Source organism: Marichromatium purpuratum 984 (assembly GCF_000224005.2).
GTDB classification, from domain to species: domain Bacteria; phylum Pseudomonadota; class Gammaproteobacteria; order Chromatiales; family Chromatiaceae; genus Marichromatium; species Marichromatium purpuratum.
This window is the reverse complement of record NZ_CP007031.1, coordinates 112,654-170,181: the sequence shown is the minus strand read 5'-3', so window position 1 is coordinate 170,181 and position 57,528 is coordinate 112,654. Positions and strand designations below refer to the sequence as shown.

Annotated in this window: 51 protein-coding genes; 35 read left to right on the top strand and 16 right to left on the bottom strand. The window is 68.5% G+C overall.

Translation table 11 applies throughout. From position 1 onward, the window contains the following. Positions 1-12: 12 nt before the first annotated feature. The 3 genes from MARPU_RS00775 to MARPU_RS16450 all read left to right on the top strand — a co-directional run bounded on the left by MARPU_RS00775 (position 13) and on the right by MARPU_RS16450 (position 5,615). Positions 13-2,229 (top strand): RelA/SpoT family protein, encoded by a 2,217-nt coding sequence (locus tag MARPU_RS00775; RefSeq protein WP_005221949.1) that lies wholly within the window; start codon positions 13-15, stop codon positions 2,227-2,229. After that, entirely contained in the window at positions 2,219-3,304 is a 1,086-nt protein-coding gene (locus tag MARPU_RS00770) for a phosphotransferase enzyme family protein (RefSeq protein ID WP_005221950.1), read from the top strand. Before MARPU_RS00775 ends, MARPU_RS00770 begins: the two co-directional genes overlap by 11 nt. A 127-nt stretch (positions 3,305-3,431) precedes the next feature. After that, positions 3,432-5,615 (top strand): diguanylate cyclase, encoded by a 2,184-nt coding sequence (locus tag MARPU_RS16450; protein ID WP_005221951.1) that lies wholly within the window; start codon positions 3,432-3,434, stop codon positions 5,613-5,615. 1 nt (position 5,616) lies between these two features. On the opposite strand, the gene MARPU_RS00760 is transcribed toward MARPU_RS16450, so the two are convergent. Then, entirely contained in the window at positions 5,617-6,576 is a 960-nt protein-coding gene (locus MARPU_RS00760) for an endonuclease (RefSeq protein ID WP_005221952.1), read from the bottom strand. Positions 6,577-6,838: 262 nt separating this feature from the next. Here MARPU_RS00760 and MARPU_RS17805 point away from each other — a divergent pair, with 262 nt between their 5' ends. The 4 genes from MARPU_RS17805 (at position 6,839) to sdhB (ending at position 10,376) form a co-directional block, all read left to right on the top strand. Further along, the gene (locus tag MARPU_RS17805) at positions 6,839-6,982 is read left to right on the top strand and encodes a hypothetical protein (protein WP_005221953.1); all 144 of its coding nucleotides are present in this window, start codon (positions 6,839-6,841) and stop codon (positions 6,980-6,982) included. A gap of 108 nt (positions 6,983-7,090) precedes the next feature. Next, on the top strand, positions 7,091-7,723 hold the full coding sequence (locus MARPU_RS00755) for a succinate dehydrogenase (protein WP_025275045.1): 633 nt from the start codon (positions 7,091-7,093) through the stop codon (positions 7,721-7,723). Then, positions 7,720-9,603 carry a succinate dehydrogenase (quinone) flavoprotein subunit gene (sdhA, locus tag MARPU_RS00750; protein ID WP_005221955.1) on the top strand — a complete coding sequence of 628 codons (1,884 nt, stop codon included), beginning with the start codon at positions 7,720-7,722 and terminating at the stop codon, positions 9,601-9,603. Before MARPU_RS00755 ends, sdhA begins: the two co-directional genes overlap by 4 nt. 11 nt (positions 9,604-9,614) lie before the next feature. Beyond that, positions 9,615-10,376, top strand: coding sequence for a succinate dehydrogenase iron-sulfur subunit (gene sdhB / locus MARPU_RS00745; protein ID WP_005221956.1), 762 nt, complete (start codon positions 9,615-9,617; stop codon positions 10,374-10,376). Positions 10,377-10,400: 24 nt separating this feature from the next. Here the strand turns inward: sdhB and MARPU_RS00740 are convergent, their stop codons facing one another. From MARPU_RS00740 to MARPU_RS00730, 3 genes are all read right to left on the bottom strand, one after another. After that, the gene (locus tag MARPU_RS00740; protein WP_005221957.1) at positions 10,401-10,877 is read right to left on the bottom strand and encodes a bacteriohemerythrin; all 477 of its coding nucleotides are present in this window, start codon (positions 10,875-10,877) and stop codon (positions 10,401-10,403) included. Between the two features lie 191 nt (positions 10,878-11,068). Continuing rightward, positions 11,069-11,509, bottom strand: coding sequence for a hypothetical protein (locus MARPU_RS00735; RefSeq protein WP_005221958.1), 441 nt, complete (start codon positions 11,507-11,509; stop codon positions 11,069-11,071). 1 nt (position 11,510) lies between these two features. Next, positions 11,511-11,813, bottom strand: coding sequence for a hypothetical protein (locus MARPU_RS00730; protein WP_005221959.1), 303 nt, complete (start codon positions 11,811-11,813; stop codon positions 11,511-11,513). Positions 11,814-12,391: 578 nt separating this feature from the next. On the opposite strand from MARPU_RS00730, the gene MARPU_RS00725 reads away from it, so the two are divergent. Then, positions 12,392-12,991: a histidine phosphatase family protein gene (locus tag MARPU_RS00725; RefSeq protein WP_005221960.1), complete on the top strand. Its 600-nt coding sequence runs from the start codon at positions 12,392-12,394 to the stop codon at positions 12,989-12,991. 232 nt (positions 12,992-13,223) lie between these two features. Here MARPU_RS00725 and MARPU_RS00720 read toward each other — a convergent pair whose 3' ends face one another. Further along, positions 13,224-15,431 (bottom strand): primosomal protein N', encoded by a 2,208-nt coding sequence (locus MARPU_RS00720; protein WP_005221961.1) that lies wholly within the window; start codon positions 15,429-15,431, stop codon positions 13,224-13,226. 636 nt (positions 15,432-16,067) lie between these two features. Here MARPU_RS00720 and MARPU_RS00715 point away from each other — a divergent pair. The 3 genes from MARPU_RS00715 (at position 16,068) to MARPU_RS00705 (ending at position 18,182) form a co-directional block, all read left to right on the top strand. Next, positions 16,068-16,673, top strand: coding sequence for an HNH endonuclease (locus MARPU_RS00715; protein WP_025275044.1), 606 nt, complete (start codon positions 16,068-16,070; stop codon positions 16,671-16,673). Further along, entirely contained in the window at positions 16,670-17,551 is an 882-nt protein-coding gene (locus MARPU_RS00710; protein ID WP_005221966.1) for a fructosamine kinase family protein, read from the top strand. The genes MARPU_RS00715 and MARPU_RS00710 overlap by 4 nt, the downstream gene beginning before the upstream one ends. 91 nt (positions 17,552-17,642) lie before the next feature. Further along, positions 17,643-18,182 carry a SixA phosphatase family protein gene (locus tag MARPU_RS00705; RefSeq protein ID WP_005221968.1) on the top strand — a complete coding sequence of 180 codons (540 nt, stop codon included), beginning with the start codon at positions 17,643-17,645 and terminating at the stop codon, positions 18,180-18,182. Here the strand turns inward: MARPU_RS00705 and feoB are convergent. Both feoB and MARPU_RS00695 read right to left on the bottom strand, forming a co-directional pair. Then, positions 18,154-20,505 (bottom strand): Fe(2+) transporter permease subunit FeoB, encoded by a 2,352-nt coding sequence (gene feoB / locus MARPU_RS00700; RefSeq protein WP_005221970.1) that lies wholly within the window; start codon positions 20,503-20,505, stop codon positions 18,154-18,156. The genes MARPU_RS00705 and feoB overlap by 29 nt on opposite strands. Before the next feature lie 45 nt (positions 20,506-20,550). Further along, positions 20,551-20,817 (bottom strand): FeoA family protein, encoded by a 267-nt coding sequence (locus MARPU_RS00695; RefSeq protein ID WP_005221972.1) that lies wholly within the window; start codon positions 20,815-20,817, stop codon positions 20,551-20,553. 385 nt (positions 20,818-21,202) lie between these two features. On the opposite strand from MARPU_RS00695, the gene MARPU_RS00690 reads away from it, so the two are divergent. After that, entirely contained in the window at positions 21,203-22,159 is a 957-nt protein-coding gene (locus MARPU_RS00690; protein ID WP_025275042.1) for a L,D-transpeptidase family protein, read from the top strand. On the opposite strand, the gene MARPU_RS00685 is transcribed toward MARPU_RS00690, so the two are convergent. Further along, positions 22,138-22,335 (bottom strand): alanine-zipper protein, encoded by a 198-nt coding sequence (locus MARPU_RS00685; RefSeq protein ID WP_005221977.1) that lies wholly within the window; start codon positions 22,333-22,335, stop codon positions 22,138-22,140. The two genes, MARPU_RS00690 and MARPU_RS00685, sit on opposite strands and share 22 nt — an antisense overlap. 371 nt (positions 22,336-22,706) lie before the next feature. Here MARPU_RS00685 and MARPU_RS00680 point away from each other — a divergent pair, with 371 nt between their 5' ends. From MARPU_RS00680 to MARPU_RS00650, 7 genes are all read left to right on the top strand, one after another. Continuing rightward, entirely contained in the window at positions 22,707-23,288 is a 582-nt protein-coding gene (locus MARPU_RS00680) for a chorismate--pyruvate lyase family protein (RefSeq protein ID WP_005221979.1), read from the top strand. A 751-nt stretch (positions 23,289-24,039) separates the two neighbouring features. After that, positions 24,040-24,708, top strand: coding sequence for a cation transporter (locus tag MARPU_RS00675; protein WP_005221981.1), 669 nt, complete (start codon positions 24,040-24,042; stop codon positions 24,706-24,708). 100 nt (positions 24,709-24,808) lie between these two features. Next, entirely contained in the window at positions 24,809-25,540 is a 732-nt protein-coding gene (locus tag MARPU_RS00670; RefSeq protein ID WP_005221984.1) for an RDD family protein, read from the top strand. Continuing rightward, a complete protein-coding gene (locus MARPU_RS00665) occupies positions 25,537-26,505 on the top strand; it encodes a stage II sporulation protein M (RefSeq protein ID WP_005221986.1) in 969 nt (322 codons plus the stop codon). Before MARPU_RS00670 ends, MARPU_RS00665 begins: the two co-directional genes overlap by 4 nt. Next, on the top strand, positions 26,495-27,925 hold the full coding sequence (locus tag MARPU_RS00660; RefSeq protein WP_005221987.1) for a DUF4129 domain-containing protein: 1,431 nt from the start codon (positions 26,495-26,497) through the stop codon (positions 27,923-27,925). The genes MARPU_RS00665 and MARPU_RS00660 overlap by 11 nt, the downstream gene beginning before the upstream one ends. Further along, the gene (locus MARPU_RS00655) at positions 27,915-29,054 is read left to right on the top strand and encodes a DUF4350 domain-containing protein (protein ID WP_005221990.1); all 1,140 of its coding nucleotides are present in this window, start codon (positions 27,915-27,917) and stop codon (positions 29,052-29,054) included. The genes MARPU_RS00660 and MARPU_RS00655 overlap by 11 nt, the downstream gene beginning before the upstream one ends. Next, complete coding sequence (locus tag MARPU_RS00650) at positions 29,051-30,025, top strand: AAA family ATPase (RefSeq protein WP_005221992.1); 975 nt, start codon at positions 29,051-29,053, stop codon at positions 30,023-30,025. Before MARPU_RS00655 ends, MARPU_RS00650 begins: the two co-directional genes overlap by 4 nt. On the opposite strand, the gene MARPU_RS00645 is transcribed toward MARPU_RS00650, so the two are convergent. The 3 genes from MARPU_RS00645 to MARPU_RS00635 are packed head-to-tail and all read right to left on the bottom strand — an operon-like array spanning position 30,022 to position 33,941. Then, the gene (locus MARPU_RS00645) at positions 30,022-32,016 is read right to left on the bottom strand and encodes a transglutaminase TgpA family protein (protein WP_005221993.1); all 1,995 of its coding nucleotides are present in this window, start codon (positions 32,014-32,016) and stop codon (positions 30,022-30,024) included. The genes MARPU_RS00650 and MARPU_RS00645 overlap by 4 nt on opposite strands. Then, a complete protein-coding gene (locus MARPU_RS00640) occupies positions 32,006-33,004 on the bottom strand; it encodes a DUF58 domain-containing protein (protein ID WP_005221994.1) in 999 nt (332 codons plus the stop codon). Before MARPU_RS00640 ends, MARPU_RS00645 begins: the two co-directional genes overlap by 11 nt. Further along, positions 32,988-33,941: an AAA family ATPase gene (locus tag MARPU_RS00635; protein ID WP_005221995.1), complete on the bottom strand. Its 954-nt coding sequence runs from the start codon at positions 33,939-33,941 to the stop codon at positions 32,988-32,990. The genes MARPU_RS00640 and MARPU_RS00635 overlap by 17 nt, the downstream gene beginning before the upstream one ends. A 77-nt stretch (positions 33,942-34,018) precedes the next feature. Here MARPU_RS00635 and mnmG point away from each other — a divergent pair, with 77 nt between their 5' ends. From mnmG to MARPU_RS00555, 16 genes are all read left to right on the top strand, one after another. Further along, positions 34,019-35,893 carry a tRNA uridine-5-carboxymethylaminomethyl(34) synthesis enzyme MnmG gene (mnmG, locus tag MARPU_RS00630; protein ID WP_005221996.1) on the top strand — a complete coding sequence of 625 codons (1,875 nt, stop codon included), beginning with the start codon at positions 34,019-34,021 and terminating at the stop codon, positions 35,891-35,893. After that, the gene (gene rsmG, locus MARPU_RS00625) at positions 35,890-36,546 is read left to right on the top strand and encodes a 16S rRNA (guanine(527)-N(7))-methyltransferase RsmG (RefSeq protein ID WP_005221997.1); all 657 of its coding nucleotides are present in this window, start codon (positions 35,890-35,892) and stop codon (positions 36,544-36,546) included. Before mnmG ends, rsmG begins: the two co-directional genes overlap by 4 nt. Positions 36,547-36,553: 7 nt before the next feature. Further along, the gene (locus MARPU_RS00620) at positions 36,554-37,342 is read left to right on the top strand and encodes a ParA family protein (RefSeq protein WP_005221998.1); all 789 of its coding nucleotides are present in this window, start codon (positions 36,554-36,556) and stop codon (positions 37,340-37,342) included. A gap of 1 nt (position 37,343) precedes the next feature. Then, positions 37,344-38,258, top strand: coding sequence for a ParB/RepB/Spo0J family partition protein (locus tag MARPU_RS00615; protein WP_005222001.1), 915 nt, complete (start codon positions 37,344-37,346; stop codon positions 38,256-38,258). A 224-nt stretch (positions 38,259-38,482) separates the two neighbouring features. After that, positions 38,483-38,863 (top strand): ATP synthase subunit I, encoded by a 381-nt coding sequence (locus MARPU_RS00610; protein ID WP_005222002.1) that lies wholly within the window; start codon positions 38,483-38,485, stop codon positions 38,861-38,863. Positions 38,864-38,872: 9 nt separating this feature from the next. Continuing rightward, positions 38,873-39,742 (top strand): F0F1 ATP synthase subunit A, encoded by an 870-nt coding sequence (gene atpB / locus MARPU_RS00605; RefSeq protein ID WP_005222003.1) that lies wholly within the window; start codon positions 38,873-38,875, stop codon positions 39,740-39,742. 62 nt (positions 39,743-39,804) lie between these two features. Further along, a complete protein-coding gene (gene atpE, locus MARPU_RS00600) occupies positions 39,805-40,056 on the top strand; it encodes a F0F1 ATP synthase subunit C (RefSeq protein WP_005222005.1) in 252 nt (83 codons plus the stop codon). 72 nt (positions 40,057-40,128) lie between these two features. Continuing rightward, positions 40,129-40,599 carry a F0F1 ATP synthase subunit B gene (locus MARPU_RS00595; RefSeq protein WP_005222006.1) on the top strand — a complete coding sequence of 157 codons (471 nt, stop codon included), beginning with the start codon at positions 40,129-40,131 and terminating at the stop codon, positions 40,597-40,599. A 9-nt stretch (positions 40,600-40,608) separates the two neighbouring features. Then, entirely contained in the window at positions 40,609-41,148 is a 540-nt protein-coding gene (locus MARPU_RS00590; RefSeq protein ID WP_005222007.1) for a F0F1 ATP synthase subunit delta, read from the top strand. Between the two features lie 13 nt (positions 41,149-41,161). After that, positions 41,162-42,703, top strand: coding sequence for a F0F1 ATP synthase subunit alpha (gene atpA / locus MARPU_RS00585; RefSeq protein WP_005222008.1), 1,542 nt, complete (start codon positions 41,162-41,164; stop codon positions 42,701-42,703). Positions 42,704-42,844: 141 nt separating this feature from the next. Continuing rightward, complete coding sequence (atpG, locus tag MARPU_RS00580) at positions 42,845-43,714, top strand: F0F1 ATP synthase subunit gamma (protein ID WP_005222009.1); 870 nt, start codon at positions 42,845-42,847, stop codon at positions 43,712-43,714. A gap of 87 nt (positions 43,715-43,801) precedes the next feature. Beyond that, positions 43,802-45,184 (top strand): F0F1 ATP synthase subunit beta, encoded by a 1,383-nt coding sequence (gene atpD / locus MARPU_RS00575; protein WP_005222010.1) that lies wholly within the window; start codon positions 43,802-43,804, stop codon positions 45,182-45,184. Between the two features lie 12 nt (positions 45,185-45,196). Next, the gene (locus MARPU_RS00570; protein ID WP_005222018.1) at positions 45,197-45,622 is read left to right on the top strand and encodes a F0F1 ATP synthase subunit epsilon; all 426 of its coding nucleotides are present in this window, start codon (positions 45,197-45,199) and stop codon (positions 45,620-45,622) included. A 319-nt stretch (positions 45,623-45,941) separates the two neighbouring features. Then, positions 45,942-47,312: a bifunctional UDP-N-acetylglucosamine diphosphorylase/glucosamine-1-phosphate N-acetyltransferase GlmU gene (gene glmU, locus MARPU_RS00565; RefSeq protein ID WP_005222020.1), complete on the top strand. Its 1,371-nt coding sequence runs from the start codon at positions 45,942-45,944 to the stop codon at positions 47,310-47,312. Positions 47,313-47,325: 13 nt separating this feature from the next. Beyond that, the gene (glmS, locus tag MARPU_RS00560) at positions 47,326-49,158 is read left to right on the top strand and encodes a glutamine--fructose-6-phosphate transaminase (isomerizing) (RefSeq protein WP_005222022.1); all 1,833 of its coding nucleotides are present in this window, start codon (positions 47,326-47,328) and stop codon (positions 49,156-49,158) included. Positions 49,159-49,365: 207 nt separating this feature from the next. Continuing rightward, a complete protein-coding gene (locus MARPU_RS00555) occupies positions 49,366-51,639 on the top strand; it encodes a DUF1631 domain-containing protein (protein WP_005222024.1) in 2,274 nt (757 codons plus the stop codon). A 145-nt stretch (positions 51,640-51,784) separates the two neighbouring features. Here the strand turns inward: MARPU_RS00555 and MARPU_RS00550 are convergent, their stop codons facing one another. The 5 genes from MARPU_RS00550 to MARPU_RS00530 all read right to left on the bottom strand — a co-directional run bounded on the left by MARPU_RS00550 (position 51,785) and on the right by MARPU_RS00530 (position 57,467). Then, on the bottom strand, positions 51,785-52,669 hold the full coding sequence (locus tag MARPU_RS00550) for a choice-of-anchor L domain-containing protein (protein ID WP_005222030.1): 885 nt from the start codon (positions 52,667-52,669) through the stop codon (positions 51,785-51,787). A 319-nt stretch (positions 52,670-52,988) separates the two neighbouring features. Beyond that, positions 52,989-54,005 carry an NAD-dependent epimerase/dehydratase family protein gene (locus MARPU_RS00545; protein WP_005222031.1) on the bottom strand — a complete coding sequence of 339 codons (1,017 nt, stop codon included), beginning with the start codon at positions 54,003-54,005 and terminating at the stop codon, positions 52,989-52,991. Beyond that, on the bottom strand, positions 54,002-54,877 hold the full coding sequence (locus MARPU_RS00540; protein WP_005222040.1) for a glycosyltransferase family 2 protein: 876 nt from the start codon (positions 54,875-54,877) through the stop codon (positions 54,002-54,004). Before MARPU_RS00540 ends, MARPU_RS00545 begins: the two co-directional genes overlap by 4 nt. After that, the gene (locus tag MARPU_RS00535) at positions 54,874-56,994 is read right to left on the bottom strand and encodes a glycosyltransferase (protein ID WP_005222041.1); all 2,121 of its coding nucleotides are present in this window, start codon (positions 56,992-56,994) and stop codon (positions 54,874-54,876) included. The genes MARPU_RS00540 and MARPU_RS00535 overlap by 4 nt, the downstream gene beginning before the upstream one ends. Then, positions 56,994-57,467 carry a hypothetical protein gene (locus MARPU_RS00530; RefSeq protein WP_005222042.1) on the bottom strand — a complete coding sequence of 158 codons (474 nt, stop codon included), beginning with the start codon at positions 57,465-57,467 and terminating at the stop codon, positions 56,994-56,996. The genes MARPU_RS00535 and MARPU_RS00530 overlap by 1 nt, the downstream gene beginning before the upstream one ends. Between the last annotated feature and the right edge of the window lie 61 nt (positions 57,468-57,528).

Here is a 57,528-nt window from a genome sequence, read left to right as displayed (position 1 = left end):
CAACCGAAGACGATGGTCAGACCCACCTACAACCTGCCCGCCGACCGCGGCGACGACGAACACGCGATCCGCCACTGGCTCGAGAGCCTCGAGGGGCGCTATCAGCCCGCCGGCCTCGAGGCCATCGCCGGCGCCTGCGCGATGCTCACCCGTATCCACGGCGACCAGCGCATCGAGACCGGCGAGACCCGGGTGCGTCACCTGCTCTCCACCGCCGACATCCTGGCTGGCTTGGAGATGGACGACGAGACCCTGGTGGCGGCGCTGCTCAACGGCAGCCTGGAGGCGCAGGCCACCAGCCTCGCCGACATCGAGCAGCGCTTCGGCGCCAATGTCGCGCGCATGGTCGACGACCTGTCGCGGATCGGACAGCTGGCCAATGTCGACGCCATCATCGCCGCCAAGGACCAGTCACAGCACGAGGAGAACCTGCGCCGCCTGCTGCTCGGTATCGCCGAGGACGTACGCGTGGTGCTGGTGGTGCTCGCCGAGCGGGTGCACCTGATGCGCGCGATCAAGGACCTCGAGATCCGTCGTCGCACTCGCATCGCGCGCGATACCGAGCGGGTCTATGCGCCGCTGGCCAACCGTCTCGGGGTGTGGCAGCTCAAGTGGGAACTCGAGGATCTCAGCCTGCGCTATCTCCAGCCCGAGGAGTACAAGCGCATCGCCCGGCTGCTGGCCGAGCGGCGCGAGGAGCGCGAGCACTACATCGCCTCGGTGATGGAGATCCTCAACGAGAAGTTCGCCAGCAGCGGCATCAGCGCCGAGATCACCGGTCGGCCCAAGCACATCTACAGCATCTGGAAGAAGATGCGCCGCAAGGGCGTCGACATCGAGGAGATCTTCGACCTGCGCGCGGTGCGCATCATGGTCGAGAGCGTCGCCGACTGTTATGCCGCGCTCGGTATCGTCCATGGCTTGTGGCGCCACATCCCCAAGGAGTTCGACGACTACATCGCCACCCCCAAGGGCAACATGTACCAGTCGCTGCACACCGCGGTGATCGGTCCCGGCGACAAGTCGCTGGAGGTGCAGATCCGCACCTACGAGATGCATCGCCACGCCGAGTTCGGCGTCGCCGCGCACTGGGCCTACAAGGAGGCCAAGGGCCACGATGCGGCCTTCCAGCGTCGCCTGGTATGGATGCGCAACTGGCTCGAACTCAAGGGCGAGCTGGAGGACCCCGGCGAGGTGCTCGAACGCTTCCGTCAGGAGTTCGAGCCGGTGCACATCTATGTGCTCACGCCGCACGCCAAGGTCATCGAGCTGCCCAAGGGGGCGACACCGCTCGACTTCGCCTACGCCATCCACTCCGAGGTCGGCAACCGCTGCCGGGGGGCGCGCGTCAACGCTCGCATCGTGCCACTGCACCAGCGGCTCGAGAGCGGCGACACCGTCGAGATCCTCACCCAGAAGAACGCCACCCCCAGCCGCGACTGGCTCAGCCCCCACCACGGCTACCTGACCACGGCGCGCGCGCGCAACCGGGTGCGCCAGTGGTTCAAGCAACAGGACCTGGAGCAGCACGCCCACGAGGGCCGGGGCCTGCTCGAGCGCGAGATCGCCCGTCTGGGGATCGTCGAGAAGCCCCAGCTCGAGGCGCTCGCCGAGCGCTTCAACTTCAAGCGCGGCGAGGATCTGCTGGCCGCCATCGGTCGTGGCGACGTGCCGGTCGGCCAGGTCGCGCGCCAGGTCGGCGAGCCGCGCGCCGAGCACACCAGGGAGCCCGAGCACAAGCCGCGTCATCACCCCCAGCGCCAGCGCAGCGAACCGAGCAGCGCGGTCGTCGTCGAGGGCGTCGATGACCTGATGACCCAGATGGCGCAGTGCTGCAAACCGGTCCCGCACGATCCGATCATCGGCTTCGTCACCCGCGGGCGCGGCGTCACCATCCACCGGCGCGACTGCAGCAACGTCCGCCACCTGCCCCCGGATGAGGCTGAACGGCTGATCTCGGTGCGCTGGGCCGATGCCCCGGTCGAGGCCAGCTACCCGGTCGACCTGCTGGTGATCGCTGCCGATCGCAAGGGGCTGTTGCGCGACGTCTCCTCGGTGTTCGTCGATGACGACCTCGACGTGCTCGGCGTCGAGACCCATTCCGAGCGCACCACCGACACCGCCTCGATGCGCTTCACCATCGAGGTCCGCGACCAGGACCAGCTCGGCCGGGTGCTGGTCAGGTTGCGTCAGCTCCCCGACGTGCTCGAGGTGCGGCGTGCCGATTGAACCGGCGCAGCTGCATGCACTGCTTGCCGGTTTCGCGCTCGCCGGCGACCCCGAGCGCGCCGCGATCGCCCCGCTCGGCGGCGGCCTGATCAACGACAGCTTCGCGGTGCGGCTCGGTGAGCAGCGTTACGTGTTGCAACGGATCAATGCCCAGGTCTTCCCCGACCCGGCGCGGGTGATCGCCAACCAGGTCGCGCTCGCCGCGGTCTGGGACACCCCCGGACTCGACATCCCGGCCCCCCTGCCAACTCGTGACGGCGGCTTCGCCCGCCACGACGACAGCGGCGCGTGCTGGCGGCTGACCCGCTTCATCGCCCCCAGCCGCGGTCTCGCCCGGCTCGATCGCCCCGCCCAGGCCAGGGCGGTGGGCGAGGCGCTCGGGCGCTTCCATCGCACCCTCGCCCGGCATGCCCCGCTGCCGCTGCAGGTTGCCCTGCCCGGTTTCCACGACACCCCGGCCTATCTCGCCGGGTTGCGGCGACTCGACACCCCGGCGGCGCGGCACGACCCGACGCTCGCCGAGTGCCTCGACTTCGTCGCACGGCGCGCCCCGCTGGCCGCGACGCTCGCCACCGCCCGCGCCGAGGGGCGGATCGGCGAGCGCGTCGTCCACGGCGACCCCAAGCTCGACAACCTGCTGTTCTCGACCGACGCGAGCCGCGTGGTGGCGCTGATCGACCTCGATACCGTCCAGCCCGGGCTGATCCACCACGACCTCGGCGACTGTCTGCGCTCGTGCTGCAACCGCGCCGGCGAGCGCGGCGCGAGCGCCCGCTTCGACCTCGGCCTCGGCGCCGCCATCCTCGGCGGCTATGCCGCCGCGACCGACGGACTGCTCGATGCCGAGGAACGTGCACTGATCCCACAGGCGCTCCGGTTGGTCCCCTTCGAGCTGGGGATACGCTTCCTCACCGATCACCTCCAGGGCGATCGCTACTTCCGTGTCGCCCGACATGGCGACAATCTGCACAAGGCGCGCGTCCAGTTCGCCCTGGTCGCCGACCTCGAGCGCCAGGCCGAAGACATCGAAGCGCTGGTCGGACGCTGCTTCGCCGAGACGACCAGCGTCGCTTGAATCGCCATCGCGACCGGCTAACCTGAGAGCATCTATCCACCTCGTCCCAGTCATGCGCGAGACGCGCCGCCCTCCGTCACCCAGAGATGCGACGAACGAGCGACGCGCCCCTCGCCAGGCGATCATCATGCCCCGTCGCCCAGGCCACAACCGCGAACCGGACAGCACCAGCCACGGCCCCACCGCCACGGACAGCAGCAACCGTCTCGAGGCTCAGCGCATGCAGCCGGCAGGCGCCTGGCTGAGGCTCTCGGTCGACGCCGACGGACGTTGGACGCTCTACCGGCTGCCACCACCGGGCACCAGCCCCCCGCTCCGGGATGCCGATGCGCACTGGATCGAGACGGTGCTCGCCGAGGATCGCGACGCACTGCTGCAGCGGCTCGCCGGAACCGGCGACGATCGCCAGCCCTGGCAGCACGATTGCCGTATCCGCGACAGCGCCGGCGAGCTGCGCTGGATCCGTCTCAACGGCCACCCCAGCGCCAACGGCGACGACTGGGACCTCTCCATCACCGAGATCACCGACCTCAAGGCGCGCGAGCAACGACTCCGGCTGAGCGAGACCCGTTATCGCGCCATCGTCGGGCTGCAGAGCGACCTGGTCTGTCGCTTCCTCCCGGACAACAGCATCACCTTCGCCAACGAGGCCTACTGCACCTTCTTCGGACACAGCCGTGCCGAGCTGACCGGCAGAAACTTCATGGCTCTGGTGCCGCAGGAGGAACACGCCCTCGTCGACTCGATGATGAGCCGCTGCAACGCCGACAACCCGGCGATAATCAGCGAGCACTGGGTCGTGCGCGCCGACGGTGAGCGGCGCTGGGTACAATGGGTCGACCAGGCCATCTTCGACGCTGACGGAGAGCTGATCGAGATCCAGTCGGTCGGACGCGACATGACCGAGCAGCGACGTCTCGAACGACGCGAGCGGCTGCGCAACCAGGTACTCGAGCAGCTCGTCGCCGGCGCCCCGCTGGGCGAGGTGCTCAAGATCATCGTCGAGGGCTTCGAGCAGGAGAGTTCCGGGCGCTGCAGCATCCTCGAACTCGACCGTGACAGCGAACGACTCCATACCGCCGCGGCACCGAGCCTGCCTCCCGCTTACAATCAGGCGATCGACGGACTCGCGATCGGTCCTGGAATCGGCTCCTGCGGCAGCGCCGCAGCGACCGGCCAGCGGGTGGTGGTCGAGGACATTGCCACCCACCCCTACTGGCGGTCATTCCGCGCGCTGGCGCGACAGGCGGGAATCGCCGCCTGTTGGTCGGAGCCGATCCGCGCCTCGGACGGGCACATCCTCGGCACCTTCGCCATCTATCACGACCATCCGCAGGGGCCTGACAGAGACGACCTGGAACGCATCGAGCTGGCCGCCAACCTCGCCAGCATCGCCATCGAGCGCACCCGCGCCAGCGAGGCGCTACGTATCAGCGAGGAGCGTCTGTCACTGGTGCTGCGCGGCACCGAGGACGGCTGGTGGGACTGGGACCTGAGCCGCGACCGGGTGTCCTACTCGGCTCGCTGGTGGACGATGCTCGGCTATGACGAGGGGGCGCTGGAGACCAACCGCGATCTGTGGCAGCGGCTGATCCATCCCGAGGACCAGCAGCGTGTCCGAGAGGTCTTCGATCAGGCGTTCAACGGCACCACCAACGCCTACTCGATCGAGTTCAGGCTACTGCATCGCGATGGCCACTATGTCCCCGTGCTCTCGCGCGGTTTCATCCAGCGCGATGCCAGCGGGGATCCGATCCGGGTCGCCGGTGCCAACACCGACCTGACCGAACGCAAGCGCCTCGAGCAACGACTGCGCGAACTCGCCGAGACCGACGACCTCACCGGCCTGCCCAACCGCCGTCGCTTCTTCGCCGAGCTGCAGCGTGAACTCGACCGCATCCGCCGCCACCAAACCCCGGCAGCGGTCCTGATGCTCGATCTCGATCACTTCAAGCGCATCAACGACAACCACGGACACGGCGGCGGCGATGCGGTGCTGCGCGCCTTCACCGAGGTGTTACGCGCCGAGCTGCGCAGCACCGACTGCGCGGGGCGGCTCGGCGGCGAGGAGTTCGCCGTGCTGGTGCCGGGCAGTGATCTCACCGCGGCCTGTCGCTTCGCCGAGCGACTCAGACGCCACATCGCCGCGTTGCGAGTGGAGCACAAGGACGCGCACATCGTCGTGCGGGTGAGCGTCGGCTGCACCCAGATCCGCCGCGACGACGCCGATCCCGACAGCATTCTCGCGCGCGCCGACGAGGCGCTCTATCGCGCCAAGGGCAACGGGCGCGACCGCGTCGAGTGCGCCTGAATCAGAGCCGCCGATAGTCGGCGATATAGCGGTTCTCGCGCCCCTGGATGCGTGCGATGCGGCGCGAGCGCTCACGTTCCCAGACATCCGGCGGGTCGGCGTTGTTCCAGGCGGTGTAGAGCTGCTCGTCCTGGCGACTCAACCGCAACCCGTAGGTATCGCGCATGTAGAACATGGTGCGCGCGATGTCGCCGCGCACTCGCGCCGGCGGCTCCACCCGCCGATGCTCGGCATCGATGCGGATCTCGCAGGCGCCGTAACGCTCCCCGCCACTGACCATCCCCCAGTTGAAGTCCGAACGCTCGCCGTTGATCTGGCCCACCGCCGGGTAGAGGTTGTAGAGGTCGTTGTGCGCGGCCTCAAACACCGGATCGACGCGCTCGCAGCAGGCCCGCCCGGAGAGCTGGCGGCCACTGCGGGTACGACACTCGGCGAAGCGCTCGGGCTCGCGCCAGCACTGGCGGAAGTTGCCGAACTGCGCGGCCGGGAAGACGTGCTCGGCCTCGACCCGACGCGCCCGGCGACTGCTGGCCAGGGCATCGAGCCCGCAACTGCCGAGTTCGACCTGGGCCTCGGCGTCATAGCGACAGCCGCAGTAGAAGGTCTCGCGATGACCGGCATAGATGTCCTCGTAGAGCCAGCGCTTGGCGGTCGAGAAGCTGCCGGCGACCTGCGGTAGGCTGTCGAGCGCCGGCGGCGCGAGCACCGCCGCCGACTCCGGCCACCAGGCCGGCGGCTCCACCGGCAGACGATCGATGAGGGCGAGCAGCTGATCGGCGGTCGAGCCGGCGACCACCGCCACCAGTCCGCCGGCCCAGCTGCCGGTGTCGGCGACCAGACCGACGGCGAGTTCGCGGATGTCGACGGTGATCGCCACCGCCTCACGGGCGTGTTCGGGCAACCGCTCGACCCAGGGCTGGGGCAGCAACGAGACGGCGAACACCAGAGTCGTGGCGAGCAACAGCGTCCGCGCACGACCACCGAGACGTCTGAACCGGGAAAGGATCGAGGACCAGGGAGCGGACGAGCGGGTACGGGAGCGGGACCTGGATGCGTGACGACGAGACATGGTACAGCACAGCAAGAATGGGTACGGAACTGTAACAGATCCGGCGCGTCGAGCAACGCACGAGCCCCTCTGCGGTTGCTATTCACCGCCGACACCGCCATCTGTGGCCAGCCGGTCGACGGCCGGCTCCCCCTCGTGACACAGGAGACAGAAGATGGAAGGTAGCTCGATCGCTGCGCTCGAACTAGCGCTGTTTCTCGGACTGTTCGGCTGGTTGATGTACGCGCAGTTCGGCAAGCGCAAGCGCGACGACCACCCCCCGCGGGACGAGCGAAGCGACCAGGACGAGCAACGCTGAGACCGACCGCGCGCGCCCGTCGACGGGCCGCGCGACTGCGCCGGGTCAACCCCGACGCTCACGCATCGCGCTATCTTCAGGGTTCGGATGCCAATCACGGGCCGCGCGATGACCGCCTCCATCGGAAACCGCCATTTCGTGCTGCGCCGGCTGCACTCGCTGCTGGGGCTGCTCCCAGTGGGCGCCTTCCTGATCTTCCATCTGTGGGAGAACTCGCAGTCGCGCTTCGGCGCCGAACACTACAACCACGAGGTGGTCGAGGCGCTTCAGGGGCTGAACTATCTGGTGCCGATCGAACTCCTGGTGATCGCCCTGCCACTGCTGCTGCACGCGGTGATCGGGCTGGCGATCACCCGCGAGATGTGCGCCGAGCCCATCCGCTACCGCTATGCGCGCAACTGGGCCTATTGGCTGCAGCGTCTCTCCGGGGTGGCGATCCTCCTCTTCCTCCTCCTCCATGTCGGCATGACCCGCATCCAGGGGCTGTGGACGTCGGCGATCCGCGACGATCTCTATGGCCATATGCAGACCCTGCTCTCCAACCCCGGGTTCTTCGCCCTCTATCTCGTCGGGCTGATCGCCTCGGTGTTCCACCTCGCCAACGGCCTGTCGACCATGGCCATCGTCTGGGGACTGACCACTTCGGCGGCGGCGCAGCGGCGCTTCGCCTGGGCCTGCGCCGGGTTCGGGGTGCTGCTCGCCGCGCTCGGGGTGCACGGCATGCTGGGTTTCCTGTCATGAACGCGCCGGGGGCGATCGTCGTCGGCGGCGGGCTCGGCGGGCTGTGGGCGAGCCTGCGTCTGGCCGAGGCCGGCTTCCCGGTACGGCTGTTCTCGCTGTTCGAGGTCAAGCGCAGCCACTCGGTGTGCGCCCAGGGCGGGATCAACGCGGTGCTCGACACCAAGGGTGAGCGCGACTCGATCGAACAGCACATCCTCGACACCATCAAGGGCGGCGAGTACCTCGCCAATCAGCCGCCGATCAAGAGCCTGTGTGAGCAGGCGCCGGGGCTGATCCGTACCTTCGCGCGCATGGGCGTGACCTTTTCGCGCACTCCAGAGGGCGGGCTCGACCTGCGTCTGTTCGGCGGCGTCAAGCATCGGCGTACCTGCTTCGCCGGCGCCAGTACCGGCCAGCAGCTGCTCTACGGCGTCGACCAGCAGGTGCGCCGGCTCGAGAGTCAGGGACGGGTGGAGAAGTTCGAGTGGTGGGAGTTCCTGTCGCTGCTCATCGACGCCGACGGGCGCTGTCGCGGCATCCTCGCGATGGACCTGCGCAGCCTCGAGGTGCGCGCCTTTCCCGCCGAGACCGTGGTGCTCGCCAGCGGCGGCTTCGGCCAGCTCTACGCGCCCAAGACCACCACCTCGACCAACTCCACCGGCGCCGCCGCCAGCCGCGTCTACCAGCAGGGCGCCTGGTTCGCCAACGGCGAGTTCTTCCAGTTCCACCCGACGGCGATGCTCGGTCACGACAAGACCCGGCTGATGAGCGAGGCGGCCCGTGGCGAGGGCGGTCGGGTGTGGGTGCCGCGCGACCCGGGCGACCGCCGCGACCCGACCCGCATCCCCGAGCGCGAGCGTTTCTACTTCCTCGAGGAGTTCTTCCCCGCCTACGGCAACACCGTGGCGCGCGACGAGGCCTCGCGCGCGATCTGGCGCGTCACCCGCGAACTCGGGCTGGGCATCGGCGGCGGTGACCGGGTCTATCTCGACCTCACCCATCTCGATCGGCGCTTCGTCGCCACCCGGCTCGGCGCCATCCTCGAGATCTATCGCAAGTTCGCCGGCAGCGACCCGCTCGACACCCCGATGGAGATCTTCCCCGCCGCCCACTACGGCATGGGCGGGCTGTGGGTCGACTTCGAGCGCGATGCCGACGGCGGCATGCGCCCGGGCAGCGCGCGCAACCACGCCACCAACATCCCCGGGCTCTATGCCTGCGGCGAGTGCGACTACGCCTATCACGGCGCCAACCGGCTCGGCGCCAACTCACTGCTCTCGGCGAGCTTCTCCGGGCGGGTCGCGGGCGAGGCGGCGGCCAACTATCTGCGTGGGCTCGACCCGGCGCGCCCGGCGCTGGCCGAAACGGTGATCGCCGCCGAGCGTCGCCGCCAGGAGGCGATCAACCAGCGCCTGCTGAGCGCCGACGGCGAGGAGAACCCCTACACCCTGCACCAGGCGCTGGGGGCGCTGATGACCGAACGGGTCGGGGTGGTGCGCGACAACGCCGGGCTGGAGCAGGCCCTCGACGAACTCGACCGGCTCGAGGCGCGATTGGCGCAGGTCGGGCTCGGCGAGTCGAGCCGCTGGGCCAACCAGACCCTGGTCTTCACCCGCCAGCTCGCCGACATGATCGTGCTGGCCAAGGCGGTGGCGGCCAGCGCCCTGGCCCGCGACGAGTGTCGCGGCGCCCATCACAAACCGGCCTTCGAACTCCCCATCCCCGAGGGCAGCTTCCCGGGTGACCCCGAGTTCGAGGACTATCGCGCCCGCTGGCGCGAGAACAACACGCGCTGGCTCAAGACGACCCTGGCCGAGTACGCCGCGCTGCGCCCGCGCATCCACTACCAGGCGGTCGACCTCAGCGTCTGCCCGCCGAGCGAGCCGCGCGACTACCGCTGAGAGTCCCCGTCATGCGCGAAACACCCTCCACCATCGAGCTGCGTATCCGTCGTCAGGACGGTCCCGATACGGCGCCCTACTGGGAGGAGTTCGCACTGCCCCATGCGCCCGACCACAACGTGGTCTCGGTGCTGATGGCACTACGCGAGCACCCGCTCACCCGCGACGGGCGCCGCGTCGACCCGGTGTGCTGGGATCACAATTGCATGGAGGAGGTGTGCGGCTCGTGCGCAATGCTGATCAACGGGGTACCGCGCCCGGCCTGCTCGGCGCTGATCGATCAGCTCGAACAGCCGATCGTGCTCGAACCGCTACCCAAGTTCCCGGTGGTGCGCGACCTGCTCGTCGACCGCAGCACCATCGACGCCGGACTCGTCAAGGTCCGCGCCTGGATCGAGATCGACGGCGCCTGGGACACCCACGAGCCCCCACCGCGCATCGCCCCGCAACAATGGGCGGCCGACTATCTCTACAGCCGCTGCATGAGCTGCGGCTGCTGCATGGCCGCCTGTCCGCAGTTCGGCGGCGGCTCGGAGTTCGTCGGCCCGGCGCCGCTGGCACAGGTGCGGCTGATGAACGCCCACCCCACCGGACGCCACGACAAGGCCGAGCGACTGCATGCGATCATGGCCGAGGGCGGGCTGAGCGACTGCGGCAACGCACAGAACTGCGTGCGAGTCTGTCCCAAGGCGATCCCGCTGACCACTGCGATCGGTGAACTCGGACGCCAGACCTCGATCCAGGCGCTAAAGGATCTGTTCGGGTCGTCCTGACCCGCTCCGGCACCCGTGCCGCGCTCACCCCAGATGCAGATCTCGCGGCGGGCTGGGGGCGAGCGGATCGTCACCGCCGCAGAGTTGAAAATAAGCGCGGGCGAACTCGCGATCGGTGCCGAGGATGTGCGCCAGCAACCACTCGCGCACCGTCTCCTGGATCGAAGGCGTGAACACCTCCACCCCCTCGGCACGCCACTCGCGCAGCAACGCGGTGTATTCGGCCATCATCAGAGCGTGCTCGCGCTGGTGCTCGGGCAGCTCGTCAAAACCGATCGCGCGCATGAACCGCTCCTCGTGCAGGAAGTGGGCGCGCGCCTGCTCGCCGAGTTCGGCGAGTGCCTCGATCAAGGCATTGGCCTCGCCACTGCGTGTCGGCGTGACCTCGGGACAGAACCTCAGGCAGAGGTCGGCGAGGCGTTCGATCAGCGCACGATGCTCCTGATCGATGACGTCGATGTTCAGCGACCACTCCTCTCGCCACCTGGGCAGCTTGGACATAAGAGCCTCTCGTCTCGTCATGATTGCGGGCGCACCGCCGGCGCCCGAGCGGCACTGTGCGATCGCCATACCCTTGACCAGATGCGCGCCGACGATGGCGCATAGACCACGAACTGGACTACGAGGCGATTCGAGCATGGTCCCTGTACGAGACTCTTGATTGACGTGATGAGCCTGGCATGGCACCAACCTCATGCACCGGGGAAGGGGAATACGGGACAACGGGCCGCGTGGCCTCTCCCGGTTCCTCCGGCCAGGAGCAGCTTTCCCAGCTCTGTGATCAGACGGCGCTGGGTCTGCGCCATGTCCTTACAATAATAGATAATTTCGTAGCCAACGGGTTCCGTGAGCGAACAACGGCCAGCCAGTGGTCGCCAGGCGACCCGGATCGGATGGCCACCAGTCCCGTTGCCCTCGTCGTAGCTGCTTTGGACATCGACGAAGGCGATCTCGGCACGCTCGATCAGAGCGAGATACTGCATCGCGCGGATCGGCAGCAATACCCGCTCCACACCACTGCGCATGCGGCGCAGCTGCAAGGCGTTGTGCAACGGCGCGGACAGGGTCGTCGATTCACGCGCGATCACGATTCCGGGCCGATAAAAGATGAAGCCAGGCCCGGAACCGGCCACCTCAATCCTCCTCGAGCCGGTCCGGGTCCCAGCCGGTGGCACGCGCCCGGGTCACTGCGGCCTCATAGATCCGGGCATGGCGCTCGCGTAGCTCCGAGGGCAGGTTGGAGGCCAGATGCCCATAAGGTGCCCAGGCCGCGCTGACCTTGTCATAGAGGTCGTCGATCCCCTGCACCGTCCAGCCCTCGCAGGTCTCCTCCTCGGGGATCAGACCGAACACCCAGGCGTCGCGGATAATGTTGGCCGTCGGCGTCATCCCACCCTGGAGTTCGTTGTGGATACCGGCATAGCGTTTGGCAGTCATGGCGTGATCCCTTGCTAGATTGAGAATCGGTGGTCAGCGACGATTGAACCGCAAAGGGCCGCCAGCCGCCAGCCGCCAGCCGCCAGCCGCCAGCCGCCAGCCGCCAGCCGCCGGGAGATTGAACCGCCAAGACACAAAGGACGCGAAGAAAGCGACCAGCCTTCAGCAAACAGCCTCCAGTGTCGGTGTGCGGTCAACCGCGACGCAACGAAACAACCCAGCCCCCTCACTGGAGGCTGGCAGCTGGCGGCTGAAGGCTAGGCGCTGATCGCCAATCCCACGATGGGCACGCTGCGCTTTGCCCATCCTACGTCGATGACGCCTGGTGTTCGTGGCGACGGTGAGGAAAAACGCCCGCTGGCGACTGGCGACTGGCGACTGGCGACTGAAGGCTGGCGGCTGGAAGCCTTTCTTCACCTTCGCGCGCTTAGCGGCTCAGTCAGCTGGTCGCTGATAGGTGCCGAGCCACAAGCCTTCGCCCCTGATGCCATCGCCATGGAGTCAAGCTAGAATTAAAGGTTTTCCCGCGCGCCCGTTCACCAGCGGCGCGCCCGTCCGTTCCCGAGGAATCCCCAAGCGTGTCCGCAACCCTTATCGACCTGATCCGCCACGGCGAGCCCGTGGGCGGACGGCGCTACCGTGGCCGTGGCGTCGACGACCCCTTGTCCGAAACCGGCTGGCAGCAGATGCGCCACGCCGTCGGCGACGCCGCGCCCTGGACGCGCGTACTGAGTTCACCGCTGCAACGCTGCCAGGCCTTCGCCCGCGAACTCGCCGAGCATCATCACCTGCCGCTGGAGATCATCCCCGAGTTCGCCGAGGTCGGCATGGGTGAATGGGAGGGACGCGCCCATGGCGAGATCGCCGTCAGCGAGCCCGAGCGTCATCGCGCCTACCGCAACGATCCGGTCGGCTGCCGCCCCAAGGGCGCCGAACCCCTGGAGGCCTTCCTCGACCGGGTCGTCGGTGCCTATCGCGCCCGGCTCGAACGCCACCCCGGCGAGCACCTGCTGATCGTCTGCCATTCGGGGACCACCCGCGCCATCCTCGGCGAGGTACTCGGACTCGGTCCGCACGACTGGTATCGCACCAAGACCGACTACGCCGGGATCACCCGCATCCGCCACGGCGCCAACGGCCCGGTGCTCGAATGCATGAACCGCCCCACCCTGCCCTGAGTCGCCGCGATCCAGCGACCAGCTGGATCACGGATCCGAACCGCAAAGACACAAAGAGCACAAAGGAAGCGATTAGCTTGAATCGGGCAGCCTGCAGTCGGCGCCTGCAACCACCGCGATCGGAGACAAACGACCGTCTCCACAAGAACTGACAAGCCGACTGTTCGCCCCCTTCCTTAGCGATCTTTGTGTCTTGGCGGTTCAAGAACCCTTGAAACCTGACAGCCGCCTCCTAGACCATCTCCTGCGGGTCGACGTCGAGCGACCAGCGCACCCCCTTGATGCGACGCAGGGCACGCAGCGTCGGGGTCCAGTGGGCGAGGAAGTGCTGCAGCGCCGGACGCTGCGCGCACTGGACCAGCAGCTGGGCGCGATGGCGTCCGGCGCGACGCGACAGTGGCGCCGGCACCGGGCCGAGCAGTTCCACCTCGGGCGAGCACAAGGGCTCGGCGTGCGCGCGCGCCGCGGCGAGGAAGGCGAGCGCGGCCTCCTGCTCCGGGGCCTCGGCGCGCAACAGCGCCAGATAGGTGAAGGGCGGCAATTGCGCCGCCTCGCGTTCGGCAAGCGCGGCACGGGCGAAGCCGCCATAGCCCTCGCGCAACAGCGACTGCAACAGCGGGTGCTCGGGATGGCGGGTCTGCAGCACCACCTCGCCGGCGCGCTCGGCCCGCCCGGCGCGACCGGCGACCTGGACGATCAGCTGGGCGGTGCGCTCCGGGGCACGAAAATCGCTGGCATAGAGGGCGTGATCGAGATCGATCACCCCGGCCAGGGTCACCCCGGGGAAGTCGTGCCCCTTGGCCAGCATCTGGGTGCCGAGCAGGATCTGCACCTCGCCGCGATGCACCGCGGCGAGCAACCGCGTCAGCTCGCCCTTGCGTCTGGTGCTGTCGCGGTCGATGCGCGCGATCCGCACGCCGGGGAAGAGCTCGGTCAGCCCCTCCTCGAGCCGCTCGGTGCCGCGCCCGAGCATGCGCAGGTCCGGCCCCCCGCACTGCGGACAGTCGCGCGGTACCGATTCGATCCGACCACAGTGATGACACCACAGCCGCCGCTCGCCCAGATGCAGGGTCATGCGCGCGTCGCAATCCGGGCAGACACCGACCCAACCACAGCTGTGACAGGTCAGCACCGGGGCATAACCGCGGCGGTTGAGCAGCAGCAACACCTGACCGCCCGTCGCCAGGGCTGCGTGCATGCGCTCACGCAGCACCGGCGAGAGCCCGGCGCGCAAGGGCTGGTTGCGGATGTCGAGCAGGTTGATGGTGGGCGGTCGCGCACCGCCGGCGCGGCGCGGCAGCGCCAGACGATGGTAGCGACCGGCGGTGACGTTGTGCAGGGTCTCGAGCGCCGGCGTGGCGGTGCCGAGCACCACCGGACAGCCGACGAGCTGGGCGCGGCGCACCGCCAGATCGCGCGCCGAGTAGCGAAACCCCTCCTGCTGCTTGAGCGAGGGGTCGTGCTCCTCGTCGACCACGATCAGCGCCAGCCGCGGCAGCGGCACGAACACCGCCGAGCGGGTACCGAGCACCACCGGCGCCTCGCCGCTGGCCGCCTGGTGCCAGGCGCGCTCGCGCTCGCCGGCGGCGAGCGCCGAGTGCAACACCGCCAGGGGCCCCGGCAGACGCGTACGGAAGCGCTCGCGCAGCTGCGGCGTGAGTCCGATCTCGGGGACCATCACCAGCGCCTGACCGCCGGCGGCCACCACCTCGGCGATGGCGCGGATATAGACCTCGGTCTTGCCGCTGCCGGTGATGCCGTCGAGCAGGAAGGGGCGGAAACCGCCGAGCGCCTCGCTCACCGCCGCCAGCGCCGCGGCCTGTTCGGGGTTGAGCTCGGGGGCCGCCAGCACCGCAGACGAGTCCGCCGATGCCACCGCACCCGGCTCCAGCCGACAGGACTCGACCAACCCCTTGGCGCGCAGTGCGCGCAGCGCGCTGGTGATGCCGCCGAGTTCGTCGGCCAGGTTGCGCTGCGCGAGGCCCTCGGGTGACTCGAGCAGGCGCGCAAGTAGCGCCTGCTGACGCGGCGCCCGTGCCAGCTCGGCGGGTGTCAGGGCCGCGCCAGCGGCAGTCAGGCGGATACCGGCGACACCACTCGCGAGCAGCGGACCGGACTCACGCAACCGCACCGGCAGCGCGGTGAACAGGGCATCGCCGAGCGGGTGACGATAATAACGGGCGGCCCAGCGGATCAGCGTCAGATCGGTTGGCCCGAACAGCGGTCGCGGGTCGAGCGCTCGCTCGACGGGCTTGAGCCGACTCGGGTCACAGCCACACTCGGCGGCGTACTCGACCAGGATGCCGACTCGACGTGAACGACCGAAGGGCACCAGCACCCGGGTCCCCGGCTCGGGCTGCCCCATCACGCCGGGCAGATAGTCGAACAGTTCGTCGAGCGGACCGGGCAACGCCACCCGCGCGATCCTCGCCTCGGTCACGACACGACCTCATCGACCGATTCGTCACGCTCATCGATCCGCGTCGCTCCGCAACCCCAGCACCTGTGGATAAGTCTGGGGACAGACGGCGACGAGCGCCTATCAAACAGCATCACCACGGTGACCCGAGGGTTGTGAACAGATTTTGACCATCAAAAAAACGGCCTTAAAAATCATTGAGTTAAAAATCATTCGTGAATTTTACCGGAAATGAACTCAACCATATCATCAAGACCGACACCAGCCCGTCGCTCTGTGAATGAAGTCTTCTCCTAGCGGCGCTAGTGAGCCGCCGCGATGGGTCGGAGAGCATCCCATGACACACTCATTGAGCAACTTCGGTGGCGCCATTCATCCTCACCACGACAGACGTTTCAATGAGTGCGCACAACGCTCGAGCGCGCCCGAATCATTCGTCCGCCGTGGATCAACGGATGCTTGGCGTCGGCAACCATTCGGTCATCCAGAGGTCATTGAAGATGACCGTCTGTCGGCTCGTCTTCTGGATCCAGCCGGCGATCTACCCAGGAAGAGGTAAAACCTTGCTTACAGAAAGGATAATGGTCTGCGCGCAATGACTTGCGCAGGACGATCAAGTCTGTATCATGCAGGCAAATTCCGAGCCGCATTCCCGCTATGTTGTCATTGAATCAACAGGTACTGCGAACGGATCTGGCAGGCATGCCACTCGAGTGGGTCGACTATCGCGTCGCCGCCCGGCTCTATTATCTCGGGCAGGTCGCCTATGCCTGCGGTCACACCCTGTTCCGGCTCTACGGCGGGGTCAATGCGCATACCCGGTTGCGCAGTCAATTGGTGATCCACTCGATCATCGCCACCTACGGCAATCATCAGGCGATGGTCAAGCAGCAGGACGACTATGTGCCGCCGCTCTCCAATCGCACCCTGTTCCAGCGCGACGACCACATCTGTCTCTACTGCGGCCAGCGCTTCTCGACACGCCATCTCTCGCGCGACCATGTGCGCCCGACCAGCAAGGGTGGCGAGGACCACTGGAACAACGTCGTCACCGCCTGCATGCGCTGCAACAACATCAAGGCCGGGCGCTCGCCCGAGGACGCCGGCATGGAGCTGCTGGCGGTGCCCTTCACCCCCAATCATGCCGAGTACATCTATCTGATGGGCCGTCACGTCCTCGCCGATCAGATGGAGTTCCTGCGCGCCCACTTCCCACGCACCAGCCCGCTGCACCGACGTATCCTCACGCGAGGGACGCAGTGAGCCTGAGCCTGGAGCAGGCGCTGGCCGCGCGCATCGGCGCGGCCAGCGGCCAGCCCTTCCACCCCGAGCGCCGGCGCACCCTGCACGGCGGCTGCATCAATCATGCGCTGGTACTCGAGTCCGGCGCACGCGGCTATTTCGTCAAGCTCAACAGCCCGGAGCGACTGACGATGTTCGAGGCCGAGGCCGAGGGGCTCGAGACCCTGGCCGGAGCCGCGGCGATCCGCGTGCCGCGGCCGATCTGCTGCGGCCTGGCCGAGGGGCACAGCTTCCTGGCGATGGAGTACCTCGCGCTCGACGGTCGCCTCGATCCGGTGCGCGCCGCCCACGGGCTGGCGGCACTGCACCGCACCAGCGCCGAGCACCACGGCTGGCATCGCGACAACACCATCGGCTCGACCCCGCAGCACAACGCACCCTGCGCCGACTGGACCGAGTTCTGGCGCGAGCGACGGCTGCGTCCGCAGCTCGAGCTGGCCGCCGCCCAGGGACACTGCGGCACCCTACAGCGCGCCGGCGAACGCCTGCTGCTCGGGGTCGACGCCCTGCTCGATCACGCACCGACACCCTCGCTGCTGCACGGCGACCTCTGGGGCGGCAACATCGGCGCCACCACCGACGGCACCCCGGTGATCTTCGACCCCGCCGTCTACCACGGCGACCGCGAGACCGATCTGGCGATGACCGAGCTGTTCGGTGGCTTCGGCCCGGCGTTCCACGCCGCCTATCGCGAGGCCTGGCCGCTGGCGCCGGGCTACGCGATACGCAAGACCCTCTACAACCTCTATCACGTGCTCAACCACCTCAACCTGTTCGGCGGCGGTTATCGCCAGCAGGCTCAGGGGATGATCGAGCAGCTGCTCGCCGAGCTGGGCTGAACGGACGACGCTTGCGCACACCCTCTGTCGTCGAGATGACGACTGTGTTAAAAGTGCGGCCAAGTCACTGCAGTCTGGCCTGGACCCCGGCTTGAACTTTCAAGACTCCTTCCGTACCCCACGCGAGTTGCTGATCCTGCGTCACGCCAAGTCCGACTGGGATGCCGGCGCCGCTACCGACTTCGCCCGTCCACTGGCCAAGCGCGGGCGCCGCGACGCGCCACGGATCGGCGCCTGGCTCTATCGCGAGGGCCTGGTCCCCGATCAGGTCATCAGCTCACCGGCCGAGCGCGCCCGTCAGACCGCGATCATGGTCTGCAAGCGGCTCGACTTCGACAAGCGCCGCATCCTCTGGGAGCCGAACCTCTACGAGGCTGACCTCCGCGCCTTGCTCGAGGTCCTTGGGCACTGCCCGCAAGCCTCCGGCACGGTCCTGCTGGTCGGCCACAACCCCGGCCTCGAGCTGCTGCTCCAATATCTTGCCGGCGACGACCTCGAACCGCCGGAGCACGGCAAGCTGCTGCCCACTGCGGCACTCGTCCGGTTGGAGATGCCCGCGGACTGGGCGCGGCTCGAACCCGGCTGTGCCAGCCTGCTCGCGCTCACCCGACCGCGTCAGCTCGCCGACTGACAGCCGCCCCCCGCGCCCAGCGCCGCAGCCCCAGCAACACCGCCAGCAGCGCCGTCAGACCACCGCCGATCCACAGTCCGGCGCCGAGCGGATCGCGGGCGAAGGTCATGGCCTGATAGAAGATCACCGCGACCAGATAGGCGACGCCGGTGGTCCAGGCGGCGACGAAAGCCGCCCAACGTGCTCCGGCCTCGCGCACGATGGCGCCGATGGTGGCAACGCAGGGGAAGTAGAGCAGCACGAACAACAGATAGGCGAAGGCCCCGGCCTGACCGTCGAAGCGTTCGATCATGGCCCCGAAGGTCGCATCCCGAACCCCCTGGGCGGCGGCCGCCTCGGCGCTGTCGGCGATCTCGCCGACGTCGAGCCCGAGCGGGTCGAGCACCCGCGCGCCAAGCGCGCCGAGGTTGTCGCCGACGCTGGCCACCGCCTCGCCGAGCCGCGCACCGAGCGCGAACGTATCATCGTCGGCCACCGGCGCCGCGCCCGCCTCCTCGGCGAGCCGGCCGTAGAGCGAATCGAGGGTGCCGACGATCACCTCCTTGGCGAGCACCCCGGAGATCACCCCGAGCACCGCCGGCCAGTTGTCCTCTTCGATCCCCATCGGCGCGAACAATGGAGTAGCCGCGCGGCTGACGGCGGCGAGCACCGACTGGTCGCTGTCCTCGTTGCCGAGGCTGCCGTCGCTGCCGACGCTCGAGAGCAGGTTGAGCGCCAGCACCATCAGCACGATCACCTTGCCCGCCCCGCGCAGGAACAGCCGCACCCGGTCCCAGGTACGCAGCGCCACCCCGCGCAGGGTCGGCAGGTGGTAAGGCGGCAGCTCCATCAGCAACCCGGCGCTCTCGCCACGCAGCAGGCTGTGCTTCATCGCCAGCCCGCTGAGCACCGCCGCGGCGATACCGACGAGATAGAGCGCGAACACCAGGTTCTGCCCCGAGTGCGGGAAGAAGGCGGCGGCGAACAGCGCATAGACCGGCAGCCGCGCACCGCACGACATGAAGGGGTTCATCAGGATGGTGAGCTTGCGCTCGCGCTCGTGTTCCAGGGTACGGGTCGCCATCACCGCCGGGACGTTGCAGCCGAAGCCGACGATCAGTGGCACGAAGGCCTTGCCCGGCAGCCCGATCGAGCGCATGAAGCGGTCCATGACGAAGGCCGCGCGCGCCATGTAGCCCGAGTCCTCGAGGATCGAGAGCACGATGTAGAGACTGGCGATGATGGGGATGAAGGTGCCGACCACCTGCAACCCGCCGCCGATGCCCTGGGCGAGCACCAACTCGAGCCAGCCCGGAGCGCCGAGCGCGCCGAGCAGCGCAGCAGTGCCGTCGACGAAGAGTGCGCCGCCGGCGAGGTCGAAGAAATCGATAAAGGCCCCCCCGACGTTCATGGTGAACATGAACATCAGATAGATCATCAGCAGGAACAGCGGGATACCGAAGAGCCGGCTGAGCACCACCCGGTCGATGCGATCGGAGAGATTGCGCGCCGCCGCACCGCGCGCGCGCGACACCCGCTGCGCCAGGGCGTGGGCATGACCGAAGCGGGTGTCGGCAATGTGCAGATCGGCCTCGTCGCCGACGCGCTCGGCGATCTCAGCGCGCGCCTGCACCGCGAGCGCGCGCGCCTCGGGGGTGGCGGCGCGCTCGGCCTCGGGGTCGGACTCGAGCAGCTTGAGCGCGAGCCAGCGGGCGTTGGCGCGCGGCTGCGCCGGGTCGCAGGTCGTCGCCAGACGCTCGATCGCCTCCTCGACACAGTCGCCCTGGGCGAGCGCGTGTCCCCCCGGCTCACGCCCCTCGGCCACCGCCAGCACTCGCGCCTGCAGCTCGGTGAGCCCCTCGCGGGTGACCGCCACCACCGGCACCACCGGACAGCCGAGCGCGGCGGCGAGCGCGGCGACGTCGACCGCCACCCCGCGCTTGCGCGCCACGTCCATCATGTTGAGCGCGACCACCAGGTCGACGCCCATCTCCAGGAGCTGTACGGTGAGATAGAGATGACGCTCGAGGTTGGCGGCATCGATCACGTTGACGATCAGCCCGGCCTCGCGCGCGAGCAGATAGTCGCGGGTGACCCGCTCGTCGAGCGAGCTGGCGTCGAGCGAGTAGATCCCCGGCAGGTCGATCACCCGCAGTCGTCGGCCATCGAGTTCGAGCGCACCCTCCTTGCGCTCGACCGTCACCCCAGGCCAGTTGCCAGTGGTCTGGCGGATCCCGGTCAGGGCATTGAACAGCGCCGACTTGCCGCAGTTGGGGTTGCCGGCCAGGGCAAGGGTCAGCGGGGCCGGACGTTGATCATCGAGTGGGGTAAGAGTCGCCGTCATCGCTTCGATCCTGGTGTTGGGGCTCGCGGAGTGTTGATCGCGTGTTCAGTCGAGGTCGTCGCTGCGAACCTCGGGGTCGACACACACCCGCACCTTCTCGGCCACCCCGAAACCCATGGCGATCCGGCCGCCGCCGGTGGCGAGCACCAACCCCTGCCCGCGGCGCTGCACCACGCTAAGCAGGCAGCCCTGACGCAGCCCGAGTGCGAGCAGGCGACGGGTCAACTGACGCCCACCCTGGATCTCGACGATGCGCGCCGGGGTGTCGTGCTGGAGTTCGGACAGGGGGATGGACGATACGGTATGCGACATGGCTGATGGGTCTGAACCGATAACGAGGGACGGCTGCGACTGCGAATCAATCGAGCCTGGTCGATCATCGAAGCATAACCCGAACCATGCCCGTACCGCAGTCACGTCGATATCACCGCTCCGAGGAACCCTGGACGCGACGGACCGATCTGAGGGATCAAGCGACCGGCGAGGGCGCGGCAGACAACGCATGCTCGAAAACCTGCCCCGGACGATCCATGTTGATGAACAGGCGAATGCAGCGACCGAGCCGGTCGCGACGGAATGCCGCTTGCGGGAGCGGGCGAACTGGCAGAGGATGCGCCACCCCGGCTCCAACGAGTCCGGGTGTTCAACAGTCGATCGAGGTTTCTTTGGGCGGATACAGATGCAGACACAGGTCTTGATGAAACGGGGTATCACCAACGGCCGTCGCACACTGGCGGTCTGTCTCGCCGGCGCCCTGGCGCTGACCATCGCCGGGGTCGGACGCGCCGAGACCTATCGGCTCGAACACCCGGGCGACAGCGTCATCGGCGTCCCCTTCTATTTCGCCACCCGTGCCGACGACACCCTGCTCGACGTCGCTCGCCAGAACAACCAGGGCTTCGAGGACATGCGCAACGCCAACCCCGAGGTCGACATGTGGGTCCCGGGCGCGGGCACCGAGGTGATGGTGCCGACCTTCTATGTGCTACCCGACGCGCCGCGCCAGGGCATCGTCATCAACCGTCCCGAGAAGCGACTCTATTTCTATCCCCCGAACGACCCCGAAGAGGTCCGCTCCTATGCCATCAGCGTCGGGCGCGAGGGCATGGACACACCGCTGGGCGGCTTCAGCATCATCGAGAAGAAACGCGACCCGAGCTGGACACCTGGCCCCAATGTACGCGCCGCCCACGCCGCCTATGGCGACATCCTCCCGGCGGTGGTACCGCCCGGGCCGGACAATCCGCTGGGACGATTCGCGATGCGCCTGAGCAACCCGGAGTACCTAATCCACGGCACCAGCAAGCCCTGGGGGCTGGGGATGGAGGTCAGCGCCGGCTGTATCCGGCTCTACCCGGAGGGGATCGAGGAGCTGTTCTCGCTGACCGAGCTGCGCACCCAGGTCACCATCGTCGACCAGCCTTACAAGTTCGGCTGGCGCGGCGACGATCTCTATCTGGAGGTGCACGTCAATCGCGAGGGCAAGCGGGTCACGGCCCGCGAGGCGGTCCCGGCTGCGCTCGCCGAGGCCGAGGGAGTGGAGATCGACTGGCGCGAGGTGCAGCGCGCCATCGACGAGAACACCGGTGTCCCACGGGCCGTGGGACACCGGACGCACTCAGATCAAGCGCCTTACTTGCCCATGATCTTCTGATACATGCGGTCCAGACGCTCGGTGTTGGCGTTGCAGCACGCCTGAGCGCTGTTAGCGGTGTCGAGCGCCTGCTGCGCCATGTCGCGAGCGGTCTGATCGGTCGCGCAACCGCCGAGCAGCGATGCGCCAAGGAGAGCGGCGAGGGACAGGGAAGCGAGCTTGACGGTCTTGGTCATTGGTAATGTCTCCATTGATCGGCTCAAGGCCCTTGTTGGTATAACACATTTACCCGGGACTGACCTCCGCGCGCCGACCGGCCAGTCCCGGAGTCGGGGCCGGCCGAATTGACGGAGTGGTCTCTGACCCTTCAGGTCCAGTGTGCCGGCCCCGGTCCCACCGTTCCAGAGAGGCGACCGGATGCCGTGCTCTGAGAGTGCGTCAAGCATGACTCAACATCAAGCCCATCACGACCAAGTTCTGCTATTTTTCTCCGCCACCGCCGTGGCCGGCGACCACAGACCATTCAACCGATCAAGGCAAGCATCCATGTCCGCATCCCCCATCCCCCTCACCGCCCGCCCGTGGCGTGCGCGCTGAGGTCCCGTCCATGCATCGCTATTACGGACTCCCCGAGCAGGGCCCGGCACAGTCGACCTTCCGCTGCGACGGTTTCCTACGCGACGGCCAACTGCGCGCGACGAGCGGCGCCAGCTTCGCACTCGCCGCATTGCCCCCCTTCCTGCGCGCCCTGCTGGTCACCGACGGCACCGTCACCAAGATCCTCGAGGCCTACTTCTGGGAGCCGGTGACGGTCGACACCGTCGAGCAGCGCTTCGAGCACGCCACCGCCACGGTCCCCTGGATCGAGGTCGGCGAGGGCGATCGCTGTCTGTTGCGCGACGCGCGGCTGCGCGGCGACGACAGCGGTCGCAGCTTCGCCGAGGCCTTCTCGCTGATCCGCACCGACCTGATCCCAGCCGACTTCCGCAAGCGCCTGATCGATCGCGAGATCGGTATCGGCGTGCTGATCCGCGACAGTGGTCTGGAGAGCTATCGCGAAGTACTCGACGTCGGCCTGATCGAGGACGACGCCGAGCCGAGCGCGGTCTACCGCACCTACCGCATCATCATCGAGCGCCACCCGGTGATCCTGATCACCGAATACTTCCCCCTCGCGCTCTATCGCTGAGCCGACACGCCCATCGTCACACGGTGGCGGGCGTCGCGATGATGCGCGCCGCTCGCCAGGCGACGTTTGCAAAGTCATTGGACAAGTGTTTGAATGAATACACATTCATGATCCTGCCGACGCTACGCAGATGGGGAGGTCAGGGCGTGGTCACGCACCACCCCGCCAACTCGCAAGCAGCCTAGAGCATACAGACATCGCCTCAGATCAATGCGGTCAGCTGCCCGCGCGACACGCGACGCGGTGATGGCTCGCACCCCGGGAAGCACTGGTGTGCTTCTCACGCGCTCCCCCCAGCACACCAGCCCGTGATCGGCGCCCCGAACACCGCCGATACCATCGGTGCCTGACACCGATGCCGTCTCCCGCCCCAGGGTGAGCGGTCGCCCGCGTGCGTCCGCATCATCATCGCCGACCGTCCGGTCGCGACCCGCGCCACCGCAACGCTGACGCCAGCGCCCCCATCCGTCGAGCGCGCCCGGAAGGGCCGTGCCCGAGCGCGCCGATACGGCTCGACGACCATATCCAGCGCCCCCGGACAACCGGTGCCGGGGCCGCCTCACCGACCTCCAGCGCAATCGCGCTGGAGGTCATCACCGTCAACACCACCGGATCATTGCATGGAGACAGCACCGCGCATCGCTCGCCCCACAGGCTCGCACCCTGACGTGTGCCGCACGGTTCCACACCCGGACCAGACCGGCGCGCGCTTCACCTATCAAACACGCATCATCTTTCTGTTGAGGTCATCATGTCCGCCCAGACTCGGAGAGAACGTCAGATCCTGATCTTCTCGATGTTGTCTACCCTCGCCTTTGCCATCATGGGAGTGATCTGGGGTCTCTGGATCAACTCGATGGTGGTCATCTTCGACGGCCTGTACTCCCTGATCGGCCTGTTCATGACCCTGGTGTCATTGCTCGCCCTCTACTACATCCATCGCCAGTCACGGCTGCTCAACACCCAGGCCGCGGCCCGTATCGAGCACCGAGTGATCCTGTTCAAGGGTGCGGTCATCATCCTGCTCTGCACCCTGTCGCTGGTGCTCGCGGTGCGCGCCATCCTCGACGGTGGTCGCGACACCGACGGCGATCTCGCCATCCTCTTCGGCCTGATCAACGTGGTCGGCTGTACCCTGAGCTGGTGGTACATCACCAAGCACCGCAAGCAGGGCGGCTCCGGGCTGATCAACGCCGAGGAGAAACAGTGGCTGATGGACACCGTGATCAGTGGCGCGGTGATGTGCGGGTTCATCATCGCCAAGCTCACCGAGCTGACCCCGATGGCGCACCTCGCCCGCTACGCCGACCCGGTGATGGTGCTGGTCGCCTCGATCTGGTTCTTCGGCATCCCGCTGAAGATGGTCAGACACTCGCTGCGCCAGCTCGCCGCACTCGAACGCGCGCCACAGCGCATCTGATCGGGCACCGCCGCCTGCCCCGTGCCGCGCGCCTGCGCGGCGCGGGCGCCACCGATCCCACCGGCTTGCCCACGCCGGGCGAATCCCGCATCGTTGTGCCATGAACGCGCCACGCCGGGACATCGCCACGCCACCACCGCCGCTCGACACCCTGCGCCTGCGCGAGACCCCCGAGGGCATCGATCTCGGGCTGCGCGTTGCCGGACCGGTGCCGCGCGCGCTCGCCCTGGCGCTCGACCTGCTGATCCGGCTCGGGCTCTATCTGCTGCTGCTCCCGCTGCTCGCACTCGCCGACCTCGGGGTCGGGTTGGCGCTGCTCGCGGTGTTCGCCATCGAGTGGTTCTATCCGGTGGTGTTCGAGGTCTGGCGCGGCGCCACCCCCGGCAAGCGGGCACTCGGGCTGCGTGTGGTGCACGAGGACGCCACCCCGGTCGGGCTCCCCGCCTCGACCCTGCGCAACCTGCTGCGGACGGTCGACTTCCTCCCCGCCGGCTACGCCCTGGGGCTGGTGGTGAGCCTCGCCGACCCTGACTTCCGCCGCATCGGCGACCTCGCCGCCGCCACCCTGGTGGTGCACGACGAGCGCCAGGCGGTACGCCGGGGCCCGGCGTCGACCACCGGCCAGCGCCCGCCGCCCGAGTTCGACGCCACCACCCGGGCGGCGATCCTCGCCTTCGCCGAGCGCGCGCCCGCACTCGCCGACGCCCGGCGCATCGAACTCGCCGAGGTCCTGACCGCCCCGCGCGGGGTGCACGGCGGTGCCGCACCCGCACTGATCACCGCCTGGGCGGCCTGGCTCGACCGCGGCGCGCCCGACGGACGTGCGGCATGAGACAACAGCGCTTCGAGCACCAGCACGCCGCCGACTGGGCGCGCTATCGCACGCTGCTCGAGCAGCTCGAACAGCGCCGGCGCCGCGGCGCCGAACTCGCCGAGTTCCCCGGCCTGCATCGCCGAGTGTGCGCGCACTATGCGCTGGCGCGGACGCGCGGCTACACCCCCGGATTGGTCGCCGAACTCGAGCAGCTGGTGCGGCGCGGTCACGCCCAGCTCCATCGCCCCACGCTGCGCCTCGGCGCCCGCGCGCTGCGGCTGATGGCACGCGACTTCCCGCGCGCGCTGCGCCGTCACGCCGCGCCGCTGTGGCTCGCCGCCGCGCTGCTGTTCGTACCGATGGCGGCGATGGCGCTCGGTGCCTATCACGACCCCGGGCTGATCCTGACGCTGGTCGACGCCGAGCAGCTCGCCGAACTCGAGGCACTCTACGACCCCGCCCGGGACCACCCCGGCCAGGTCCGCCCGGCCGACAGCGACCTGGCGATGTTCGGCTTCTATGTCCGCAACAACGTCGGCATCGGCTTTCGCAGCTTCGCCGCCGGGGTGCTGTTCGGCATCGGCAGCGTGGTCATCCTGGTGTTCAACGGACTGTTCATCGGCGCCGCCGCCGGTCACCTCAGCGCCATCGGTCACGGCGTCACCTTCTGGCCCTTCGTCAGCGGTCACGCCCCCTTCGAACTGAGCGCGATCGCCATCTGCGGCGGCGCCGGACTGCTGCTCGGCAAGGCGCTGTTCGCCCCGGGCCGGCTGCCGCGGCTCGCGGCGCTGCGCGTCAATGCCCGCGATGCCCTGGTGCTGGTAGCCGGTGCGGCGCTGATGCTCCTCGGCGCGGCACTGATCGAGGCCTTCTGGTCGGCCGGCGCGGCGCCGGTGGCAGTCAAATACGCCGTCGGTGCCGCCGGCTGGACCCTCCTCGCCCTCTACATCGCCCTGGCCGGACGTGGCAACGATGCGTCTTGAACGACTCACCGCCCGGCTGCGCCCCTGCCCCGCCTGGCAGGCGATCGATCTCGGCTTCGCCCTCGCCCGCGCCTGGTTCCCGGCGCTCTGGGGGCTGTGGTGGTGCACCGCACTGCCGCTGACCCTGATAGTGCTGGCGCTGGCCTGGCTTCACAGCGACCTCTGGCTGCTGGCGCTGTGGTGGTGCAAGCCGGTCTACGAGGCCCCGCTGCTGCTGTGGGCGAGCCGCGCGCTGTTCGACGAGCGCCCGCGACGCGATGCCCTCCCCGGGATGCTCGGCGCCGGGCTGCGCCCGCGCCTGTTGCCGCTACTGTTGTGGCGCCGACTGAGCCCGAGACGCGCGCTCGTGCTCCCGCTGCTGCTGCTCGAAGGGCTGCCGCGACGGGCGCGACGGGCGCGGCAGCGCATCCTCGCCGAGGGCAGCGCCAGCGGGTGGCTGACCCTGGTCTGCTATCACCTCGAGGCGATCCTCTGGGGCGGCATGCTGCTCGGGCTCTATCTGCTGATCCCCGAGGGGCTGCCAGGGATCGACCTGATCGCCGCACTCGACGACAGCGCCTCGCCGGCCTACTGGATCAGCAGCGCCTGCTATCTGCTCGCCTGCTCGCTGATCGCGCCCTTCTATGTCTGCGCCGGGTTCGCGCTCTATCTCAGCCGTCGCACCGAACTCGAGGGCTGGGACATCGAACTCGCCTTCCGCCGCGCCCCGCCGCCACCGGCCGCCGTGCTCCCGGCGCTGGCGCTGCTCGCGCCGCTGCTGCTCGCCCCGCCACCGGCCGAGGCCGAGGCCGAGACCTGGCCGACCCCCGAGGCGGCCCGCGCACGCATCGCCGAGGTGCTCGACTCGCCCGACTTCGGCGCCACCCGCGAGGTCGAGCTGTGGCTGCCGGTGGCCGAGCACGCACAGCGCGGCACCGAGGACGCCGTGGGCTCTTGGGCGGCGACCCCGCCCCCCTGGCTCGCCGGCACCATCCAATGGGGACTGGTGACGCTCGCCGCGATCGCCCTGCTGGTGCTCGTCCGCGCGCTGTGGCGCGAACGCGCGCCACGCCTGCCCAGGTCGGCCAGGACGGAGCACGAGGCCGCGCCCGGGCTGTACAGCGCATCGCCCATCGATCACGAGACCGAGATCCGTCGCCTGCTCACTGCCGACGACCCGGGCGCGGCCATCGGCGCGCTCTATCGCGCCAGCCTGGAGAGACTCGACCGGCTCGGTCTCTCGCTCCCCCCGGGGGCCACCGAGGGGAGCTGCGTACAGCGGGCGCGCACCCAGCTGCCACGCCGGATCGGGGTCCCCTTCGCCGCGATCGCCGCGGCGCGCCAGCACGCGGCCTACGGCGACCGGGACCCGAGCGCGGCGCACGTCGAGCGACTGCTGAGCCACTGGCGTCGCTGGCAGGGACGGACCGATGCGCACTGAACAGCGCCTGCTCGCGCTCACCCTCGGCGGCACCGGGCTGGTCCTCGTGGCGGCGCTGGCGAGCTGGTTCCTGACCCACTTCGAGCGCCGGGTCGAACAGGTGCCAGTCGGTCCCTCGGCAGCAGCCCAAGCCAACCCGCTGCTCGCCTTCGAGCGCTTCCTCATCGGGCTCGGCATCGCCGTCGAGAGTCGCCCCGATCATGCCCTGCTCGTCGCCCCACCGCCCCCCGGCGACACCCTGGTGGTGCGCGCACCCGGCCCGCTGTCACCACGCCAACGCGACCGGCTCCGCGACTGGATCGCCGCTGGCGGACGGCTGGTGACCACGCCGGGGACGGGGCCGCACCACGCGCTGCTCGAGGCCTTCGGGATCCACCCCGAGAGCTGGACCGAATCGGGCCCACCGACGCCGCTCCGGCTGCGCCCGACACCCGCGGCGCCACCACTCGAGGTCGCCCTCGACCCCGGGCGGACCCTGTGCGTCAGCCATGGCGACAAACAGCGTTGCGGGCAACCGCTGGCGCACCGGGAGATCGGCGCCGGCCGGCTGAGCGTGCTCGCCGACCTCGACATCCTCACAGGCCAGCGCATCGGCGAGCTTGACCACGCCCTGTTCGGCGCCCGCCTGGTCGCCCCCGCGCCCGGCGGCACGGTATGGCTGCTGTATGCCGAGACCCCGCCGGGACTGCTCGCGCGGCTGTGGGCGCGGGCGCCGCTGGCACTGGTCGCCGCCACGCTGACCGTGGCGGTGTGGCTGTGGTCGCTCGGCGCGCGGCTCGGGCCGACGCTCGCGCCGGCCCCGCCACCGGCGCGCGACCGGCTCGTCCATCTCGAGGCCGGGGCGCGCTTCCTCTGGCGCCACCGGCGGATCCGCGCGCTGCTCGCCGCCAGCCGTGCCCAGGTGCTGCGGCTGTGGGCGAGGCGCCTACCGGGACTCGCGCGCGCGCCCCGCCAACAGCGGCTGAGCCGACTCGCCGCGGCCAGCGGCGAGTCGCGCGCGCGACTCGCCCAGGCGCTCGAGGAGACACCCCGCAACGACCGCGCGCTCATCACCCTCACCCACACCCTGGCGCGACTGGAGCAGCAGGCCCGAGCGCCCGGTGGCAACCGCGAGAGCACCGATCCATGACCCAGACCCCACTGCCGCTGACCGAGGCGGTCATCCAGCTCGACCAGCTCGAACAGAACATCGGCCAGGCCGTCAGCGGCCAGCACCAGGCCATCCGCGAGCTGCTGGTGGCGCTGGTCTCCGCCGGACACGCGCTGCTCGAGGGCGTCCCCGGGGTCGGCAAGACGCTGCTGGTTCGCGCGCTCGCCGCCGCGGTGCAGGGGCGCTACGCACGCATCCAGTTCACCCCCGACCTGATGCCGAGCGACGTCACCGGGCACGCGGTGTTCGACCTCAAGCGCGAGGCCTTTCGCATCCGCCGCGGGCCTATTTTCTGCAACCTGCTGCTCGCCGATGAGATCAACCGCGCCCCGGCCAAGACCCAGGCGGCGATGCTCGAGGCGATGCAGGAGGGACAGGTGACCATCGAGGGCCAGGCGCTGGCGCTCGAGCCACCCTTCCTGGTGTTCGCCACCCAGAACCCGATCGAGCAGGAAGGCACCTACCCGCTGCCCCAGGCCCAGCTCGATCGCTTCCTGCTGAAGATCGCGGTGGCGCCGCCGAGCGCCGAGGCCGAGCGCGCGGCGGTGCGCGCCGCCACCAGCGGGCGCATCGGCGACCGGCTCGACACCTCGGCGGTGCGTCCGCTGCTCGACACCGCAACCCTGCAGCGCCTGCAACTGAGCGCCACCAGGCTCCGGCTCGATGAGCGCGTGCTCGACTACGCGGTAGCGCTGGTGCGCGCCGCGCGCGACTGGCCGGGGGTCGACAGCGGTCCCGGGCCGCGCGCCAGCATCGCGCTGGTGCGCGCGGCGCGGGCGCACGCGCTCATCGAGGGGCGCGACTTCACCACCCCGGACGACGTGCGCTGCATGCTCCCGGCGGTACTGCGCCACCGGCTGCGGCTCGGCGCTGAACTGGAGATCGAGGGGGTGAGTGCCGACGCCCTGCTTGGCGACCTGGTCGAACGCGTCCCCGCGCCGCGCGACTAGCGACGACGGCGCGGACGGAAGCCGCGCAACAGGTCATCGAGCCGCGCCACCGCCCGGGGGTCGGGCGCGGGACCGAAACGCGCCGGCAGATAGAGCGCGAGGAAGCGCGAGACCGGGGCGGCGAGGTCGGGACGCGCGGCGATCACCCGCTGACCATGATCCTGCGGACCCTCGCCGGGGCGTGGCGCCAGCCCGATACGCACCAGCCGGCGACAGAAACGGGCATGACGCGCGACCAGCGGATCGGGCTCGCGCGGCGCGCGCACCAGCCCCAGCAGCACCGCGCCCAGGGTCAGCGAGAAGGTCACGACCATCACCACCGCCAGCCCGTACTCACCCAGCCCACCGAGTCCGAGCCGCTGCAGCAGTCCGAGCTGGTCCTCGACCGAGAAGTCGAGCACCCACTGCTGCCAGGCCGCATCGATGCTGTCGGCGAACTGGCGCGCGCCGCGCGCCAGCCGGGCGAGCCACGCATCCTGGGCCAGCTCGAAGCGCACCGGGTTGCCGGCGCCGAGCAGCCGCGAGGCGGTCTGGTTGTCGACCCGCGAGGGGTCCACCGCGGCGGTGGGATCGACCCGCACCCAGCCGCGCCCGGGCAACAGCACCTCGACCCAGGCATGGGCATCGGACTGCCACACCATGTGATAGCCGCCGATGGCATTGGGCTCGCTGCCGAGATAGCCGAGCACCACCCGCGAGGGGATCCCGGCCAGCCGCATCAGTGTGGCGAAACTGCTGGCATAGTGCTCACAGAAACCGCGCTGGGTCTCGAACAGGAAGGCATCGACCGGATTCGGCCCGAGCGGTGGCGGCAGCAGGGTGTAGTGGAAGGCCTCGCGGTTGAAGTGGGCGAGCGCGCGTCTCACCACGGTCTGGTCGTCCGCGCCCTCGCCACGCCAGCTCGCCACCAGGGCGCGCATCCGCGGGGTGATGGTGGCGGTCGGCAGGCGCAGGGCATAGTCACGCAGCGCCGCGCTCGGCGCGGGCGTGCGAGCGTCGAGCGCCGAGCGCACCCGATAGCGCAGCGCGCTCTCCACCGCGCGGCTGGCACGCAACAGATGATCGGGCGCGAGCACCACCCCCTCGGCCGCGACCGGCAGATCGAGCGCGAACAGCCAGCGCCGGTCGGTCGGTTCCAGCACCACCTCGTAGTCGAGCCGATCGGCCGCAGCGGCGAGCGCCAGCGAGACCGGTCCAGTGCGCGGCGGCTCGCCCACCGTCCAGCGCCGTCCATCGGTCTGCCACAACACCAGACCGCGCCAGTAGCGCTGCTCGGGCGGTGGCGGGGTGGCCTCGAAGCGCACCCGGAAGGCCAGCTCGCCATTGACCACCAGCTCGCTGACCGCGCCCGGCTCCATGGTATCGGAGAAGCCGGTGCGGGCCTGCTCGGCATCGAGCCCGAGGTCCCACAGCGGCGCACTCAGACGCGGGAAGAGCAGAAAGAGCACCAGGGTCAGCGGTAACGCCTGCAGCGCCAACCGCATGGTCGTGGTCAGCGCCGGGCGCAACCGCCCCGCCCCAGTCGCGCCGTTGAGGTCGGCCAACAGCGCGAGCATGGCCCCGATCACCAACGCCAGATAGAGTGCGAGACCGAGCGACTGGTCGAAGAGGAACTGCACCACCACCAGGAAGCCGAGCAGGATCGCCGCGATCTGCAGGTCACGCCGCGCGTGCAGCTCCAGCAGCTTGAGCGCGAGCATGGTGAGAAACAGCGCCGCCCCGCCCTGACGCCCGCTGAGACTGCCGTAGACATGGAGACAGTTGGCGATGCCGACGAGGGTGAGCAGCACCAGCAGCCAGCGCCCGGGCTGCACCCCGTGCCAGCGCAGCGCGAGCAGACGCAGCGCGAACAGCACGCTGGCGAAGGCACCGATGCGCCAGTCGAGCCGGGGCAGCAACGGCAGGGCGCCGGCGATCACCAGCAGGGTCAGCCACAGCCGCTGGAGACGGTCCGGGACGGGCTCGGGCCAGTGCGCGCGCTCAGTGGCCATCGCCGTCCTCCAGACCGAACAGCGCGAGACGGGTGAGACAGCGCTGCAGCTGCGCCTCGCCGGCGGCCAGCGGCTCCTCCACCCCGGGCAGGCGCAGTCCGAAACGCGCCCCGGCGGCCGCGGCATCGAGCAACTGACGGGCGAGTTCGGCGAGCCGCGTCTCGGGATCGACGGTGGCGAGCGCCGCCCAGTCGATCCACAGCTCATGCCCCTGCTCGCCCTCGAACTGCTTGGTCAGCAGACCGCGTTCGCGGGCATAGGCCTTCCAGTCGAGATGGCGTGGCGAGTCGCCGTGACGATAGTCGCGCGCGCCGGCATAGTCCTCGAGCCCGGCCCCCGCCCCCTGGGGCAAGGCACGCGCACCGGCACCGGCGCCGGGCGGCGGCGGCGCGAGGGGCGCCGGGGTCGGATAGACCAGCGATGCGGCACGCGGCAGGGTGTGACACCAGGCGCGGAACAGCCCCAGCGGGTGGCAGGTCTCGACCCGCACCTCACCGAGCGGCTGCCAGCCACGGCGCCTGGTGGTGACGACCAGAGCGCAGCCGCTCTGCTCACCGGCGGGGACGGCGAGCGGCGCAGCGGCATCCTCGGCACCACTCAGACGCAGGTCGGCACGCGTGCGACGACCGCGCCCACGCACGCTGAGGGTGAAGCGCGCCGACTCGCCGGCGAACACCGCCGCCCCGGGGCGCGCCTGCAGCTCCAGCCCGAGCAGGTTGAACCAGGCGTGGTGCATCGCCAGCAGCGCCACCGCGGCGAGGAAGAAGGTGAACAGCAGCCCGAGGTTGTTCTGGTAGTTGAGCGAGCCGAGCAGCATCACCAACAGCACGGCGCCGAACACCAGCCCGAAGCGGGTGGGCAGGATATAGATCTGGCGCGCGCCGATGCGCACCACGCCATCGGGATCGCTGCGGGCGCGGCGCAGCATGGCGTCGAAGCGCGCGGCGAGCCAGCCGCGCCAGCGCGCGCGTTCAGGGGATCGGGACATGGGCAAGGATCTCGGCGTCGACCCGGGAGGCGTCGAGCACAGCGCCCTCGCCACTGCCGACCAGACGATGGGCGCAACAGGCCGGCAGCACCGCCTGCACGTCCTCGGGGAGCACATAGTCGCGTCCGCCGAGCAGCGCCCAGGCCTTGGCCGCACGCACCAGCCCCAGCCCGGCGCGCGGCGAGAGCCCGTAGGCGAAGCGCCCCGAGGCGCGGGTGAAGGCGAGGAGGTCGTGGACATAGTCGATCACCGCCGGGGCGGCATGCACCGCCACCACCAGCTCTTGCAGAGCGGCGAGTTCGGCGGGCGCGAGCACCGGCGTCTGGCGCGCCACCAGCGCGCGACGGTCCTCGCCGGCGAGCAGCCGCTTCTCCTGGTGCGCGGCCGGATAGCCGAGTTCGATGCGCATCAGGAAGCGGTCGAGCTGCGACTCGGGCAGCGGGAAGGTGCCGATCTGGTGGAGCGGGTTCTGGGTGGCGATGACGAAGAAGGGCTCGGGCAGCGTGCGAGTCTCGCCCTCGACGGTGACCTGACGCTCCTCCATCGCCTCGAGCAGCGCGCTCTGCGCCTTGGGAGTGGCGCGGTTGATCTCGTCGGCAAGCACCAGCTGGGAGAACACCGGACCGGGGTGGAAGCGGAAGGACTCGCTGGCGCGGTCGTAGACCGCCACCCCGATGACGTCGGCCGGGAGCAGGTCGCTGGTGAACTGGATGCGCGCGTACTCCAGCCCGAGCAGTCGCGCCAGCAGGTGTGCGAGCGTGGTCTTGCCGACCCCGGGCAGGTCCTCGATCAGCAGGTGGCCGCGCGCGAGCAGACAGGTCAACGCCAGGCGCAACTCGTGCTCCTTGCCGAGGATCACCGCGGCGGCGGCCTCGAGCACCGCGCCGCAGCGATCGACCGGCGACGCGGGGACGGGGCGAGGTTCGGGTCGGTTCATGCAGAGGCTCCCGGCGCCGCCGCGCGCGCATGGATATGGGTTAAACTGAAGGGCTTCATCGGATCGGGTTCCCTGACATGTTTGCGAGCGATCAGTACGACGTCATCGTGGTTGGAGGCGGTCACGCGGGCACCGAGGCGGCGCTCGCGGCGGCACGCGCAGGCGCGCAGACCCTGCTGCTGACGCAGAACGTCGACACCCTCGGCAACATGAGCTGCAACCCCGCCATCGGCGGTATCGGCAAGGGCCATCTGGTGCGCGAGATCGACGCCCTCGGCGGGCTGATGGCACGCGCCACCGACCGCGCCGGGATCCAGTTCCGCACCCTCAACGCCAGCAAGGGTCCGGCGGTGCGCGCCACCCGCGCCCAGGCCGACCGCATCCGCTATCGCACCGTGGTGCGCGCGGCGCTCGAGTCCCAGCCCGGGCTGCGGGTGTTCCAGCAGACCGTCGACGACCTCATCGTCGAGGGCGACCGGGTGGCCGGGGTCAGCACCCAGATGGGACTGCGCTTCCGTGCCCGGGCGGTGGTGCTGACTGTCGGCACCTTTCTCGGCGGGCGCATCCATATCGGTCTCAGCAACTATGAGGGCGGGCGCGCCGGGGATCCACCGTCCAACGCCCTGGCCGCGCGACTGCGTGAACTGATGCCGCGGATCGAGCGGCTCAAGACCGGCACGCCGCCGCGTCTCGACGCGCGCAGCATCGACTACACACGGCTCGCCGAGCAGCCCGGCGACGACCCGGTGCCGGTGTTCTCCTTCCTCGGCAGCGCCGCCGAGCACCCGCCGCAGGTGAGCTGTCACATCGCCTATACCAATGCCCACACCCACGAGATCATCCGCGCCGGGCTGTCGCGCTCGCCGCTCTACACCGGGGTGATCGACAGCATCGGCCCGCGTTACTGTCCCTCGATCGAGGACAAGATCGTACGCTTCGCCGACAAGGACTCGCACCAGGTGTTCCTCGAGCCCGAGGGGCTCGACACCCACGAGGTCTATCCCAACGGCATCTCCACCAGCCTGCCCTACGACGTGCAGGAGGCGCTGGTACGCTCGATCCCGGGGCTGGAGCAGGCCCACATCACCCGCCCCGGCTATGCCATCGAGTACGACTTCTTCGATCCGCGCGACCTCGCCCCGGGGCTGGAGACGCGCCAGCTCCAGGGGCTGTTCCTCGCCGGTCAGATCAACGGCACCACCGGCTACGAGGAGGCCGCCGCCCAGGGGCTGCTCGCCGGCATCAACGCGGTGCGCCGGCTGCGCGAAGAGTCGCCCTGGGTGCCGCGTCGCGACGAGGCCTACATCGGGGTGATGGTCGATGATCTGGTCACCCGCGGCACCAACGAGCCCTATCGCATGTTCACCAGCCGCGCCGAGTACCGGCTGATGCTGCGCGAGGACAACGCCGACCTGCGCCTGACCGAGAGCGGACGCGCGCTCGGGTTGGTCGACGACGAACGCTGGGCGCGCTTCGAGGCCAAGCGCGAGGCGATCGAGCGCGAGCGCGCGCGCCTCGCCGCAGCCATCGTCCGTCCCGACCGGATCGACCCGGCACACATGCAGGCGGTGCTCGGCGAGCCGCTGCGGCGCGAGACGCGCGCGCTCGACCTGCTCGCCCGTCCCGGCGTCGACCACGCCGGGGTCAACGTGTTGATCGATACCGCGGATCACCCGGTCGCCCCCGAGGTCGCCGAGCAGGTCGAGATCCAGACCCGCTATGCCGGTTACATCGCCCGCCAGCGCGACGAGATCGCCCGTCAGCGCGCCCAGGAGGACAAGTCCTTGCCCGAGACCTTCGATTTCGCCGCGGTGCGCGGTCTCTCCGCCGAGGTGCGCGAGAAGCTCTGTCAGACCCGTCCGGCCACCATCGGTCAGGCCGCACGCATCCCCGGGGTGACCCCGGCGGCGGTGTCGCTGCTGCTGATCCATCTCAAGCGGCACCCGGCATGAGCGGCGCGAACACCGATCTCACCCCGGCCCAGCGCGAGCGCCTCGGCGAGCGGCTGCAGGCCGGCTGCGCGGCGCTGGGGATCGCGCCGACGGCGGCCCAGCACAACCAGCTGATCGACTATCTGCAGTTGCTGGTGCGCTGGAACCGCGCCTACAACCTCACTGCGGTACGCGACCCCGACGAGATGGTGGTGCGTCACCTGCTCGACAGCCTGGCGGTGCTGCCGCACCTGCTCGGCGAGCGCGTGCTCGACCTCGGCACTGGCCCCGGCCTGCCCGGTCTGGTGCTGGCGATCGCCGTCCCCGAGTGCCGGGTCCGGCTGCTCGACAGCAACGGCAAGAAGGTGCGCTTCGTGCGCCAGGCGGTGCTCGAACTCGGCCTCGCCAACGCCGAGCCGGTGCAGGCGCGGATCGAGACGTACCGGCCGGGGGAAAAATTCAGTACCATTGTCAGCCGTGCGGTTGCCGCCACCGACGTGCTGCGTGTACGCGAGACCGGCCTGCTGGACACACCGGGCCGGCTGCTGCTGATGCGCGCGCACCACCCCGAGGTCGACGCCGCCGAGCTACCGACCGAGCCGTTCACCGTGCACCGCCTGCAGGTGCCCTTCCTCGACGGCCCGCGTCACCTGATCGCCATCGAGAACGACTGAGTCGAGCATGGTCAACATCATCGCCATCGCCAATCAGAAGGGCGGAGTCGGCAAGACGACGACCGCGGTCAACCTCGCCGCCTGTCTGGCGGCGATGAAGCGACGCGTGCTGCTGGTCGATCTCGACCCCCAGGGCAACGCCACCATGGGCTGTGGCGTCGACAAGCACGCGCTCGAGCACTCGAGCTGCGACCTGCTGCTCAGCGATATCCCGATCGCCGACTGCCTGCAGCGCATCACCGAGCCCTCGCCCGGTTTCGACCTGCTGCCGGCCAACGCCGATCTCACCGCCGCCGAGGTCGGGCTGATCGACTCGCCCGACCGCGAGCACCGTCTGGCGCGGGTGCTCGAACGCGCCGCCCAAGCCTATGAGCTGGTGGTCGTCGACTGTCCGCCCTCGCTCAACATGCTCACCGTCAACGCCCTGGTCGCCGCGCGCGGGGTGCTGATCCCGATCCAGTGCGAGTACTACGCCCTCGAGGGGCTCTCGGCGCTGCTCGACACCATCGAGCAGATCCGTGCCAACCGCAACGAGACGCTGCGTGTCGAGGGCATCCTGCGCACCATGCACGACCCGCGCAACAACCTCGCCAACCAGGTCTCGACGCAGCTCATCACGCACTTCAAGGACAAGGTCTACCGCACCATCATCCCGCGCAACGTGCGCCTCGCCGAGGCCCCCAGCCACGGCATGCCGGCCCAGCTCTATGATCCGTCCTCCAAGGGCGCGATCGCCTACATGGCGCTGGCCAGCGAGGTGCTGCGCCGCCAGCAGAAGGGCCGCAACGCCGCCTGACATGGACCAGGAAACCACCCGATCGAACAAGAAGAAGGGGCTGGGGCGCGGACTCGACGCCCTGCTCGGCGCCACCCGTGGCGGTGCCGAGACCGCCTCCCAGTCCGGGGCCGTCGCCACCGCCCAGCCCGGCGATCGCATCGTGCGCCTGCCGCTCGAGCAGCTGCAGCGCGGGCGCTATCAACCACGCCGCGACTTCGACCCCGAGGCGCTGCGCGAGTTGGCCGAGTCGATCCGCGCCCAGGGCGTGCTGCAGCCGATCCTGGCGCGACCGCTGGCCGAGGGGCGCTACGAGATCGTCGCCGGCGAGCGGCGCTGGCGCGCCTGTCAGCAGGCCGGTCTCAGCGAGATCCCGGCACTGGTGCGCGAACTCGACGCCACCAGCGCGCTGGCCATCGCGCTGATCGAGAACATCCAGCGCGCCGACCTCAATCCGCTGGAAGAGGCCACCGCGCTGCACCGTCTGGTCGAGGAGTTCGAACTCACCCATCAGGAGGTGGCCGAGGCGGTCGGCAAGTCGCGCACCACCATCTCCAACCTGCTGCGCCTGCTCGAACTCGAACCCGAGGTCAAGGACCACCTCGACCATGGCCGCTTGGAGATGGGCCATGCCCGTGCCCTGCTCGGGGTCAAAGAGCAGGTACAGTGCGCGCTCGCCCGGCAGGTGGTCGCCGGCGGACTCTCGGTGCGCGACACCGAGCGACTGGTGCGACGGCAGCAACAGGGCGAGAACCCGGTGGCGACAGCGGGGCGGAAGGGAGAGACCGACCCCGACATCCGCCGACTGCAGAACGATCTCACCGACCGGCTCGGCGCCGAGGTGCAGATCCAGCACGGCAGCCGTGGCAACGGCAAGCTGGTGATCAGCTACACCAGTCTCGACGAACTCGACGGCATCCTCGGCCACATCCGCTGAGCAGTGCACCGGGTCAGGTCGACGCCTTCGAGAGGGATGGCGAAACACCGCTTCGATCAAAGGGATCCAGCCCCGAGGGCGAGTTCACCGAGGCCTTCGTCATCGGCCCGAAACCCGCGCCGGGCAAGGCTCCGAGCACGCCGCGGTTACATTGACCCGATATTAGCGATCCCCTATACTTCGCGTCCGGTGAGCGACGCGCTCAACCAAACCACGATGATCTGATGCAACAGCCGGATGCGCTTCAGGCCGGGAACGTCCTGAAAATACAGACGATCCTCAGCCTGGTGTCGGTGCTACTCGCCCTGCCGTTCGGTCGCTCCGTTGCACTATCGGTCCTCATAGGTTCTGGATCCTGCCTGCTGGCCAACGCCATGCTCGCGGCCTGGGTCTTTCGCGCTTATCGCGCCCAGGCGCCCGAGCGTTTGGTCAGGCGTTTTTATCGTGCCGAAGTCGCAAAGATCGCGTTGGTCCTGGGTTTGTTCGTCGTTGCCTTCGCAACATTCGACGACCTGAACATACCGGCATTGCTGGGGGCCTACCTCCTCATGCAAGTGATGCCGATCCTGATCGCGGCCCAACAGGCCAAACGAAACACGAAGTGAGAATGATCGATGGCTGCTACCGAAACGCTCACCGCTGAACAATACATTCAACACCATCTGACCAACCTCACCTTCGGTCTACACCCCGAGCACGGCTTGGGGCTCGCGCACAACAGCGCGGAGGCCGCGGAGATGGGCTTCTGGGCGATCAATCTGGACACCATGTTCTTTTCGATCCTGCTCGGCGGCCTGTTCCTCTGGTTCTTCAAGGGTGTGGCCGAACGTGTCAGCGCCGGCGTACCGGGCGCGGCGCAGAACTTCGTCGAGTGGATCGTCGACTTCGTCGAGGACAACGTCCGCGGTTCCTTCAGTGGCAAGAACCCGATGGTCGCCCCGCTGGCGCTGACCATCTTCGCCTGGGTCTTCCTGATGAACCTGATGGACCTGCTGCCGGTCGATCTGGTGCCCTATCTGTTCGGCCACTTCATGGCCCTGTTCGGCGCCGATCCGCACCATGTCTACCTCAAGATCGTGCCGACCACCGATCCCAACGCCACCTTCGGCATGGCCCTGATGGTCTTCCTCATGGTGCTCTACTACAGCGTCAAGATGAAAGGCGTCGGTGGCTTCCTCGGTGAACTGACCCTGCAGCCGTTCGGCAAGTGGGGCATGCCCGCCAACCTGGTGCTCGAAGGGATCAGTCTGATCTCCAAGCCGATCTCGCTCGCCCTGCGACTGTTCGGCAACATGTACGCCGGCGAGATGATCTTCATCCTGATCGCCTTGCTCTACGGTGGCGGCGTCGTGCTCAACGCCACCGGCGGCGTTCTGCAGTTCGTGTGGGCCGTGTTCCACATCCTGATCATCACGCTGCAGGCGTTCATCTTCATGGTGCTGACCATCGTCTATCTCGACATGGCACACCAGGAGCATCACTAAACCCCGTTTTTCAAGGCTCTGACCTTCAATCAAGGCTCTGACCTTCAATCCTGGAGAGAACTATGGAACTCGAAGTCGCACAAGCATTCGCAGAGGTCATCAAGTACATCGGCGCTGGCCTGATGCTGGGTCTGGGCGCAGTCGGCGCCGGCGTCGGCATCGGCGTCCTCGGCGGCCGCTTCCTGGAGGGCGCTGCCCGTCAGCCCGAGCTCATCCCGATGCTGCGCACCCAGTTCTTTATCGTCATGGGTCTGGTCGACGCACTGCCCGTCATCGCGATCGCCATGGGTCTGTTCCTGATGTTCGCTGCCTAGCGCGCATCCTGCTCCCTCCCGCGGGCCGAGAAGACTCCTCGCCCACATGAGGCTCAGGCAAGAGGCATAGGTATGAATATCAATCTGACTCTGTTTGCCCAGATGATCACCTTCGCGGTGTTCGTCGGGTTCTGTATGAAGTATGTGTGGCCGCCCATCGTCAACGCGTTGGCGGAGCGCAAGGCCAAGATCGCCGAAGGCCTCGCCGCCGCCGAACGTGGCCATCAGGAGCAGGCCCTCGGGGAGCAACGCGCACTCGAGCTGATGAAGGAGGCCAAGGTCTCCGCCGCCGAGATCGTCGGTCAGGCCCAGAAGCGGGCCACCGACATCGTCGAGGAGGCCAAGAGCGACGCCCGGACCGAGGGCGATCGACTGCTCGCCGCGGCGCGTGCCGAGATCGATCAGGAGACCAACCGCGCACGCGAAGAGCTGCGTGAGCGCGTCTCCACGCTCGCCGTCGCGGCAGCGGAGAAGATCCTCCAGAAGGAGATCAACGTCGACGCCCACAAGTCGATCGTCGACTCGTTCGCAAAGCAGCTCTAGGGAATACCCATGGCCGGAGACATCACCACCATCGCACGGCCTTATGCCGAGGCGGCCTTCGAGCGCGCGAAGGAAACCGGACAGGTCGAGGCATGGTCCGACGCACTCGGGCGGTTGGCCGCGGTGGCCGGCGACCCGCAGATGGTCGCGCTGATCGCCAACCCCAACGTGTCCCGCGAGACCATCCGCGACATCACCCTCGAAGTCTGTGGCGAGAACCTGCCGGAGGAGGCTGCCAACCTGCTCCGGTTGCTCGCCGACAAGGCACGCCTGGCGGCCGTCCCCGAGATCGCCCGCCTGTTCGAAGTCAGCCGCAGCGCCGACGAGGGCATGCGGCGCGTGACCGTACGCAGTGCGTTCGAGATCGACGAGGCGCAACGCGCGGCGCTCGCCACCGCACTGTCCTCGCGTCTTGGCGGGCAGGTGGAGCTCACGGTCGAGACCGACAGCGCGCTGATTGGTGGGCTGGAGATCCGTGCCGGGGACCTGGTGATCGACGACACGGTCCGCGGCAAGATCGACCGACTCGCCAACGCATTGCAATTCTGAACGGGACACCGCCATGCAACTGAATCCTTCCGAGATCAGTGATCTCATCAAGCAGAAGATCGAGAAATACGATCTTCAAACCGAGGCCCGGACCGAGGGCACCATCGTCAGCCTGACCGACGGCATCGTGCGTATTCACGGCCTGTCCGACGCTCAGTACTACGAGATGCTGGAGTTCCCCGGCAACACCTACGGCCTGGCGCTGAACCTCGAGCGCGACTCGGTCGGCGCGGTGGTGCTCGGCGACTACACCAACCTCTCCGAGGGCGACTGGGTGCGCTGCACCGGGCGCGTGCTCGAGGTACCGGTCGGTGAGGGCCTGCTCGGCCGCGTGGTCGACGCGCTCGGCAACCCGATCGACGGCAAGGGCCCGATCGAGGCTGCGGCCACCTCTCCAATCGAGAAGCTCGCGCCCGGCGTCATCGCCCGTCAGTCGGTCGACGAGCCGATGCAGACCGGTCTCAAGGCGATCGACGCCATGGTGCCGGTCGGTCGTGGCCAGCGTGAGCTGATCATCGGCGACCGCCAGACCGGTAAGACCGCGGTGGCGATCGACGCGATCATCAACCAGAAGGACACCGGCGTTAAGTGCATCTACGTCGCGGTCGGTCAGAAGAACTCGACCATCGCGGCACTGGTGCGCAAGCTCGAAGAGCACGGCGCGATGGATCACACCATCATCGTCTCCGCCGGCGCCTCCGACTCGGCCGCGATGCAGTTCATCGCGCCCTACGCCGGCTGCTCGATGGGTGAGTACTTCCGCGACAAGGGCGAGGACGCGCTGATCGTCTACGACGACCTCACCAAGCAGGCCTGGGCCTACCGTCAGGTGTCGCTGCTGCTGCGTCGTCCGCCGGGTCGTGAAGCCTACCCCGGTGACGTCTTCTACCTGCACTCGCGTCTGCTCGAGCGCGCCGCGCGCGTCAATCCCGACTACGTGGAGAAGGCGACCAACGGTGCCGTCAAGGGCAAGACCGGCTCGCTCACCGCGCTGCCGATCATCGAGACTCAGGCCGGCGACGTCTCGGCATTCGTCCCGACCAACGTGATCTCGATCACCGACGGTCAGATCTTCCTCGAGACCGACCTCTTCAACTCGGGTATCCGTCCAGCCATCAACGCTGGTCTGTCGGTGTCGCGAGTCGGTGGTGCGGCCCAGACCAAGGCGATCAAGAAACTCGGCGGCGGTATCCGTCTGGCACTCGCGCAGTATCGCGAGCTGGCGGCCTTCTCGCAGTTCGCCTCCGATCTCGACGAGACCACCCGCAAGCAGCTCGAGCGCGGTGAGCGCGTCACCGAGCTGATGAAGCAGGCGCAGTACTCGCCGATGAGCGTCGGCCAGATGGCCGTCTCGCTGTTCGCCGCCAACGAGGGCTACCTCGACGACGTCGAAGTCACCAAGGTCGTCGACTTCGAGGCGGCGCTGCAGGGCTACATGAAGTCCCAGCAGGCCGAGCTGCTCGGCAAGATCGACTCGACCGGCGGTTTCAACGACGAGATCCAGCAGGGTCTGCACGCGGCGCTCAAGGATTTCAAGGCGAACAATACTTGGTAAGCGCCCGCATCCACATGCGCCCGACCGCCGCCCCGCGGCGGTCGGGCGTTGTCGAGACCTTACAACCGACCCGAATCAAACAGGCGCCGCGACCGACCTTCGAGTCGGGGATCGGGCGCTGAAAGCTGGGAGCTTGATCAAATGGCAGGCGCCAAAGAAATCCGCACCAAGATTGCGAGCATCAAGAGCACGCAGAAGATCACTTCCGCCATGGAGATGGTTGCAGCATCGAAGATGCGCAAGGCGCAGGATCGCATGTCTGCCTCCCGGCCCTACGCGGACAAGATGCTCCAGGTGATCCATCACCTGGCGCAAGCGACGCCCGAGTACCATCATTCCTTCATGGCCACGGAACGCCCGCGCAAGCGCGTCGGCTACATCGTGGTTTCCTCCGATCGCGGCCTGTGCGGCGGCCTCAACAGTAACCTGTTCCGCCGTCTGAGTGCCGAGATCAAGGAGCAGCAGGCCGCTGGCGTCGAGCCGGTGTTCTGCGCCATCGGCAGCAAGGCGCTGGGCTTCTTCAAGCGCTTCGGCGGCAAGGTGCTGGCGCAGGCGACCCACCTCGGCGACACCCCGCACATCGAGGACCTGATCGGCACCGTCAAGGTGATGCTCGACGCCTTCGAGGCCGGCGAGATCGACGCGATCTACGTCGCCAGCAACGAATTCGTCAACACCATGACCCAGCGCCCGGAGATCCGCCAGCTGGTGCCCATCGCCGCCGCCGAGAAACCGGAGGAGGCGTTGCCCTACCACTGGGACTACATCTACGAACCGGACGCGCGCACCGTGCTCGATGCCCTGCTCACCCGCTACATCGAGTCGCTGGTCTATCAGGGTGTGGTCGAGAACGCCGCCTGCGAGCAGGCCGCGCGGATGGTCGCGATGAAGGCCGCCTCGGACAACGCCGGCAACCTGATCGACGAACTCCAGCTCGTCTACAACAAGGCGCGCCAGGCCGCTATCACCCAGGAAATCTCCGAGATCGTGAGCGGCGCCGCGGCGGTTTGACCCACCGCCGGCTGAGCCCGGCCAATCCGCTCGGGTTCAGACCCAGACAGAATCGCTAGACGCCGCAAGGCAGAAGAGGAAAAGACTATGAGTTCCGGTAACGTGGTGGAAATCATCGGCGCGGTGGTGGACGTACAGTTCCCGCGCGGCGAGATGCCCAAGGTCTATGAAGCACTGAAGATCGAGTCCGTCGGCCTCACCCTCGAGGTGCAGCAGCAGCTCGGCGACGGCGTCGTCCGCACCATCGCCATGGGTTCGACCGACGGCCTGCAGCGTGGCCTCGAGGTCGCCGCCACCGGCGCCCCGATCCAGGTCCCGGTCGGCCAGAAGACCCTCGGCCGCATCATGGACGTGCTCGGCAACGCCATCGACGAGCAGGGTGACATCGGCGCCGAGGAGACCTGGTCGATCCACCGTCCCGCGCCCAAGCTCGAGGACCAGTCGACCACCACCGAGATCCTCGAGACCGGCATCAAGGTCGTCGACCTGATCATGCCGATCGCCAAGGGCGGCAAGGTCGGCCTGTTCGGCGGCGCTGGCGTCGGCAAGACCGTCACCCTGATGGAGCTCATCCGTAACATCGCCGCCGAGCACTCCGGTTTCTCGGTGTTCGCGGGTGTCGGCGAGCGTACCCGTGAGGGTAACGACTTCTATCACGAGATGAAGGAGTCGAACGTCCTCGACAAGGTGGCCCTGGTCTACGGCCAGATGAACGAGCCGCCCGGCAACCGTCTGCGCGTCGCCCTGACCGGCCTGACCATGGCCGAGTACTTCCGCGACGAAGGCCGTGACGTGCTGCTGTTCGTCGACAACATCTATCGTTACACCCTCGCCGGTACCGAGGTCTCGGCACTGCTCGGGCGCATGCCTTCGGCGGTGGGCTACCAGCCGACCCTGGCCTCGGAGATGGGCGCCCTGCAGGAGCGCATCACCTCCACCAAGACCGGCTCGATCACCTCTTTCCAGGCCGTCTACGTCCCCGCCGACGACCTCACCGACCCGTCGCCGGCCACCACCTTCGCGCACCTCGACGCCACCCTGGTGCTGTCGCGTCAGATCGCCGAGCTGGGTATCTACCCCGCCGTCGACCCGCTCGACTCGACCAGCCGTATCCTCGACCCCAACGTCGTCGGTCAGGAACACTACGAGACCGCGCGTGCGGTGCAGGGCACCCTGCAGCGCTACAAGGAACTCAAGGACATCATCGCCATCCTCGGCATGGACGAACTCTCCGACGAGGACAAGCTGACCGTGGCGCGTGCCCGTAAGATCCAGCGCTTCCTGTCGCAGCCGTTCTTCGTCGCCGAGGTCTTCACCGGCGCGCCCGGTAAGTTCGTCTCGGTCAAGGACACCATCGCCGGCTTCCAGGCCATCGTCAACGGCGAGTACGACCACCTGCCCGAACAGGCCTTCTACATGGTCGGCAACATCGAGGAAGCGGTGGCCAAGGCCGAAACGATGGCCAACTAACGGAGACCACCCATGGCAATGACGATCCACGTCGATATCGTGAGCGCAGAGGGCGCCATCCACTCCGGGCAGGCGACCATGGTGTACGCCAGCGCGGAAGTGGGTGAGGTGGGCATCGCGCCCCGCCACACCGCCTTCATCAGCCGTCTCAAGCCCGGCGACGTCCGAGTGGAGAACGAGCAGGGCGAGCAGGAGCATTTCTACGTCTCCGGCGGCATGCTCGAGGTCCAGCCGAACGTGGTCACGGTCCTTGCCGACACCGCGGTCCGGGCCGCGAACCTCGACGAGGCGGCGGCCCAGGAGGCCAAGCGTCGCGCCGAGGAGGCACTGGCCGGACAACAGGCCGGGTTCGAGTACGCCAAGGCCCAGGCCGAACTGGCCGAGGCGATCGCCCAGCTGCGTGCGATCGAGAAGCTGCGCAAGACCAAGCGCGGTTGATTCGCTCGCGCCACGTCCGGCGCACTGCACGAGGAAAACGCCCCGCCCGCAAGGCCGGGGCGTTTTTTTATCGATCAAGGGGCCTTATTCTCGCCAACGACGCGCTTGACGCTGACGAAACCCCCGGCGCATGCTCGCTGTAAGCCAGATGGCGACGACACACCAAGACGACGCGCGCGCAGCAGTGCTCGCGACACGTGCCCCAGACGGCTAGGATAGCCACCGAGCGAGATGCCCGTGACCGCCCCCAGCGGCGCACCCTCTCCCGAGATGACGGGCGTCTCACCCTATCGATAACTCCAGCGAGGATCACTCAGGCATGAAGTTAGGCGTCGTGATACTGGCCGCCGGGCTCGGCAAGCGGATGCGTTCGAGACTCCCCAAGGTCCTCCATCCACTGGCCGGCAAGCCACTGCTCGCGCATGTCCTCGAGGCGGCGGAGACGATCGATCCGACACGGATCGTGGTCGTCCACGGCCATGCCGGCGATCAGGTACGTGCGGCCCTCGAAGGCCATTCCTGCACCTGGGTCGAGCAGGCCGAGCAGCGCGGCACCGCGCATGCGGTGATGCAGGCAATGCCCGCACTCGCCGATCTCGACCGCGTGTTGGTGCTTTATGGCGACGTACCGCTGATCTCTCCGGCGACCCTCGAACGGCTGATCGCCGCGGCCGATGACAGCCCGCTAGCGCTGCTCACCGCCGAGCTGCCCGACCCCACCGGCTACGGCCGTATCCTGCGCGACGCCGAGGGGCGCATCGAGCGTATCGTCGAGGAGCGCGACGCCGACGAACAGCAGCGTCGCATCCGCGAATCGAATATGGGCTTCCTGGTCGCCGATCGCGCCCGTCTTGACGACTGGCTCTCGCGCATCGACGACGACAACGCCCAGGGCGAGTACTACCTCACCGACGTCACCGCCCTGGCCGCGACCGATGGCGTGGACGTGGCCAGCGCCCGCCCCGACAGCCTCAGCGAGGTCTCCGGAGTCAACGACCGGGTCCAGCTCGCCGCGCTCGAGCGCGCCTGGCAACGCCAGCAGGCCGAGCGGCTGATGCGCGCCGGCGTCACCCTGCGGGATCCGGCACGCTTCGACCTGCGCGGCAGACTCACCGCCGCCAGCGACTGCACCATCGATGTCAACGTCGTCATCGAGGGCGAGGTCGAGATCGCCGAGGGAGTCCACATCGGTCCCAACTGCGTGCTGCGCGACTGCACCATCGGCGCCAACACCGAGATCCTCGCCAATTGCGTGATCGAGGGCGCCCGCGTCGGCGCCGACGCCCACATCGGTCCCTTTGCGCGATTGCGCCCGGGCAGCGAACTGGCCGATGCCACCCATGTCGGCAACTTCGTCGAGACCAAGAACACCCGACTCGGCGCCGGCAGCAAGGCCAATCATCTGACTTACCTGGGGGACGCCACCATCGGCGCCGGGGTCAACATCGGCGCCGGCACCATCACCTGCAACTACGATGGCGCCACCAAGTCGCGCACCGAGATCGGTGACCGCGCCTTCATCGGCTCGAACAGCGCCCTGGTGGCGCCGGTGAGCATCGGCGAGGGCGCCACCATCGGCGCCGGATCGGTGATCACCCGTGCCGCGCCGGCCGAGCAACTCACCCTCTCGCGTGCCCGCCAGCACAGCGTCAACGGCTGGCAGCGTCCCCAGAAACAGCCGAAACCCTAAGGAGTTCCAGTCTATGTGCGGCATCGTCGGCGCCATCGCTCAACGCCCGGTCGCGGCCATCCTGCTCGAGGGGCTGAAGCGACTCGAATACCGCGGCTACGACTCCGCGGGCATCGCCATCCTCGAGGGTCCGGGCCAGCTCAACCGCTCCCGCACCCTCGGCAAGGTCGCGCGACTGGCCGAAGAGGTCGCTGCGCATCCGCTGCCCGGACTGACCGGCATCGCCCACACCCGCTGGGCGACCCACGGCGAGCCGGCCACCCACAATGCCCATCCGCACATCTGTCGCGACCGCTGCACGATCGTCCACAACGGCATCATCGAGAACCACGAACAGCTGCGTGCCGCGCAGCGCGAGGCCGGACATCGCTTCACCTCGGAGACCGATACCGAGGTGGTGGTGCATGCCATCTACGACCAGCTCGCCGCCGGGCACGACCTGCTGGAGGCGGTACGCAACACCGCCGCAGAGCTGCAGGGCGCCTATGCCCTGGGGGTGATCGACACCCAGGACCCCGAGCGCCTGGTGGCCGCGCGCGAGGGCAGTCCACTGGTGATCGGCATCGGCTTCGGCGAGCACTTCATCGCCTCGGACGTGTTCGCCCTGCTCCCGGTCACCCATCGCTTCATCTTCCTCGAAGAGGGCGACATCGCCGAACTCACCCGCGAGCGGGTGCGTATCTGGGACCGCGACGGACACCTGGTCGAGCGTCCGGTCAAGACCTCCAATCTGGCCCTCGATGCCGCCGAGCGTGGCGAATACCGCCACTACATGCTCAAGGAGATCTTCGAGCAACCACAGGCGATCGCCGACACCCTCGACGACCGTCTCAGCGGCAACCGACTGCGCCCCGAGTGCTTCGGCAACGAGGCCGAGGCGTTGTTCGCCGAGATCAAGGCGGTCACCATCGTCGCCTGCGGCACCAGCTATCACGCCGCACAGGTCGCGCGTTACTGGATCGAGGCCTTCGCCGGACTGCCGTGCAGCGTCGAGGTCGCCAGCGAGTACCGCTATCGCCGCCATGTGGTCCCCGAGCAGGCGCTGTTCGTCACCCTCTCGCAGTCGGGCGAGACCGCCGACACCCTGGCCGCGCTGCGTCAGGCGAAACAGAGCGGCTATCGCGCCACCCTGGCGATCTGCAACGTCCCCGAAAGCTCGCTGGTGCGCGAGTCCGACCTGGTACTGCTCACCCATGCCGGTCCCGAGATCGGTGTGGCCTCGACCAAGGCTTTCACCACCCAGCTCGTCGCCCTGCTGCTGCTGACCCTGGCGCTCGGTCGCGGGCGCGACATCGACGAGACCGAGGAGGCACGGCTGGTCGGGCTGCTGCGCTCGCTGCCGCTCAAGGTCGAAGAGGTGCTGCGGCTCGACGAACAGATCGCGATGCTCGCCGAGTCCTTCGTCGACAAGCAGCACACCCTCTTTCTCGGGCGTGGCGAGCAATACCCGATCGCCATGGAGGGCGCGCTCAAGCTCAAGGAGATCTCCTACATCCATGCCGAGGCCTACCCCGCGGGCGAACTCAAGCACGGCCCGCTGGCACTGATCGACGAGCAGATGCCAGTGGTCGCGGTGGCACCCAACAACGCCCTGCTCGAGAAGCTCAAGTCCAACCTCGAGGAGGTCCGGGCGCGCGGCGGACAGCTCTATGTCTTCGCCGACTTCCAGGTCCCGCTCGACGAGACCGATGGGGTTAATGTCATCCGCCTGCCCGAGACCGATGACCTGCTCGACCCGTTGATCTTCACCATCCCGCTACAGCTGCTCGCCTACCATGTCGCCGTGCTCAAGGGCACCGACGTCGATCAGCCACGCAACCTGGCCAAGTCGGTGACCGTCGAGTAGACATGTCCCCTTCGCCGCTGTGACCGAGTTGACAGCGGCAAGATCACGTCGGCATATACTCTGCGTAAGAAGGAACAGACCCGGGAGGAGGGGACCGGGTCTGCAGGCCGCGAACTTGAGCCATAGCCAACCGCCTTTTCTTCGTCCCCGGCGCTCGGGCGCGCGCGACCGGACGCGCTGCGTCGTCCTTGCCTTCTGGAACCAACCATGGCCGACAGATCCTCATCGAACGTCGTCCCGCTCGCCGGTCGCGACCTCCCGCCAGAGGCCACGGCATCGGCCGATCCAGCCAGCCTGCTCGCGGCCTGTCGCGACCGTATCGCGCACGGCCTCGCCACCGTCTTCGCCCAGCATCTCGACAGCGCCAACGACGACTTCCTCGGCATGGCCGATCGTGCCACCAGCCTCGAGCAGCAGCAACTCTATTTCGCCGCCATGGACTTCCTCTCCGGCCATGGCCAGCTGCTGCTGCAACAGTTCCGCAGCGCCTATGTCGCACAGTTCGAGTCGGCGGTCGCGGCCCTGCGCGGCACCACCGTGGAAGGCGGGCGCGCGAGCCAGGAGCCGCGCGAGCTGAGCCTGATCGAGACCGATGACTTCGAACGCGACCTGGCGATCGCCAAACTCTCGGCACGCGCCGCCTGCAACTGCGCGCAGCAGCTCACCGCACTCGACCGACGCTTCGCCGCACTGCTGCACCTGTCACGCATCACTCAGGACGACAACCCGCTGCACCCGCGCGCGCTCTTCACCACGATGCTCGACGCGCTCGGCGCACTCGACGTCGGCGAACAGCTCAGTCTGATCCTGCTGCAGGAGTTCGAGCGCCAGACCTCGGCCGAACTACCCGGCATCTACGCCGATCTCAACCGCTTTCTCGCCGAATCCGACATCCTCCCCAACATCCCACTCGCCGGTCCCCAGCGCGCGCTCCGCAGCCAGCCACTCGACGCCGGCGACCCTCATCCAGCGCTCGACGAACAGCCGCAGACACCGGCAGCTGCGCAGCGCCAGGGCGAGCACGGCAACAGCGACGTCTTCGAACAACTCGCCCAGGCGCTGCAGGCAGCCGCCAGTCAGCGACCCGTGAACACCGGCCAACTGCCCTCGGGCATGGCGCCGACACCTCGGGCGGCACAGTCACAGCCTCGCCAGCAGACACTCGGCATCGCCGAACTGATCCAGGCGCTCACCGGACTGCAACGCGGCGCTGGCGACGTTCGCCAGCTGCCGGGGCTCGGTCCAGCGCCCATCGACCCGGCGCAAAACGATGCACTGCAGCGAATCCGCGCCACCCCCATGGCCGACTGGTCACACCCGGTCGATGCGCTCACCATCGACATCGTCTCGATGCTGTTCGACGCCATGTTCAAGGACCCCGAACTCTCGGCGGGGATCCGTGCCGAGCTGGCCAAGCTGCAGATCCCGGTGCTCAAGGTCGCGCTGATCGACAAGCACTTCTTCTCCGAGCGCCGCCACCCCGCACGCCGACTGCTCGATCTCATCGCCAGCTCCGGCCTCGGCCGCGGCGAGGAGGACGAACCGCGTCTGATCGAGCGGATCCGTGCCATCGTCGATGGCGTGGTCGACGGCTTCGATGACGATGTCGAGGTCTTCGCCCGCCAGCTCCAGGCGTTCGAGCAATTCCTCAACGAGGAAGAGACGCGGGCCCGTGGCAAGGCGAGCAAGGTACTCGGCGAGCTTGCCCGACGCGATCGTCGCGAGGTCGCCGAGCGACGTGTCGAGGCCGTCATCACCGAGCACGCCCACCCGGAGGCCCCGGCACTGATCAGCGACTTCGTCAGCGAGCATTGGCGACAGGTGTTGGTCGACGTGTTCATCGACACCGGCGAGGACGGCGAGGACTGGCGGGAAGCGGTGCAGCTGATGGACGACCTGCTGTGGTCGGTCGAGCCCAAGCTCACCCAGGAGGATCGCGATCGCCTGCTCACCCTGCTGCCCGATCTCATCACCCGGCTGCGCAAGGGACTCGAGCGTATCGACCAGGAGACCTCCTGGGACAGCTTCTTCGGTCAGCTGATCCGGCTACACATGGCGGCCCTGCATCGCGAGGACACGAACAACGCGTCGACAACGCGGGACACCGCCGAGGACACGATCTCGGCATCGGCATCGGCATCGGCATCGGCATCGGCATCGGCATCGGCATCGGCATCCGATGATGTCGACGACGCGGAGGCCGATCACCACCTGCGTCTCGCGCGCGCCCTCGAGGTCGGCGCCTGGGTCGAGTTCAAGAGCGTACGCGGAACCCGCAAGACGCTGCGACTGAGCTGGGTCAGTGAGTATCGTGGCGTCTATCTGTTCACCAACCGTCAGGGCGACAACGCCCTCACGCTCGCCACCACCAGCCTCGCCAATCATCTGCGCCAGGGCAGCGCCCGACTGCTCAGCCAGGACCCACTCACCGAGCGCGCGGTCAGTCAGGTCCTGGAGCGCCGCACCGACCCCGACACCTGACCCAGTTCGCGAAATCGTCGTCTCATGTCGTCACCGCCGACACGCAACGACAGCATCCCTGCCGCCTGCCTCCGCTCGCACCCGACCGGGCGTGCGATGAGTCGGCGGGAGACGAGGCATTTTCCGCCCGGCGGATCGCGACGACTCAGCAGCTGCTGGACTCCTGTGGCGTGACGACCGCACGACGCGGCACCAACATGAAGCCACACAGCCCGATGGCAAGCAGTGCCAGGGGCGCGGGGGATGGCACCGGTGCGGCCGAGGCGAGGGCGACGGATGAGAAGCTACCCGACTGCAGGAACACGGCCGAGTCGAAGTAACGGTCCCCGGCATCGGCAACCGCCAGCTTGAGGGTGTAGAGGGTACCGACTTCAAGTCCGGTGATGCCGGCGGTAAAGACATCGGTAAAACCGTCGTACTCGATGTCGAAGGGCGGCTTGGCAAAGCTGTCCAGATCGTTGTCGTTGAAATAGGGCGAACCGAGATTGACGGTGTTGACCGCGACCGGATCGCTCGATCCCGGCAACAGCGCGATATTCACCCCATCGATGAAGAAACCGAAGACATCGTTGAAGCTCGACCCCGCATACTCGTTGTACTCCTCCGAGGCGAACACGTAATTGAAGAACAAGCCACCGGTGGTGGTGCTGAAATCGAGCTGCAGCACGTTCGCGTCATAGGTCGAGACCGAGGAGATCAGGCCGTCCAGGTCCGAGTCACCGCCACTCCCAACCACCTTCGTTTTGCTGTCCGACTGGTTCGGACCGACGGCATTGGTCGCGCGCCCCGTGGTCAGCAGCACCCCGCTGTCGAGACCGATCCCAGCCGACAGACCACCATCGAAAAAGCCCTGCTGATACTTGGCGCCGAGTAGCGATACGCTGGAAATCTTCAGCCCCGAGCCCTTGTCCAACAGACGCTCGGCGATGGCCATTTCGTCATCGGTTGACGTCACCACCAACCCGGCAAGGGCAGTGACGGGACACAGCAGAACACCAAGAAGCATGGCGCGCTTGAGACAGGTATTCATCGGCATCGACCTCGGGAGTAGCTGGAGACAGGCTTGTCTACAGAACACAATGCGAGATTCGAGCCACCTTATAAATCAAATAAAAATCAAATAGTTAAAAACAACCTGATGGGATGACGACAGAAAATGTCGGTCGTCTCCCGAGGTAACTCGGGAAGCGACTGGCAGAATGCATCGCAAAATCGGCATGAGAGCTGCAGCCACCCGGGCGGGGTGGGAAATGATGCGGCAATGCTCGCCCGATCCCCATGAGGCCGTCGTCCCCGTCGAACACGGACACCACAGACCTCACGCGACAAGCGCGTTCATGCCTGCAGCGCTATCTCCGCACCAAGCAATCGATCTCGTCACCGAGCCGGTGCCGGGCACGGAACCCCAGCTCGCGCTCGAGCATGGCCGAGGAGAACCAGGCATCGCCGACAAGCTTGTCGAGCCCCTCCAGGGTCAGGGGCATGCGCCGACCGAGCAGGCGCTCGCCGAGCGTGCCGACCCCGGCGACGGTGCGCAGCGCCCACAGCGGCACCGTCCAGCGCGGCACCGGGCGACCGAGCGCGCGACAGATGCGCTCGTAGATCCAGCGCGTGGAATAGGCGCCACCATCGGTCACGCAATAGGTGCGCCCGGCGCTCGCCGGGTGGGCGACGGCGAGCAGCACCGCGGCCACCGCGTCCTCGACGTGCACCGCCGAGCGGTGATTGTCGATCCGTGGCCAGGGCGGGAAGCGATGGGCGGCGACGGCGGCGATCATCCGCGCCAGGTTGCCCTCCCCCGCCAACCCGTAGACCATCGGCAGGCGCAGCACGCAGCCGGGGATGTCGAGCGCGGCGGCGCTCGCCAGCAACTCGCCCTCGGCGACCAGCTTGGCGCGCCCGTAGGCGGTCTCGGGCGCGGGCTCGACCTCGTCGGAGCCGACCGGATGGCCGAGCGCCCCGGTCGCATCCCCCATCGCCTTGACCGTGCTGAGATAGAGCATCCGCCGCAGCGACCCGGCGCTGCGCGCCTCGGCCATCAGTGCGCGCGTGCCCTCGGCGATCACCGTCCAGTGTCCCGGGGCCTCGTAGATGTCGGGCTCGTCGGCCGCCGGGGCATAGCTGGCGAGATGGATCAGGGTCTCGACCCCGGCACAGACCCCGGCAAGTGTCTCGGGACGGGCGAGATCGGCGCGACGTGTCTCCACCCCCCGCCCCGGCCACAGCCGCTCGACCACCGCCGGTGCGCGGCTGACCACCGCCACCCGCTGACCGTGCGCGAGCAGCGCCTCGACCAGCACCCGCCCGACCCGACCGGTGGCGCCGGTGACCAGCACCGGCCCGAGTTCATCCGTGCGCAGGCTCATACCGTCCGCCCCCGGCCCAGCCACTGACGCGCGACCAGCAGCCCCAGGTGCAGACGGATACCGAGGATCACCAGCCAGCTGAACGGACGCGGATAGCGCCGGTACTGGAACTTGCGATAGAAGCGCTCCATGCCGCGATGCTTGTGGCGCTCGACGGCCAGCGGATCACCACCGCTGCAGGCGCCCTTGTGATGCACCACCTCGACCCCGGGCACCAGCAGCACCCGCCAGCCGGCCTCAGCAAAGCGCACGAACCAGTCGAGGTCCTCGCAGTGCAGGAAATAGCCCTCGTCGAGCGGCCCGACCTGCTCGAGCGCGGCGCGGCGCACGAACATGAACGAGCCCGAGGTCGCCTCGACCGTCACCGACTCACGCGGCGGCGGCAGATGACGCTGGTCGAGCCCGGCGCCACCGAGCCGCTCCAGTCCGAGCAGTCGGCGCAGCGCGATCCAGGGATCGGGGATGGCGCGCCGACAGGCGACCTGCTCGGCACCGTCCGGATCACGCACCATGCACCCGGCGATCCCCGCCTCGGGATGGGCCTCGAGCGCCTCGACCATACGACCGAGGGTATCGGGGGCGACGATGCAGTCGGGGTTGAGGAACAGCAGCCAGGGCGCACCGGCCAGCGGCAGGGCACGGTTGTTGCCCTTGGCGAAGCCGAGGTTGGCACCGTTCTCGACGATCCGCAGCCGCGCATCGGCACCGACCCGCGCGCGCAACCGGGTGAGGCTGTCGTCGACCGAGCCATTGTCGCTGACGATCACCTCAACGGCGACCGTCGAGCCGAGCACCGCCGTCACACACTCGGCGAGCAACGCCCCGGCGTTGTAGTTGACAACGATGACACTGACCAGCGGCGTGACGCTCATCGGCCCACCTCCTCGTCGAGCGCGACCCGCACCGCGCGCTCGGCGGCGGCGAAACCGAAGTGGCGCTCCATCACCGCCAGCCCGCCGTCGGAGAGGCGCTGCCAGAGCGCGTCGTCGACACAGACCCGGGCGATGGCGTCGGCCAGCGCGCGGGCATCCTCGCCGAGCAGCACTGACTCGCCGTCGACCAGATGCATGCCCTCGGCGGCCACCGCGGTGGCCACCACTGGCAGCCCGTGGGCGAGGCTCTGATTGATCTTGCCCTTGACCCCGGCGCCGTAGCGCAGCGGCGCCACCGACGCCCGCGAGCTGGCGAACAGCGGCGCGACATCGGGGACATAGCCGAGGATCTCGATGTCCGGCGCGGCGAGGGCGCGCACCTCCGGCGGCGGCTCGGCGCCGACCACCCGCAGCACCACCCCAGGCAGGCGCTCGCGCAGCAGCGGCATCAGCTCGCGCCCGAGGAAGAGCACCGCGTCGGTGTTCGGCGGATGGGCGAAGGCGCCGATGAACAGCAGGCCCCGGCGCTCGGCGGCGGGACGCGCCGAGCCGAAGATGCGATGGATGTTGGAGACCAGATGCACCTCGACGTCGGGCGCCTCGGTGGCGAGCAGCGCGCGCTCGGCCTCGCTTACCACCCAGGTCTGATCGGCGCGGCGCATCAGCGCCAGCTCCTGATCGCGACGCCGCGCGGCGACCCGGCGGGTGGCCGCGTCGCCACGCAACTCGGCGAGCCGGCGCTCGCGCAGGAAGTGCAGGTCGACGGTGTCGAAGACGATCCGCGCCCGCGCGCAGTGACGCCGCGCGGCCTCCATCAGCGCCGCGGCGGCATCGGCGCGGCTGAGCACCACCAGGTCGTAGCGCGCGCCTTGGGTGGCCAGATGACGCGCGACCGAGGGCACATGCGGACGATAGAGCACCTCCACCCCGCGCTGCTGGAGCGCGCCGACATAGGGCTCGGGCGCCTCCAGGTTGGCCGCGGCAAAGGTCACCTGATAGCCGAGCCCGCGCAGGATGGCGAACAGGTTGACCATGCGCAGCGAGCCCGACTCGCGGTCCGGGGTCACCATATAGTTGTCGACCACCAGCGCACGCCGCGCCAGGGCACGGTCCTTGACCCGGTCGAGCGCCTCGCCGCGCGCGCCGTACCCGGCGAGCGTCTCGCCCCAGCGCGCGTGGAAGGTCTCGGCGTGGATGCGCTGATAGCGCTTGAGCCCGGTGCTCGCCTCGGGGTCGCGCCCGGCGCTCACCCCCTCGAAGTGCACCACCCAGGCTGCCGGCTGGTAGTAGACGCGGAGCCCGGCGGCACGCACCCGCATCGCCAGGTCGGTGTCCTCGTAATAGGCCGGAGCGAAGGTCCGGTCGAAGCCGTCGAGACGCTCGAACAGCGCGCGCGGGATCGCCAGCGCCGCGCCCGAGCAGTAGTCGACGGGGCGCACATAGCCGTACTCGGGGCGGTGCGGGTCGTCGAGATGACCATGGTTCCACGCCGAGCCGTCGGCGAAGAGGATGCCGCCGGCCTCCTGCTGACGACCGTCGGGATAGACCAGCCGGGCACCGACCATGCCCGCGTCCGGATAGTCGTCGAAGGTCGCCAGCAGGGCGTCGAGCCAGCCCGGCTGCACCTGGGTGTCGTTGTTGAGGAACACCAGCAGCTCGCCGCGCGCGGCCTCGGCGCCACGGTTGCAGGTACCGACGAAACCGAGGTTCTCGGGGTTGCGGATCAGCCGCACCCCGGGATAGGCGGCGAGCCGCGCGGCGCTGTCGTCGGGCGAGCAATCGTCGACCACCACCACCTCGAAGCGCGCCGTGTCGCCGCAGCGCGCGAGCGCGGCCAGACAATGATGGGTGTAGCCGAACTGACCGTGGATCGGGATCACCACCGACACCCGTGGGTGCTCGGGCGCGGACAGCGCGATCGGCTCGAAGGGTTCGTCGAAGGCGAGCAGGACGGGGGGATCGGGGATGCGCAGCGGCGTGGTACGCAACCGTCGCGCGAGCTTGCGCACGAGCACCCGGGAGCCTTCGGTACGCAGCACGTGCAGCGCGCGCGGACCGTAGCGACGGACCAGATCGAGTAAGCGGGAGACCCCCTGCGGCATCGCCATGGTCGCCATCACCACTCCAGCGCCGCGCGCGCGAGCGCGTCGAGCAGCTCGGCGACCTCGCGCATCACCGGGCTTGCGGCCTGCAGCTCGGCGGGGATGGCGCGATAGGCGGCATGGACGGTCGCGGGGTCGTCCGGCAGGGTGTAGAGACTGACCACGAAGGGGCAGTTGACGATCCGCGTCGGGTCCTCGCGCATCATCTCGCGCGAGAGCACGGCGCTGCAGAACTCGACCGAGCGCGCCTCGCCGTAGACCGGCTCGGTGAAACCGAGGTCCGCGCCGGTGCGGGCGAACATCTCGCCCAGATCGAGGACGTTGTTGATATAGAGACCGCGTTCGAGGATCGCCGCCTGCAGCCCGTCGAGCGCGGCCTCGAGACTGGTCTCGGCCTGGTGGACGATGGCGCCGCCCGCGGCCAGCGGTGAAGACAGTGGGGCGCAGAGCAGCGCCAGCGCGCAGAGCGCGCGAGTGATCCGTGACATCGGACGCGACCTCCAGTCGATGAAGCCCAGTTGACGAGCCGCATCTTAGCAGCCGCGCCCA

Coding starts and splice junctions, on each gene's coding strand:
- MARPU_RS00775 (WP_005221949.1), top strand. CDS start 13: ATGGTCAGACCCACCTACAACCTGCCCGCCGACCGCGGCGACGACGAA.
- MARPU_RS16450 (WP_005221951.1), top strand. CDS start 3,432: ATGCCCCGTCGCCCAGGCCACAACCGCGAACCGGACAGCACCAGCCAC.
- MARPU_RS17805 (WP_005221953.1), top strand. CDS start 6,839: ATGGAAGGTAGCTCGATCGCTGCGCTCGAACTAGCGCTGTTTCTCGGA.
- MARPU_RS00755 (WP_025275045.1), top strand. CDS start 7,091: ATGACCGCCTCCATCGGAAACCGCCATTTCGTGCTGCGCCGGCTGCAC.
- sdhA (WP_005221955.1), top strand. CDS start 7,720: ATGAACGCGCCGGGGGCGATCGTCGTCGGCGGCGGGCTCGGCGGGCTG.
- sdhB (WP_005221956.1), top strand. CDS start 9,615: ATGCGCGAAACACCCTCCACCATCGAGCTGCGTATCCGTCGTCAGGAC.
- MARPU_RS00740 (WP_005221957.1), bottom strand. CDS start 10,877: ATGTCCAAGCTGCCCAGGTGGCGAGAGGAGTGGTCGCTGAACATCGAC.
- MARPU_RS00730 (WP_005221959.1), bottom strand. CDS start 11,813: ATGACTGCCAAACGCTATGCCGGTATCCACAACGAACTCCAGGGTGGG.
- MARPU_RS00715 (WP_025275044.1), top strand. CDS start 16,068: ATGTTGTCATTGAATCAACAGGTACTGCGAACGGATCTGGCAGGCATG.
- feoB (WP_005221970.1), bottom strand. CDS start 20,505: ATGACGGCGACTCTTACCCCACTCGATGATCAACGTCCGGCCCCGCTG.
- MARPU_RS00695 (WP_005221972.1), bottom strand. CDS start 20,817: ATGTCGCATACCGTATCGTCCATCCCCCTGTCCGAACTCCAGCACGAC.
- MARPU_RS00690 (WP_025275042.1), top strand. CDS start 21,203: ATGAAACGGGGTATCACCAACGGCCGTCGCACACTGGCGGTCTGTCTC.
- MARPU_RS00685 (WP_005221977.1), bottom strand. CDS start 22,335: ATGACCAAGACCGTCAAGCTCGCTTCCCTGTCCCTCGCCGCTCTCCTT.
- MARPU_RS00680 (WP_005221979.1), top strand. CDS start 22,707: ATGCATCGCTATTACGGACTCCCCGAGCAGGGCCCGGCACAGTCGACC.
- MARPU_RS00675 (WP_005221981.1), top strand. CDS start 24,040: ATGTCCGCCCAGACTCGGAGAGAACGTCAGATCCTGATCTTCTCGATG.
- MARPU_RS00670 (WP_005221984.1), top strand. CDS start 24,809: ATGAACGCGCCACGCCGGGACATCGCCACGCCACCACCGCCGCTCGAC.
- MARPU_RS00665 (WP_005221986.1), top strand. CDS start 25,537: ATGAGACAACAGCGCTTCGAGCACCAGCACGCCGCCGACTGGGCGCGC.
- MARPU_RS00660 (WP_005221987.1), top strand. CDS start 26,495: ATGCGTCTTGAACGACTCACCGCCCGGCTGCGCCCCTGCCCCGCCTGG.
- MARPU_RS00655 (WP_005221990.1), top strand. CDS start 27,915: ATGCGCACTGAACAGCGCCTGCTCGCGCTCACCCTCGGCGGCACCGGG.
- MARPU_RS00650 (WP_005221992.1), top strand. CDS start 29,051: ATGACCCAGACCCCACTGCCGCTGACCGAGGCGGTCATCCAGCTCGAC.
- MARPU_RS00645 (WP_005221993.1), bottom strand. CDS start 32,016: ATGGCCACTGAGCGCGCGCACTGGCCCGAGCCCGTCCCGGACCGTCTC.
- MARPU_RS00640 (WP_005221994.1), bottom strand. CDS start 33,004: ATGTCCCGATCCCCTGAACGCGCGCGCTGGCGCGGCTGGCTCGCCGCG.
- MARPU_RS00635 (WP_005221995.1), bottom strand. CDS start 33,941: ATGAACCGACCCGAACCTCGCCCCGTCCCCGCGTCGCCGGTCGATCGC.
- mnmG (WP_005221996.1), top strand. CDS start 34,019: ATGTTTGCGAGCGATCAGTACGACGTCATCGTGGTTGGAGGCGGTCAC.
- rsmG (WP_005221997.1), top strand. CDS start 35,890: ATGAGCGGCGCGAACACCGATCTCACCCCGGCCCAGCGCGAGCGCCTC.
- MARPU_RS00620 (WP_005221998.1), top strand. CDS start 36,554: ATGGTCAACATCATCGCCATCGCCAATCAGAAGGGCGGAGTCGGCAAG.
- MARPU_RS00615 (WP_005222001.1), top strand. CDS start 37,344: ATGGACCAGGAAACCACCCGATCGAACAAGAAGAAGGGGCTGGGGCGC.
- MARPU_RS00610 (WP_005222002.1), top strand. CDS start 38,483: ATGCAACAGCCGGATGCGCTTCAGGCCGGGAACGTCCTGAAAATACAG.
- atpB (WP_005222003.1), top strand. CDS start 38,873: ATGGCTGCTACCGAAACGCTCACCGCTGAACAATACATTCAACACCAT.
- atpE (WP_005222005.1), top strand. CDS start 39,805: ATGGAACTCGAAGTCGCACAAGCATTCGCAGAGGTCATCAAGTACATC.
- MARPU_RS00595 (WP_005222006.1), top strand. CDS start 40,129: ATGAATATCAATCTGACTCTGTTTGCCCAGATGATCACCTTCGCGGTG.
- MARPU_RS00590 (WP_005222007.1), top strand. CDS start 40,609: ATGGCCGGAGACATCACCACCATCGCACGGCCTTATGCCGAGGCGGCC.
- atpA (WP_005222008.1), top strand. CDS start 41,162: ATGCAACTGAATCCTTCCGAGATCAGTGATCTCATCAAGCAGAAGATC.
- atpG (WP_005222009.1), top strand. CDS start 42,845: ATGGCAGGCGCCAAAGAAATCCGCACCAAGATTGCGAGCATCAAGAGC.
- atpD (WP_005222010.1), top strand. CDS start 43,802: ATGAGTTCCGGTAACGTGGTGGAAATCATCGGCGCGGTGGTGGACGTA.
- MARPU_RS00570 (WP_005222018.1), top strand. CDS start 45,197: ATGGCAATGACGATCCACGTCGATATCGTGAGCGCAGAGGGCGCCATC.
- glmU (WP_005222020.1), top strand. CDS start 45,942: ATGAAGTTAGGCGTCGTGATACTGGCCGCCGGGCTCGGCAAGCGGATG.
- glmS (WP_005222022.1), top strand. CDS start 47,326: ATGTGCGGCATCGTCGGCGCCATCGCTCAACGCCCGGTCGCGGCCATC.
- MARPU_RS00555 (WP_005222024.1), top strand. CDS start 49,366: ATGGCCGACAGATCCTCATCGAACGTCGTCCCGCTCGCCGGTCGCGAC.
- MARPU_RS00550 (WP_005222030.1), bottom strand. CDS start 52,669: ATGAATACCTGTCTCAAGCGCGCCATGCTTCTTGGTGTTCTGCTGTGT.
- MARPU_RS00545 (WP_005222031.1), bottom strand. CDS start 54,005: ATGAGCCTGCGCACGGATGAACTCGGGCCGGTGCTGGTCACCGGCGCC.
- MARPU_RS00540 (WP_005222040.1), bottom strand. CDS start 54,877: ATGAGCGTCACGCCGCTGGTCAGTGTCATCGTTGTCAACTACAACGCC.
- MARPU_RS00535 (WP_005222041.1), bottom strand. CDS start 56,994: ATGGCGACCATGGCGATGCCGCAGGGGGTCTCCCGCTTACTCGATCTG.
- MARPU_RS00530 (WP_005222042.1), bottom strand. CDS start 57,467: ATGTCACGGATCACTCGCGCGCTCTGCGCGCTGGCGCTGCTCTGCGCC.